Below are 57,671 nucleotides of genomic sequence, written 5' to 3' on the forward strand. Positions count from 1 at the left end.
TGGCGATATAAGTCTGTCACTATGAAACTCTGTAGGAAAAACACGGCCCCATGATTCTGAAGCTTTTTTTCTTAGTAGTTCGCCACGGCGAAGACTCGAACCTGTGTCCGCCGCGGCGGATATAAGTCCGGCGAGCTGAAATTTATCCATAAAAAAAGCTCCAGATTTCTCTGAAGCTTTTTCTCTTAGTAGTTCGCCACGGCGAAGACTCGAACCTGTGTCCGCCGCGGCGGATATAAGTCCGGCGAGCTGAAATTTATTCCATAAAAAAAGCTCCAGATTTCTCTGAAGCTTTTTCTCTTAGTAGCGGGAACAGGACTCGAACCTGTGACCTTCGGGTTATGAGCCCGACGAGCTGCCTACTGCTCTATCCCGCGATGTTTCGGGTGCAAAGATACGCCGATTTTTAAGAAATCCAACGAAAACTTTAAAAAATGTTTTATTTTCTGTATTGAGTTGATATGACTACCTTTGCAAATTAAATAATACACAAATGTCACATAAAGCAGGTTTTGTAAACATCATCGGGAATCCAAACGTTGGAAAATCAACATTGATGAACGCCTTTGTTGGAGAAAGATTATCTATCATTACATCAAAAGCACAAACAACTCGTCATCGTATTCTGGGAATCGTGAATGGCGAGGACTTTCAACTTATATTATCGGATACTCCCGGAATCATCAAACCCGCTTATGAAATGCAGGAATCGATGATGAACTTTGTAAAATCGGCTTTTGAAGATGCTGATATACTAGTTTACATGGTCGAAATAGGAGAGCAGGACTTAAAAGACGAGGCTTTCTTTAATAAAATAATTCATGCTAAAATTCCGGTTTTGTTATTGTTGAATAAAATCGACAACTCAAATCAGGAACAATTAGAAGAGCAAGTAGCATTCTGGACTGCAAAAGTACCAAATGCTGAAATTTTCCCAATCTCGGCTTTACAGAATTTTAATGTACCCGAAGTTTTTGGCAGAATCATCGAATTGTTGCCAGAATCACCAGCATATTATCCAAAAGATCAATTAACAGACAAACCGGAACGTTTTTTCGTAAACGAAACCATCCGTGAAAAAATCTTGTTGAATTACAGCAAAGAGATTCCGTACGCGGTTGAAATCGTAACGGAAGAATTTTTTGAAGATGAAAAAATTATCAGAATCCGTTCGATCATTATGGTTGAACGCGAAACTCAAAAAGGAATCATTATTGGACATAAAGGTGCGGCTTTGAAAAAAGTAGGAACCGATGCTCGTGCTGATTTAGAAAAGTTCTTCGGGAAACAAATACATATTGAACTGGTTGTAAAAGTGAATAAAAACTGGAGAAGCAATGCCAATATGCTGAAACGTTTTGGATATAATCAATAATTTTTTCTAAACGCCAGATCATAATTTATGCAAGTTTCAACGAAGTATTCAATACCAATATGTTTGGGACTTATAGTGATTGTGGGTTTGGCACGTCTTTTTGGTACAGAAGAGAAAGCAATTCCCTCTAAACCTGTAATCAAAAAAACGGAAACTATTGTAGAGAAAGATTCTGTAGCTTTAGATACAACGGCTTGTTCTGATCAAGAGGTGAGATTGTTTTTAAGCGAATTTATAAAGCAATTCCAGACCAATAAGGCTTCGAATATTAATAAGTTCATTGATAAATCTAACGGATTGGCCATATTTGTGAAAGATGGCTATTATCCTATTTTGAGCTTTCCTAATAAAATTGATGACTGGATTGAATGGTTTGATTTTAAAATCTATGAGAATATAGAATTCGGAAAATTTCCTGAATATCTGGGAGATGGCGAATTTAAAAAGACAGGTTTTTATTATGTGAAATACCAAAATAAATTCCGTTTGGATGATTTTGAAGATACTTATAGTAATCGGTCAGATGAAGATAAAAAGCCATTTCGAAAGCTCGAAAAGTTGTGCAATTACAGAGCCGATGTAATGTCGATAGATAAAAGCAGGGTTTTGACATTGTATTTTAGTATTTCTAAAAATAATAAATATTTGGTTGGAATTACTCAGGATGCTGTAGGTGATGTTTTGTATACCGCTCCGGAAAAAGAGTTTGTACCAATAGATACAGAAAAGCAAGTCGAGGCATTTTTATCGAATAACAGAAGGTTTTGTGATGTAGAGAATAAGGCATATGTTGATTTTGATAAAAAAGAGCTTGTGTATTGGGATTTTGGTGATGAGCCTTTTCCTTTTAGTCATTATAAAATAGGTCCTTTAAATATTATTTCGGCTAAGATCAAAATTCGCGATATTAAATTTTTTAATGTAAAGGAAGACGATGGATTAACTTTAAAATTATCCAATAAAGGCGATTTTAGTTCTTACAGAATGGGAGCGAGACCACAATATATTTATGAAAAGTGTAAATAATTAAAAAATACTTATCTGAAAATTAAGAAGTTGAATTTTTCTGGAGGTGATCAAAACAGATGTTATTTTTAATGTTGACTGAATTTCTTAATCCCCCGAAACCGTAGCCCTGATAGAAGTGGAAATCCTCTTGCTGTCTGCTGCCAGCCAGGAAAAGATTGAAACGGATAGCAGGAAACAGCTCCCGAAAATAACAAGAATAACAATAAAAATCTTAGGTACTTAGAAACTTAGCGACTTAGTCACTTTTTTAACTACCTTTGCAAAAAATTAAAATTAAGCATTTTGGATTACAAGGGATTAGGTTTTTAGGGAACTAAAAATCTGAAGTCTAAAATCTAAAATCTAAAATTCAAAGAAATGAATAACATTGTTGCGATAGTAGGAAGACCTAATGTAGGGAAATCAACCCTTTTTAATAGGCTGATACAAAGAAGAGAAGCTATTGTAGATTCTGTATCTGGGGTTACCCGTGATAGAAACTATGGTAAAAGCGAGTGGAACGGAAAAGAGTTTTCTGTAATTGATACCGGTGGATACGTTCGTGGATCTGATGACGTATTTGAAGGTGAAATTCGTAAACAAGTGGAGCTTGCTATCGACGAAGCTGATGTTATTATTTTTGTAGTTGATGTTGAGGAAGGTATTACACCAATGGATGATGTTGTTGCGCGCTTATTGCGTAAAGTGACAAAACCAGTTTTATTGGCTGTAAATAAGGTAGATAACGCAATGCGTGAGAAAGATGCAATTGAGTTTTATAACCTTGGTTTAGGTGAATATTTTACGTTTGCAAGTATATCGGGAAGTGGAACAGGAGATTTATTAGATGCTTTAATTGACTCTTTTCCAGAAAAACCGGAACCAGTTCAGGAAGAAGTAGTTTTACCTCGTTTTGCTGTTGTAGGACGCCCGAATGCTGGTAAATCAAGCTTTATCAATGCACTTATTGGTAAAGAACGTTTTATGGTAACGGATATTGCAGGAACAACTCGTGATGCAATTGATACAAAATTTGACCGTTTTGGTTTCGAATTTAACTTGGTTGATACTGCGGGAATCCGTCGTAAAGCTAAAGTAAAAGAAGATTTGGAGTTTTATTCTGTAATGCGTTCTGTACGTGCGATTGAGCATGCTGATATTTGTATTTTGGTTATTGATGCAACCCGTGGATTTGAAGGTCAGGATCAAAGTATTTTTTGGCTGGCAGAGAAAAACCGTAAAGGTGTTGTAATCTTAGTGAACAAATGGGATTTGGTTGAAAAAGATACCATGTCGACTCGTGATTACGAAGAGAAAATCAAAAAAGAATTAATGCCTTTTACCGATGTGCCAATTTTGTTCGTTTCGGCTTTAACGAAACAACGTTTATTGAAAGCATTAGAAGCTACGGTTACAGTTTTTGAAAACAGAAAGCAAAGAATCCCAACTTCTAAATTCAACGAATTTATGTTGAAGGTAATCGAAGCTTATCCGCCACCAGCAACAAAAGGTAAATATGTAAAAATTAAATATTGTATGCAGTTGCCAACTTTAACACCTCAGTTTGTGTTTTTTGCCAATATGCCACAATACGTTAAAGAACCGTATAAAAGATATCTTGAAAATAAAATTAGAGAAAATTGGGACTTTTCTGGAGTGCCGATCGATATTTATATTAGAGAAAAATAAAAGTAAAAGTCCTCAGAAATGGGGACTTTTTTTATGTATTTATATTACTCCTATTATTTTTATTAGGTTTAATGGCATACTGTTTGCGTAAATGTTGAACTTACAATTAAACCTTTTGACTCTATTTGGGTCTTACTATTTCTAACCAACCATTTTATGACCAAAATTTATTATTTTCTAATTTTTTCTCTTTTTTGTTATTCGGCAAGTGCCCAGAATGAAATTGTCCTTAAAGGAACCGTTGTTGATATTAATACGCAATTGCCGCTGGAATTAGCAACCGTTTATTTTACAACCGTAAAAGATTCTACCGTAATCGAATATGCTACAACCGATAAAAATGGGGCTTTTAGTATCAAAACTAAAAAATACGATAAGCCTATTTTTCTAAAGGTAAATTATATGGGTTATCAACCCTATTTTGAGGAAGAAAAAGGGCTTCTTGAAAGTAAAGACTTTGGTAAGTTATATTTATTGGAAGCTGCAAACGCTTTAGATAATGTGGTTATAAAAAGTGAAGCTCCGCCCATTACGATTAAAAAAGATACGCTGGAGTTTAATGCCGCTTCTTATAAAGTAAGACCGGATTCGAATGTAGAAACTTTACTGAAACAATTGCCTGGTTTTGATGTAGGTACAGATGGTAAGGTTACTGTAAACGGTCGCGAAGTAAATCAGGTTTTGGTAAACGGAAAAACATTTTTTGATAAAGATGGTGCCATTGCGTTGAAGAATTTACCTGCGGAAATTATCAAAAAAATTCAGGTTTCGGATTTTAAAACCAAGAAAGAAGAACTTTCTAAACAAGAATCAACTTCGGATTATTCGAGTATAAATATCACAATTGACGAAAAGAAAAATAAAGGTTATTTCGGGAAAATTCTTGGAGGATATGGCTCCGATGATCGTTATGAAAGCAGTCTTTTGCTGAATTATTTCAACAATAAGCAAAAGATAAGTGTTTTGGCTTCATCGAATAATATCAATTCGACAGGCTTTGCAATGGATGAGGTATTTGATAATATGGGAGGCGGCCGAAATGCGAAAGGCAACAGTGGCGGCGGCGGCAGTTCAGGAAGTGGTAAAGGTATCACGCAATCGAATTTAGTAGGACTTAATTATTCTGATGACTGGTCAGAAAAATTGATGGCAATGGGAAGTTATAATTTTTCGAATTCGATTAACAATAACGATAGTAAATCTGATCAGGTTAGTTTTTTACCAACCGGAAATATTGCCACTTCATCTGATTCTAAGACAAGAAATGAAAATACAGGAAATAACGTCAATTTTGAATTAGAATATAAAATTGATCCCACAACGAGATTGGTTGTGGTACCAAAATTCAATCAATCCCGTTCGAATAGTAATTCGGCTTCGTCTAGTTTTTCTGAGGATGAAAACGGAGAAGCTTTGAATGAAAGTACCGCTAAATCATATTCAGAAAGTGATAATACTACTTTTGGCAACACGATCAACTTCAATAAAGCTTTTAAGAAAAAGGCTCGTAATTTTAGTATTGTTTTTGATAATAACAATGCCAAAACAGATGCTGAGGCTTTGAATCTTTCTCAGACTATTTTTTATAAGGATGCTAAGCCAAATGATGATCGTAATCAGAAAAGTAATAACAAAAATACTACTGATAATTATTCTCTTGAACTTGAATATACAGAGCCTGTAACAGATTCATTGAGAATACGATTTGGGTCTGATTTTGACTGGAACAAAGATATGAAAGACATAAAAACATTCGATTTTGATGCTGCATCGCAATCTTATTCTGCTTTAAATGATTCCTTGACGAATTATACTACTTCAAAGCAAAATTCTTTTAGTCCGAAAGTTGGAATTACCTGGCAGAAAAGTAAATATACGGTTAATTTGAATTCGAGAACTTCCATTGTAGAGTTTGATAATCATTCCTTATATCTTAATAACGCAACCGATTTAAACAAGCGATATGCATTGCCATACGGAGATTTTCAGGTTAGGTATAAGTTTAGCCGTTCAAAGAATTTGTCATTCAAATACGATTATTCAAATGCACTTCCTTCAGCGGTTCAATTAATGCCGGTTTTAAATTTAACCAATCCATTAAATACCATTACAGGAAATCCTGATTTGAAGCCTATCGAAAAAAACAGCGCTAATTTTAGTTTTAGAAATTACGATTTCCGTACGCGTTCCGGTTACAGTTTGTATGTAAAAGGAGATTATTATAATAACGATGTGGTTTCGACTTCTATTTATGATGATAGCGGAAAAAGAACTACTACTTATGTAAATATTTCGGGAACTTATATGGCATCGATTGGCGGAAACTGGAATCAATCAATAAAAAGAGACGCTCATGTTTTACGATATGGTTTTGGGTTAAACGGGAGTTATTCTTTTGATAAAGGTTTTACCAATGCTATTTTATATAATGCAAAATCTACCGCAATAACGCCAAAAGTAAACCTTACTTATGAATACGGAGAACTTCTTATTATTTCGCCATCATATAGTTTGTCGTACAATCAGACTGATTATGAGAATTCTTCAAGAGATGCCAGTTCGAATGTAGTGCACAGAATCAATTTACAAACAACAAGTTACTGGCCGGAAAATTTAATTTTCGGAAATGACTTTGGATATACTTACAATTCCAGTATTTCGAGCAACTTCAAAAAAGATTTTTATTTATGGAACACCAGTTTGTCTTATGGATTTTTTGATAAAAAAGTCTATGCTAAAGTAAAAGTTTACGATGTTTTAAATCAAAATCAAAGTGCTACCAGAACGATTTCGGCAACCTCTATTCGTGATGAAGAGAATACTGTACTGAAACGTTATGTAATGTTCTCTGTAAGTTATAAAATAGGAAATTTTGCAGGTGCTGAAAAAGGAGGGAAGAGAAGACAGAGAATGGATTAATAAAGGTTCAAAGTTATAAAGTGACAGAGGTTCAAAGGTTTTAACGTAGAGACGCACAGCAGTGCGTCTTTTTTTTGCCCAAAGATTTGCTTCGCCTGAGTTTTTTATTGGAATTTGGAATTTTTATATTGGAATTTTATTTTCTAAATCCTCGGTTTCCTATTTATTCTATGATAAACGGTAAATCTGATAATATCACGATCATAAAAATCAACACCACTGGAACGTCTTTGAAAACTTTTAAGATAGCCTACTTCCAAGCCAATATTAGGATCGAATTGATAACGTAATGCAGCATAAATTCGGTTTTGATCGAAAGTATTTCTTTTATTGTCTTTTCCAAAATTGAACATCACTTCATCAGAAATGGTTCCTTTTAAGCTTTGTTTTTCTTTTTTCCAAAGATCAAATGTTGCTTGTAATCTGTATCTAAATCGATATGCAAAAGAAAAATCATCCAGTAATTCGGTTTTGTTGGCTTTCTGAATAAAACGTTCTTCGAGCTGGAAACGGTTATGAAAAGTGATTTTGGCAATATCATTGATGAAAGTAGCATCTTGCTGAATTCGGTATTCAGGAACAGAATAATCAGGATCAATGTGAGGGTCTTGTGTGTTCACATTAAAATAAGCAAAACCGCCGCCTAAATCTATGTTTTTATGAATGCGATATCTTCCCTGAATTCTTAGAACAAATAAATTTTCATGAACAGGATTCAAAAAACTCCTGTTGTCAATCTCAGAATGTATGGCCCATTTTTCAGTAACAGGCAAAATATTGTAATATCTTATCCACGTTAAGGTTTGCTGATCTGTCTTTTTCAGACTTTGTGCTGATAAAAGAGGGCTTATTAATCCTGCTAAAAGTAGTAATTTTAGAACTTTCATTCAATCTATATAATTCGAGGTTGCGAATATATACAAATCAGAATAGATGTGTAGAAGAATAAAACTTGTTTTAAATGCAATTTTGTGATTTCATTTCATAAAAAAACGAGATAGATTTAAAAACCTATCTCGTTTCGTGTATGTAAAATTAACTAATTGTGTTACAATGAATATTTCAATGTTACGCCGTAAGTTCTTTGATCACCAATTACACCAGCATATTGTCCTGTGTTTCCACCCGCAGGTAATAATTGTTCGTAGTAATCTTTATTTAAAAGGTTACGTCCCCAGAATTGAACAGATAAACCTTGCGACGCACGGAAACCAATACGTGCATTAAAAATAGCATAACCTGGAACTACTAAAAATTTTGAAGCTGAAGGGCTTGATGAAAATTCAGAACGAGCGTAAGAATCTAATGCGATGAAAGCTTTTCCTGCGTTTCCGAAGAATTTTGCTTGGTTAGAAAATTCACCACCCAAAGATCCTGCCCATCTTGAAGCACCAGGTAAATCAGTTCCTGAAACATCTTTGAAGGCTACAGGAGCTCCTGTTTCTTCTAAAGGAAGTGGTGCGTTTGTAAATTTAACATATGTACCTTCTGTATACGTAGCAGCACCATTTATAGTCCAATGTTGGTTGATAACAAAGCTTGCATCCAATTCAGCACCTCTTACACGTACTTTATCAGCATTGGCAAGGTATCCACGGTTTACTCCCAATTCAGCTGCCTGAACGTTGGTTTGAAAATCGTTGATCTCTGTATTAAAGAAAGCAAGGTTAAATACTGAATTTCTAAACGGTGAAGTTTTTACACCTATTTCGTAATGGTTTACTTTTTCCGGTTTAATCACGGCAAGATCTAATAAAGGATCGCCTTTTGAATCAGTTGGAAGTCCGGCTACGTTTACACCAACCGGTTTGTAACTTTTTGCATAAGTAGCATAAGCATTGATTTTGTCCGAAGCTTTAAAAGTCAATGTTATGTTTCCTGAAAAGTCAGTGTTGTCAGTACTAGAGTCAAATGCCTGATCAGAATAAACTAATTTTTTCAAAGCTAATAATGCCGGATCAGTAGTTTGCAAACCTCCGTATGTTGTACGGGAATAATGAGCGTCTTTTTTGTCAAAATTATATCTCAAACCTGGTAAAACATGCAGTCGATCTGTAATAGCCCAGTCAATTTGGCCAAATACTGCTGCACTTGATGCTCTTATGTTTGCATCAGTTTTAATTCCGTATCCTTCAAAAAGTCCCGGAGTTTTCCATAAAGCGCTGGTTGTACTTTGCGCAAATCTCCACTGTGCATTACCGGATTCTTCGGTACCATCTGTTTGAGAGGTTTGATCGATAAAAAACACCCCTACAACACCGCTAATTTTTTCTGTAAGCTGACCTGCGTAACGAACTTCTTGTGTAAATTGTGTTTGTCTTGTTGGATTTTGAGATAATGCCAATACTTGTAATCCTGTAAAATCCCTGTCATTTGATGGATCCCAGTTCCAAAATCTCCACGCTGTTGTTGAAGTAAGTGTTCCTGAACCAATTTTGGTATCGATGTTAAGGGAAATACCTCCCATATCCTGTCCTGAACGCCATGGCGTATCATGATCTATTTTACGGTCAAATGCATTCAAGCTTGGCAATTGGTAATTTAAATCTTTAATAATAGCATCAAACTGGCGATAAGCAGCTCTTTGAGTAGGCGCAACACCTGCAACAACTTGTGCGTATCCATCAGGACGTTGCGTTGTAATATCTGCAGCCAATATAATATTAGTATTTACTGTTGGAGTCCAAAGTAACTGACCTCTAATTCCCTGATTGTTTAAAGTGTTTGTAGGTCTTCCTGTAGCAACATTATCAATAAGACCGTCACGTTGTGTACCGGAGAAAGATAAACGACCTGCGACTTTTTTTCCTAAAGCTCCCGTAACAGACGCTTTAGCTTGAAGGAAATTATAGTTTCCGTAGCTCACTTCAAAATCAGCTCCTGAAGTAAAACTTGGTTTACGGGTTGTGATGTTAAATGCCCCTGATGTTGTATTTTTTCCAAACAAAGATCCTTGTGGTCCACGTAATACTTCAATTTGTTCTACATCGATAAAATCAAGAGTTGTCGCAGCCGGACGTGCATAATAAACACCGTCTACATAAAAACCAACTCCAGGATCAATTCCGTCATTGGTAAGTCCAAAAGGAGAACCAAGACTACGAATGTTAATTCCGGTATTTCTAGGGTTAGAAGAATACAATTGTACTGAAGGAACCAATTCTTTAATACGGTTCACGTTAAAAGCTCCTGTTTGTTCTGCTTGTTTACCGGTGATAACAGAGATCGCAATGGGCACATCCTGAACTTTTTCTATTCTGCGTCGTGAAGAAACTACAACTTCTATAAGTTCATTTTCTTCTTTAAGTGTGATTTGTAATGGAGCAGTTGGTAAATCAGTAAGTTCTATTTCGGTAGTTTTGTAACCTACATATTGAACTAAAATTGTTATAGGAAGTTTTCCTTTGCTGTTGATTGTAAATCTTCCTTCGCTGTCTGTAGTGGTATTGGTTGTTGTTCCTTTAACAACAATGTTAACAGCTTCAAGTGGTGTGTTTTCGCTGGTTTTAACTACACCTTCAATGTTTTGTGCAAATGATGTTGAGAAAATTAAAAAGGATAATAGGGTAAGTATATTTTTTATAGAATTTTTCATTTTATATTAAGTATATGTGATTAGTAGAATTTAAATTAAATTTTTTTTATCAGCACATACACATCATAGAAGAATTGTTTTTCACATTAGTGAATTGAATATTCTGGTTTCTTTGCAAAAGAGTTTTTGATACACCTGATCGATTGTAATTTACTTTCATAGGGTTTAAAATTTGTAAATGGTTGTCGGTTTTTTTGCAAATATATGTAAATTCTATAGATTTACTAGGAATTAGAAAATATTTTTTTATTTCTTTACAAGTGAGGCGATTGTTATGCCTTGCATTGCCTTAAGAGTTTCATCCCGAATGATCATTAGACCATGTCTTAGACTGCATTCTTCCTCAGTTTTACAATCTGAGCATGGTTCGTAAAAATTTAACGAAGCACATGGTAAGAGCGCAATTGCACCATCAAATAAACGGTGAATTTCTGCCAAAGTAATATCGTATTTGGAGCGTATCAAATAATATCCGCCAAATTTCCCTTGCTTACTACTCACAAAACGTCCTCGTTTTAGATCCAATAAAATTTGTTCTAAAAACTTTTTAGGAATATTGGCGCCATCAGCAATTTCTATTGTTCTGGAAATGTGATTTTCGTCTTGTTCTGCTAAATAAAGTAAGGCCTTAAGGGCGTATTTTGCTTTATGTGATAACATCTATATTGAATTATTAATTGTAAATTATAAATTTTTAAAACTGAAAACTGTCACTGCAAACTGTGACTTTGTTTTCTACCAGCCTCCGCTAGAACCTCCACCGGAGAATCCGCCGCCGCCAAAACCTCCGCCAAAGCCGCCACCGCCGCCAGATGAACCTCCGCCAAAGCCTCCAAAACCGCCTCCGCCACTTCTTCCAAGACTGCTTAAAAGAATTACATCCATCAGACTAGGGCCTCCGCCGCTATTATTGCCTGAATTTCCTCCACCGCCTTTATTACGCGCCAGTAAAATTAATACAATTACAACAATAACAATGAATGGCAATATCGGAAAATCATTTCCTTTGGCTTTATTCTGTTTTCTTTCTCCTTTGTATTTTCCTTTAAAAACATCAAAAAGAGCATCGGCGCCTTTATCAAGTCCACGGTAATAACTTCCGGCTTTAAATTCTGGAACAATTATATAATCAATAATTTGCCCCCCAATTGCTGCTGTTAATCTATCTTCCAGTCCATAACCAGGATTAATGGCTATTCTTCTTTCAGCTTTAGCAACTAAAATTACAACACCATTATCATCTTTGGCTGTTCCTCCAATTCCCCATTTCTGTCCCCAATTTGTAGCTAATTGATTTATGTTTTCATTTTTCAAACTTTCAATTGTAATAACTACAATTTGTGTAGTAGTAGAATCTGAGTACCGAATTAGTTTTTCTTCCAGCTGTGTTTTTTCAGAGGCGCTTAAAACATTCGCATAATCATAAACTGAAGTCTGCAAAGTTGGTTTTTCCGGAATTGTAAATTGTGCAAAAATACAATTGGTAGTAAAAAAAGCGATGAACAAAAAGGTAAACTGAAAAAGTCCTTTTGAATAAGATATTTTGTTTTTGGAAATTTTCATTATTTATCCTTTTGAGATTTCGTTTGATAATTCATTAGTGTCACCTTCAGACCACGGAAAGTATTTTTTTAATTGTTCGCCGGCATTCAAAATACCATCGACAATACCTTGTTTAAAGTTTCCTGACTTAAATTGGCTGATCATGGCATCTTTGGTACAATCCCAAAAATCTGCTGCAACAAGATCATTTATGCCTTTGTCTCCACAAATAGCAAATGTTTTATCTGCTACGGCAAAGTAAAATAAAACCCCGTTTTGTTGTTGGGTTTCATTCATTTTTAATTCATGAAAAACTTCCAAAGCCCTGTCAAAAGGAACTTTGGAAGTTGTTTGTTCTATATGTACTCTAATCTCGCCAGAAGTATTTTTTTCAGCCACGCGAATAGCTTCAACAATGGTTAATTCTTCTTCTTTGGATAAAAAATCTTCTACTTTTGACATCGAAAATGAGTTTTTAAATTAAGATTAACGTTTCTCTAATTCCAGAATTATTTCATCCGAAATTAAAAAAACGTTAATCAAAAATATGAATCTTTTTTAGAATTTTACTTCAACTGGTTTTTCAGCTCCTGTAGATGCTTCAAAATATGGTTTTTCTTTAAGGCCATATAAGCCAGCTAATATATTTCTTGGAAAAGTATTGATGTTGTTGTTGTAAGGTTTAACAGCTTCATTAAAACGAGTTCTTGCCGTTAAAATTTGATTCTCTGTACTAGTTAATTCTCTTTGTAAATCTATAAAATTCTGATTTGCTTTCAAATCTGGATATTGTTCAACACTCACCAAAAGCTTGGATAAAGAAGAAGATACTCCTGATTGTGCTGAATTGAATGCTGCTAATTGTTCTGGAGTAACGTTTGATGGGTCAATCGTAATTCCTGTGGCTTTAGCACGAGCTTCAATTACTGCAGTTAAAGTGCTTTTTTCATGTTCAGCGTATCCTTTAACTGTACTAACTAAATTAGGGATAAGATCATTTCTCCTTTGATAAGCAGTGTTGACATTTCCCCAACTTTCTTTCACGTCTTGGTCAAGTGTTACTGCTGTGTTATAAATGCCACTTGCCCAGCTATATAATCCAATAACTATTACAGCTACAACTCCAAGAATTATTAATCCTTTCTTCATGTTTACTTTAATTTAAGTTTATTTATAAAATTATTTTTAATTACAATTCGTTTTTGATTTCGTTTAATTGTGTTTTTATGGTCTCTAATTTACGTATTATTTCGAATTTATCTAATGTTTTCTTTTGACCCTCTTTCAGGTGTGTTCTGGCGCCATCTAAGGTAAAACCTCTTTCTTTAACCAAATGATAAATCAGTTGCAGGTTGGTAATATCTTCGGGCGTAAACATTCTATTGCCTTTAGCGTTCTTTTTAGGTTTTAAAATATCGAATTCGCTATCCCAAAACCGTATCAATGATGCATTGACATTAAAGGCTTTGGCCACTTCGCCAATGCTATAATACCTTTTATCTTTTGAAAGCTCAATATGCATGTTTTTTTAATTTTCTATTTTAATTTCAAAAATACTACTTTTTCGAGGATTAATCTAATGACTGATTTTCCTGGTTGGCCATTTGTGAAATTGCAACGTATTCTGCAGCCGAAATATTTCCGTAATAAAAATTCAAAGGGTTCACGACTTTTCCGTCTTTATGCACTTCATAGTGACAATGTGGCCCTTCAGATCTTCCTGTACTTCCTACATATCCAATAACATCTCCACGTTTGACATGTTGTCCGGCTCTGCAATTGTATTTGCTTAAATGCGCATACAAACTTTCATATCCAAAACCATGCCTGATCACAACATGATTTCCAAACCCCGAAGCAGAGGCATCGGCTCTTTCTACAACGCCATCGCCTGTGGCATAAACGGGTGAGCCTGTATTGGCGGTGAAATCCATTCCGTTATGCATTTTTCGCACTTTCGTGAAAGGGTCAGTTCTGTAACCAAAACCGGAAGCCATTCGTTTTAAATTTTCATTCCTGACAGGCTGAATGGCAGGAATTGCCAATAACAGATTTCCTTTTGTACTCGCCAATTTCAAAATTTCATCTAATGATTTCGACTGAATGGCCAATTCTTTTGATAATCTGTCAATTCTTTTTGTGGTGTTTAATACCAGTTGCGAATTGTTATAACCTTCTAAATCTTTGTAACGTTTAGGATCTCTAAAACCTGCTTTCCTGATAGAATCCGGAATTTCGGTTTTATTAAAATAAACCCTGTATATATTGTTGTCCCTGTTTTCTAATGCCTCAGTTACATCATCAATTTCATCCATTTTTTTGTTTAAAATCGCATATTGCAATTTCAAATTCTCGATTTCACGTGCTTGTAAACGATCTTTTGGGGTTTCAAAATAAGGGGTATTAATTAATAGTACAAAAACTAAAAAACCAAATAACGCGGAAGCCAGCAAAAACAGTAATGCGTAACCGATTTTGATTCTTTTTCTGGTTTTTATTTTCGTATAAGCCAGATTTTCTGAGTCGTAATAATATTTTACTTTCGCCATATTTTAAAATACCCTATTTTTGCAGCTTGTAAAATAAGTTAGTCGAACAAATTTAATAAATGTTTCATTTGTTCCCAGCTTTTTTTCAAGAATAAAATAGAATTAGATAATGTGTCAATTTGATAATTAGATAATGTTTTTAGCGTGGAATTTATTGTTTTGAGCGGTAAATTTCTAATTAAAAAACAACATTCACATATTTTCAGACGAAGTAAATTATCTAATTGACACATTATCAAATTATCACATTTCTAATTATAGCATGAAATCACAAGACGTACGTAAACAATTTTTAGACTTTTTTAAAAGCAACGGGCACTTAATCGTTCCTTCTGCTCCAATCGTTCTTAAGGACGATCCAACTCTTATGTTCAATAACTCGGGAATGGCCCAGTTTAAAGAATATTTTTTAGGAAACGGAACGCCAAAAAGTAAAAGAATAGCCGATACGCAAAAATGTCTTCGTGTTTCAGGAAAACATAATGATCTTGAAGATGTAGGTTTTGATACTTATCATCATACTATGTTTGAGATGTTGGGTAACTGGTCTTTTGGAGATTATTTCAAAAAAGAGGCAATCAACTGGGCATGGCAATTATTGACAGAAGTGTATAAAATTCCAAAAGAAAATCTTTATGTTTCTGTTTTTGAAGGAAGCAAAGAAGATAATGTTCCTTTTGATCAGGAAGCTTGGGATATCTGGAAAACTTTAATCGACGAAGACCGAATTATCCTTGGAAACAAGAAAGATAATTTCTGGGAAATGGGAGATCAGGGACCATGCGGACCTTGTTCTGAAATTCACGTTGATTTACGTCCGGAAGCTGAAAAAGCTTTGGTTTCAGGAAAAAGTCTTGTAAATAATGATCACCCGCAAGTTGTTGAAATCTGGAATAATGTATTCATGGAATTCAACCGTAAAGCTGATGGATCTCTTGAAAAACTTCCTGCACAACACGTTGATACAGGAATGGGATTTGAGCGTTTGTGTATGGCTTTGCAAGGAAAAACATCCAATTACGATACAGATGTTTTTACACCGCTTATCGAGAAAGTAGAACAAATTACAGGTTTAAAATATACCTCTGATGAAATTAAAAACATCAGTGAAGAACAAATCAAAACTAATATTGCCATTCGTGTTGTTGTGGATCACGTTCGTGCCGTTGCCTTTGCAATTGCTGACGGACAGTTGCCATCAAATACCGGAGCTGGTTATGTAATTCGTAGAATTTTACGTCGTGCCATTCGTTACGGATTTACATTTTTAGGTACGAAAGAACCTTTTATCAATAAATTGGTAGAAGTGTTGGCAAACCAAATGGGAGAATTTTTCCCGGAAATCAAATCACAGCAACAATTGGTTACCAATGTAATTCGTGAAGAAGAAGCTTCTTTTTTAAGAACTTTAGATCAGGGTTTACAGTTGTTAGATAATGTAATTGCACAAACTTCTGGTTCAGAAGTTTCTGGAGCTAAGGTTTTTGAATTGTACGATACATTTGGTTTTCCAAAAGATTTGACTGCTTTAATTCTAAAAGAAAAAGGTTTCTCCCATAATGAAGAAGAATTTGAAGTTGAATTGCAAAAACAAAAAACACGTTCTCGTGCTGCATCTGAAGTTTCTACAGAAGATTGGTCTGTTTTGATTCCTGGAAATGTGGAAACATTTGTTGGTTACGACCAAGTAGAAAATGACGTAAAAATCACAAGAATCCGTAAAGTTGATTCTAAGAAAGACGGAATTTTATACCAAATCGTTTTAGATAACACGCCATTCTATCCGGAAGGCGGAGGACAAGTTGGTGATAAAGGAACGTTGGTTTCTGCAAACGAAACGATCGAAATCATCGACACTAAAAAAGAAAACAATTTGATTTTGCATTTTGCAAAGCAATTGCCAGAAAATATTGAAGCCGGTTTTGTCGCAAAAGTAAATAACGATTTAAGAGGTTCAACTTCTAAAAATCACTCGGCTACGCATTTAATGCATTTGGCTTTGAGAAACCTTTTAGGAACTCACGTAGAGCAAAAAGGTTCATTAGTGAATCCGAACTATTTACGTTTTGACTTTTCGCATTTTTCTAAAGTTTCAGAGGATGAATTACGTCAGGTTGAAGCAAGTGTAAATCAGCAAATTGAAGCACAATTGCAATTAGTAGAACACAGAAATATTCCGATTAAAGAAGCATTAGATAAAGGTGCAATGGCTTTATTTGGAGAAAAATATGGCGATAATGTTCGAATGATTGAATTTGGAGAAAGTAAAGAACTTTGCGGTGGAATTCACGTAAAAAACACGGCAGAAATCTGGCATTTCAAAATCATTTCTGAAGGTGCAGTAGCAGCTGGAATTCGTCGTATTGAGGCGATTACAGGTGACGCGGTAAAAGATTTCTATAAAAATCAGGAGAATACTTTATCTGAAATAAAAGAAACATTAAAAAATCCACAGGATATTTTAAAATCAGTAGCTTCTTTACAGGATGATAATGCGAAACTGAAAAAGCAAGTAGAGCAATTACTAAAAGAAAAAGTAGGCGCTTTAAAATCAGAATTGGAAAAAGATTTCCAAGAAATAAACGGCGTAAATTTCCTTGCAAAACAAGTAGATTTAAGCATGGCATCAACTAAAGATTTAGCTTCTGCATTAGGAACTTCAAAAGCTAATTCTTTCGTGTTTTTAGCTTCTGTAGAAGATGGTTTGCCAAATATTCATTGTTACATATCTAAAGAATTGGTTGCTTCGAAAAACTTAAATGCAAATGCAGTGATCAAAGAATTAGGAAAATATATTGAAGGAAATGGAGGAGGGCAGCCTTTCTTCGCTTCTGGAAAAGGTAAAAATGCAAGTGGAATTGCAGAGGCTTTGTCTCACGCAATTGATTTTGTGAAATAAAGGTGTTAAGATGCTAAGGAACTAAGGTTCTAAGTTTTTATAATATTCAAAAGTAAAGCCGAAAGATTTTTAAGATCTTTCGGCTTTTGTATTTTTTGCCACAGCTTAAAGGATTAAAAATGATTCTTTCTCATTGTATGTCATTTCGACGAAGGAGAAATCCTCGCGAGAAGCTCGACAAAGATTGGATTTTGATTGCGGAGTTACTTGTGAGGATTTCTCCTTCGTCGAAATGACAAATATTACGTTTAATCAATTATTCTAATAAAAAAACTTAGCAACTTAGCGGCACAATATCTTAGAATCTTCGTCTACTTCCTTTCCCCAATTTGCTGACGCCACATAGCGTAATACAAACCTTTCTCCACAATCAAATCCTCATGTTTACCTGACTCAATAATTTTACCTTGTTCCAGTACAAATATTTTATCAGCGTGCATTACAGTCGATAATCTGTGTGCGATTAAAACCGTGATTCTGTTTTGGTCCGATATATTTCTGATTGTAGCATTAATTTCTTCTTCGGTAATCGAATCCAGAGCAGAAGTAGCTTCATCAAAAATCAATAAATTTGGATTTCTTAAAATGGCTCTTGCGATAGACAAACGCTGTTTTTCTCCGCCCGAAACTTTAATTCCGCCTTCGCCAATTGTTGTATTCAAACCATCTTCAGCACGATTAAGAAGTTTTTCACAACTTGCTCTTTTTAAGGCATCGTATAAATCTTCGTCTGTTGCATTGGGTCTTACAAACAATAAGTTTTCACGAATCGTTCCTGAGAATAATTGCGCATCCTGAGTTACGAATCCCAATTGTTTTCTTAGATCTAGCAAATCAATTTCAGTAGAATCAATTTCGTTATACAATACCTGACCTTCGGCTGGCGTATACAATCCCACTAATAATTTTACCAAAGTGGTTTTTCCGGATCCGGAAGGGCCAACAAAAGCAACAGTTTCCCCTTGTTTAATTTCAAAATTAATATTTTCAACCGCTTTGAATTTAGCTGTTTTATGTTGAAAACTTACATTGCTAAAAAGCAAAGACTGAATAGCTCCAACATGTTTAGGCGTTTTTGGGCGAAATTCTTTTGGAGCACTTAATAAAGTTTTGAAGTTTTCCATCGAAACTTTCGTTTCATTCAAAGCAATAATAAAATTGCCTAATTCCTGCAAAGGTCCAAATATGAAAAAAGTAAAAAATACCATCGTCAATAAATCACCAACAATTATTTTTTGTCCAAATAAGAAATAATACAAAGTAAAAACAACACAAGTTCTTAAAAAGTGAACCGTTGTGCCCTGAATAAAACTCAAACTTCTGATAAAACGAATTTTCTCGAGTTCAAGTTGCAGGATTTTAAAGGTGTTTAAATTTAAACGTTTTTCTTCCTGATACGTTAATCCAAGACTTTTTACCAATTCGATATTTCGTAAACTTTCAGTTGTAGAACCCGCTAAAGCATTGGTTTGATTAACAATTTTTCGGGAAACAATCTTTATTTTTTTACCTAAATACGAACTGATTAAAGCGATAATTGGTGCTGTAATCAAAAAGATGATCGAAATACGATAATCAATTCGGGCAACGTAAACGATAACAAATATGAACCCAATAATAGTTTGAAAAATCAAAGAGATCGAAAGCGTAATCAATTTTTCAGAATCAGAACGTACTTTCGTTAATTTACTTAAAGTTTCTCCACTTCGCTGATCTTCGAATTCGGCATAAGGCAAATCAAGCGATTTTTTGATTCCATCAGTATACATTTGTGCTCCGGTTCTCTGAATTACAACATTGGTAAAATAATCCTGAAAGTTTTTGGTGATTCTGGAAATCATGGCAGCACCAAGTGAAAGTCCCAGCCAAAAGGATAAAGATTTTATAAACCCAATTTCGTTTCCTTCATATTTATGAAGGCCAACTCCGCAGTCCTGCATTAATTTACCGGTAATAATAGAGTCTGACAAGCTGAAACAGATGTTTATAGAGGCCATAATCAAAGCAAAAAGCAACAGCATTTTGTGTTTGATTATATAAGAATATAATAATTTCATATATAGAGAATGTTAAAAAATAGAAGATGCAAAAGTAGTGAATAGTTTGAGTTTGTGAAGTTGATTTTTGTTATTAAAAATGTAAATTTTATTTACAGCTGAGATTATCGGTATGTTTTTTTAGTCAAGAGTTCTTTAATTTTTTGAGGAATATATTTTTTAACACTTGAGTGCTACAAAAGAAGGAAAAAAGCTAATTATTGTTGTAGTGTTTTATTTTTGGCTAAATCTTTTGTTGTAATAATTACCTGTGTATGTTGTTTGTTTTTAGTGAGTTATTAGATTTTTGAGTTGTAATATGTGCTTTAAAATGTGGAATCCCGTAAGGTTTTGATTTTAGAGTGTATTACGTTTGCGGTAATAACAAATTTAACTTATCAAAAATGAAAAAACAATTATGCCTTTTTGTAGTAGCTGCTTTAACGCTTGCTTCGTGTTCAAATGATGATAACAATGCTGAAAACACAATTTTACCTAAAGTACTAAAGTATACAGACATAGATTATCCTTCTGATAATGCTACGTATAGCTCTACTTATAATGGAAACAAGATTGTAAGTGTAAAAGATGAAGCAGGAAGAACAGACTATACTTACGACGGAGATTTGATTGTTAAAGAAGTAAATTACGATACAGAAAGTGAAGTAGGGAAAGATGTAAAAAGTGATGAAGTAGTGTATACTTATGCTAATGGTAAATTAGTAGGAGAGCTTTCTTCAGAAGGTTTTTCAGCTGAATTTCCTGCTGGAGAATATAAAATTAGAAGAGTATACACTTATAATGCTGATGGCACAGTCAAAGCAGAAAAGTACAATACAAACTCAACAGGAGTCGAGCAAAAGAGTAATTATGTTGAAGTGCTAACATTTGCAAACGGAAATCTGGTAAAAAGCGTCGAAACAAATAGTGAGTTTGATTCTGTTTTTACAGCTGTTTACGAATATGATGCAAAAAATAATCCTTTGAAAAATATTCTGGGTTTCAACTTATTAATAGGTCATAGTGAAGGTGAAGGATCTGTAAGTTCTGTTAATAATGTAGTAAAATATACCGCCTCTTATAGTGTTAACACTGAATCAAATGTCTACAAAAGAGAATTAATTTACGATACAAACGGATTTCCAACAAAAATTACTTCTTATAAAAAAGACGGCACGACTATCGATCGCACAAACGAATACACATACTAATCTTTAGTAATTTAAAGATTGAATAAAAACCAAATACTTCTGTATTTGGTTTTTTTATTGGTGAAAATTCGTGAAATTCGTGTTTAAATAAAAAGCCATGCAATTCAGAACGCAAATACCCATTTCTAAAACCAATAATCCAATCGATTATAATTCGAAGATCATTTCTATTGGTTCCTGTTTTGCAGAAAATATGGCAGAGAAGTTCGATTATTTTAAATTTCAAAACGAAACCAATCCGTTTGGGATCATTTTTAATTCTGTTTCGATCGAAAAAATAATCAGCAGAATCATTAAGAAAGAATTTTATACAGAAAAAGATGTTTTCTTTTATAACGAGCGCTGGCATAGTTATGAAGTACATTCGGATCTAAGCAATTCAGACCGACAAGAATTATTGGAAACGTTGAATAAAGCGATTTCGGAAACCTATAAAAACTTAAAAGAAGCCACCCATATTATCATAACTTACGGGACTTCCTGGATTTACAGAAACACAGAAAGCGATCAAATTGTAGCCAATTGTCATAAAGTACCTCAAAAACAATTCTCAAAAGAATTATTATCGGTTGAAGTAATTCAAAAAAGCATTCAAAATACGATAGATTTAATTCAGGTTTTAAATCCAGACATCAACTTCATTTTTACGGTTTCGCCTGTACGACATATAAAAGATGGTTTTGCAGAAAATCAATTGAGCAAATCGCATCTGTTTGCGGGAATTCATCAAGTTTTAAAAACTCATAACTCAGAATTCATAACTCATAACTATTTCCCTTCTTACGAAATCATGATGGATGAACTTCGTGATTATCGTTTTTATGCCGAGGATATGTTGCATCCTAATCAGGTAGCAATCGATTATATCTGGCATAAATTCAGTGAAAACTATATTTCAGAAGATAGTATTTCGACTATGCAGGAAGTTTCAGAAATACAAAAAAGCCTTCGCCATCGCAGCTTCAATCCAGACTCAGAACAACATCAGAAATTCTTAGCTAAACTACAACAGAAGATAAGTAGTATTCAGGAAAAATGGGCGCACATTAAATTTTAAAGTTAATTTTTCTTTGTGTCTTAGCGCCTTCGTGGCATATTCAAAAGTAAGAAAATAATTATTTGTGTGTAAAATTTTAGAATAATTGCGTGTAATTATGTAAATTGTTAAAGTTTAAAATTCTCATTTTTGTAAACTGTATAAATACAGCTTTATAATAACGCAACTTTAATCTAATCGTGTTTTATTGACGTATGAATAAGAAACCCATTCATTTTCTTAAAAAAACACTACGTATACTTCTATGGTGCGTGGTTACTATCATTGCACTTTTATTACTTTTAATTGTTTTAATTCAGGTTCCTTCTATCCAAAATTATGCAAAGGACAAAGCCATCACTTATCTTCATAATAAGATTAAAACCAAAGTTTCATTAGATCATATTTCGATTAAATTCCCGAAAGATGTAGTTCTTGAAGGTTTTTATTTTGAAGATCAAAAAAAAGATACTTTACTGGCAGGTAAACGTTTAGAAGTCGATGTTGATTTATTTAAATTAGTAAGCAGCGAATTAGAAATCAATTCAGTTTCGCTTGAAAATGTCACGGCCAATATTTCAAGAAATAAAGCCGGCGTTTTTAACTTCGATTATATCATAAAAGCATTTGAATCTAAAGAACCGAAAGTAGAAGATCCTGATGCTAAACCATTCAAAATATCAGTTGTAAAAGTGAATCTGGATAATGTCAAATTCAATTTTAAAGATGATTTTTCTAAGAATGATGTCAAGGTCAATCTAACCCATTTTGATACCAAATTCAAGGAATTTGATTTAGATAAAATGAATTTTGATATTCCGAACATTAAATTAGACGGATTAAAATTGGTTTTAGATCAGGATGCTGTAGAAAAAATTGCGGAAGTTTCTGTAGAAACCGTTGATACTATTTCGAAAAGAAAAGATTTCAATTTGAAATTAGGCAAAATCAGTTTGTCTAAAATTGATATTGCGTACGATAATAAAGATTCAAAATTAGATTCAGGGATAAAACTCGGTAATCTTGATTTGTCAGTAAACAAAATAGATCTGAACAATCAGCTTTTAGATTTCGATACTTTCCAACTTAAAAATTTAAAAGGAAACCTAAGATTAGGAACAAAAGACAAACAAATTAAAACGCCCAGTTTAGATTCAACTGCTATTAAACAAGCAGGATGGAAGGTAAAACTGAACGATATCGATATACAGGATGTTGCTTTCAAATTTGATGATATGCAATCGAAACCAGTCTTAAAAGGAATTGATTACAGTCATTTGGATTTGAATAAACTAAATCTTAAAGCAGAAAAATTATATTACGGAAACGATACTATCTCCGGAAATATAAAAGCTTTAACTGCAAATGATAAAAGCGGATTACAGATTCAGTCTTTAAAAACCAATTTCTTTTACGGACCTAAAAATGCGTATTTGAATGATTTGTATTTAAAAACGCCTCAAACTTTACTTCAAAATAAAGTTAAAGTGCAGTATTCTTCGATTGCCACGATTTCTAAAGATTTAGGAAATCTTTCTCTGGATGCAAATCTAAATCAGTCGAAAATTGGATTCAAAGATATTTTACTTTTTGTTCCAGATTTACAAAAGACAAATCCGTTTAAAAGCAATCCAAATGCGATTTTGTATGTGAATACACGCTTAAGCGGAAAAATAAAAGACCTGAATATCCCGCAATTCGAAATGAGCGGAATAGGATCTACAAAAGTTTCCCTTACGGGGAAAATCAAAGGATTGCCGGATGCTCAAAAAGCTTATTACGATTTGGATATCAAGAAAGTATCAAGTACTTCTAAAGATATTTATTCGTTTGTGCCAGCAGGAACAATTCCTAAGAATATTCAGTTGCCTTCACAATTGAATTTACAGGGAAAATTTAAAGGTTCTGTTCAAAATTTCAAAACCAATCTGGCTTTAAACAGTAGTTTCGGAAATGCGAAAGTCGATGGTTTATTTGATCAGCGCGTTAAGAAAAAAGAGAAATACGACGCAACGGTTTATTTATTGAATTTCGATGTAGGAAGATTAATCAAAAACGATTCAATTGGGAAAATTACGCTTAAAGCGAAAGTTAAAGGAAATGGTTTAGACCCAAAAACCGCTCGTGCACAATTTGACGGATTGGTTCAGAAAGCCGTTTTCAATAGATATACTTATAAAGATTTAGCATTAAAAGGAAATATTGCCAATGGATCATTTGCTGTAAAATCAGGAATGAAAGATCCTAATTTGCATTTTGATCTGGTAGCAAACGGAGATACAAAAGATAAATATCCGTCGATAAAATTAAAATTAAACCTTGATATTGCTGATTTAGAGAAACTGAATCTTCATGCAGGACCAATGAAATTGCGTGGTAATATCGATGCAGATATTGCCAACAGTAATCCTGATTTTTTGAACGGAAAAGTGTTTCTTTCGAACGTTCAGGTTTTGCAAGCCGCAGAACCAATTGTTCTGGATTCTATGCGCATAATTGCTTTTGCTGATAATACGCGAAATAATATTAAGATATCTTCTCAGTTCTTAAAAGCCGAAGTAGATGGAAAATACAAACTGACGACATTAGCATCTGCCATAAAAAAATCATTATCGAAATACATCGATTTAAAAAATCCGAAAGTAAACGGAGAATCAGATGAACAGCGTTTGGCCTTTACTTTAAAAATAGATAATGATCCGATACTTTTTAAACTGGTTCCCAAATTGACAGGTTTAGAACCTATCAACATTACAGGAAAATACAATAATGTAACCGATTCATTAGAAGTAAAAGGAACTATCCCAAGAATTGTATATGCGGATAATACTATTGCTGACGGAAAAATAAATATAGAAGCTAAAGAAAATGCTTTGGAATATATGGTTTCTGTAGCAACAATTGAAAGTGGTTCTTTAAAAATTCCGTTTACAAGTTTATCAGGAAAAGTAGAAAATAATCTTCTGACGTATGCGCTTGAAGTAAAAGATGTAAAAGACAAACAACAGTATTTTATCGCCGGAGAATTTAAAACAGAAGATTCTAAAAACATTTTTAAAATCGATGCAGAAAATTTTATACTGAATTATGATAAATGGAATATTGATCCTGAAAATGCCATTGAATTTGGAGGCAAAAGATTGTATATCAATAAATTTTATTTAGCCAATTCAGGTAATGAATTAAAAATACAATCTCAGGGAGAGCAGGATAATGCACCATTAAAAGTTGAATTTGTAAATTTCAAAATTGAGACGATTATGAACATCGTAAAAAAAGATGAAATTTTGATGCAAGGTTTGATTAACGGAAATGCAGTGGTCGAAAATGTAATGACCAAACCTACTTTTACATCAGATTTAAAAGTAGATCAGTTTGCTTTTAGAGGAGAACCTGTTGGTGATATTACGATAAAAGTAGATAACAAAACGAATAATTTACTGGCAGCAAATGTTACGGTTACCGGACAGGATAATGATGTAAACCTGAACGGGAATTATAAAATTGATGACGGAAATCTTGATTTTGACCTGAATTTAAAGAAACTGAATATCAAAAGTATTCAGGGTTTCAGTATGGGTAATATAAAGGAAGGCACAGGATATTTAGCAGGAAATTTCAAAATTACCGGAAATGCCAGTGCGCCAAAAGTAAATGGAGAACTGAATTTTAAAGAAACAGGTTTCAGAGTGACGAAACTGAATTCATTCTTTAAAACCCAAAACGAAAAAATCACGCTTCACAATGATGTAATTACGTTTGATAAATTTACTTTTCATGATGAAAATGACAATGAATTAACGATCAACGGAACGATAAAATCAGCGGATTATACTAACTTCGATTTCGGATTAACAGTTGTTGCAGATGATTTTAGAGCGATACATTCTAAAGAAGTGGATAACGATTTGTTTTACGGAGATTTGATTTTAGATACGAAACTAAATATTAAAGGAACTCTTGCAAATCCGGTTATTGGCGGAAACATCAACATCAACAAAGACACTAAATTTACGGTTGTTTTACCACAATCAGATCCTTCGATTGCAGATCGTGAGGGTATTGTAGAGTTTGTTGATGAAGATAATATGTATCTGAAACAAACTATTGCAATGGAAAATCAGTTAAATCAATCTCAGCTGATTGGTATGGATGTGAGCGTTGAAATTGCAATCGACAAGGAAGCCGAACTGACATTGGTGATCGACAAAGGAAACGGGGATTACCTGAACCTAAAAGGCGAGGCACAGTTAACTGGAGGAATTGATCCGTCAGGTAAAACAACCTTAACTGGTAAATACGAGTTTTCTGAAGGAGCATACGAAATGAATTTCAACATGATCCGACGCAAATTTGATATTCAAAAAGGAAGTTCGATTACCTGGAACGGAGAACCAACCATGGCTAGTCTGAATATTACAGCTATTTATAAAGTAGAAACAGCACCTATAGATTTACTTGGGAATCAATTGCCTACAGACAATCCGACGGTTAGAAACACTTACAAGCAAAAAATTCCGTTTCAGACATTATTGAAAATGAATGGCGAACTTTTAAAACCGGAAATTACTTTTGATATCGTACTTCCGGACGGAAATTATGATGTTTCTACAGATGTGGTATCGCTTACACAAACAAAACTAGAGCAATTGCGACAAGAACCGGCAGAATTAAACAAACAGGTTTTTGCGCTATTATTATTGAATAGATTCATAGGAGAAAACCCGTTTGCAAGCGAAAGCGGCGGAACCAGCGCAGAATCCTTAGCGAGACAAAGTGTGAGTAAAATACTTTCGCAACAATTAAATGATCTGGCAGGAGAATTAATTACCGGAGTTCAGCTTGAATTTGACTTAGAATCAACAGATGATTATACCACAGGAACGAGAGAAAACAGAACCGACTTAAATGTTGGGGTTTCTAAAAAACTGTTAAACGACAGGTTAAAAGTAACCGTAGGAAGCAGTTTTGCAGTTGAAGGACAGGAGCGCGCCAATGAAGAAAGCACTAACATTGCGGGCGATGTAGCTTTAGATTATCAGCTTACAAAGGACGGACGTTATATGGTTCGTGCTTATCGAAAAAATGAATATCAGGTTGCGGTAGAAGGGCAGGTGGTTGAGACCGGAGTTGCTTTTATCATTACCATGAGCTACAATAAATTCAGAGAGCTTTTTCATCGTAGTGCAGCCGAAAAGGAAATGATAAAAGAAGAGAAATTGCGCAACGAAAAAAGAAAACAGAAAGAAAAAGAAAAGAAGAAAAAAGAAGAAAACGAAGAAAATAAAATTGAAGGAAATGAGCAAAAGACATAGCAATCTGAACATTCGATATGTAAAGTATTTTATAGCGCTATCCTTATTTTTTGTTTTTGGATGCAGCAATACAAAATATTTGCCTGAAGGAGATTTATTGTACACAGGAGGTTCTGTGACAGTAAAAGATTCTATTATAAAAAAGAAAGACAGAAAGGCACTGGAGAATGAACTGGAGGATTTATTACGTCCAAAACCCAATAAACAATTTTTAGGATTACGCCCTAAATTATGGATTTACAATATTGCCGGTCAACCCAAAAAACAAAAAGGAATTCGATATTGGCTGCGTACTAAAGTTGGCGAACCGCCGGTACTTTTCAGTAAAGTCGATTTAGATTATAATGCATCGGTTTTAAGAAATTTTACTGAAAATCGCGGTTATTTTAAAACCCGTGTCAGTGCAGATTCGACTGTAAGTAACAAAAGAGTAACAGCAGAATATACCGTTACGCCCAAAAAACAATACATTATAAAAAGTGTAATTTTTCCGGATGATTCTCTGGCGATGTCAAGAATAATAGGAAGATCAAGCCGAAGAAGTTTATTGAAAGTTGGAAAACCCTATGATCTGGATATTATAAAAGCAGAAAGAGAAAGAATAGATGCAAGGCTTAAAGAAAAAGGATACTATTACTTTAATCCCGATTATATTCTGGCTCAGGTAGACAGCAGTAAAGGCGATCATGAAGTAAAAATAAGACTGGTAATAAAAGCCGATGCACCGCCAAAAGCTTTAACGGCGTATAAGATTAATAAAATTGTAGTATATCCTAATTTTACAGTTTCAAAAGACAGTGTAAAATACACTCAGAAAGACATTCTTCAATACAAGGATTTTACCATTATTGATACGGCAAATACGTTTAAGCCCAGAGTTTTTGACAGGGCCATTTATTTCAAAAAAGGAGATTTGTACAACAGGAAAGATCATAATCTTACTTTGAACCGTTTCGTAAATCTGGGGACTTTTAGCTTTGTAAAAAATGAATTTAAACCATCAGACAGTATAAAAAATGCATTAGATTCTTATTATTACTTAACGCTTTTGCCTAAGAAATTTATTCGTGTAGAAGTTTTAGGAAAAACAAATTCAGCAAGTTATACAGGAACAGAAGTGAATGTAAACTGGAACAACCGAAACTTATTTCGTGGTGCAGAATTGCTTACGGTATCTGTTTTTGGAGGAGCTGATTTTCAGCTTTCAGGAACCAATAACGGAAAAAATATATACAAACTGGGAACAGAAACCAGTTTGACATGGCCTAGATTTATTGTTCCGTTTTTTCATGTCGAAGGCAATAGCGAATATGTGCCAAGAACAAAAGCAACTGTGCGATACGAATATCAAAACCGAACGCAATTGTACGCGTTGAATTCCTTTAAAACCTCTTTTGGTTACCAATGGAAAGAGAATGTTAGAAAAGAGCATCAATTGAATATTATTGATGTTACGTATGTAAGCCCAAATAATGTAACTGCAGAATATCGTCAGGATATTGAAGAAGATGCATCTTTAGGAAGAGTTATCGAGAAGCAATTGATTTTTGGTCCAACGTATTCGTATACATATACCAATACGATGCAAAAACGTAAAAAAAATACTTTCTATTTTAATGGAGAATTAGATTTGGCAGGAAACATTACAGGCTTGGCAACGGGTGCAAATGTCAGAAAGAACGATACGATAAAAATCTTCGATGTTCCGTTCAGTCAGTTTGTAAAATTGAAAGCTGATTTCAGGCATTATTTAAAATTAAGCAAGGAAAGTGAATGGGCCAGCAGGATCATTATTGGTGCCGGACTTCCGTACGGAAATTCAGGTGTATTACCAACATCAAAGCAATTTGTAGTAGGAGGAACCAATAGTATTCGTGCCTTTAGGGCCAGATCTCTTGGACCGGGAAGTTATGTAAATACGATAACAGACAATTCATATTTGCCGGATCAGTCCGGAGATTTAAAACTGGAATTTAGTACAGAATATAGAGCAAAACTTTTTAGTATCGTTCGCGGAGCTTTGTTTGTAGACGCAGGAAATGTCTGGTTGCTAAACGCTGATCCAAATAAACCTGGCGGACAAATTACCAAAGATTTTATGAAAGATATTGCCGTTGGTGCCGGAGCCGGATTGCGTTTTGATTTATCTTTCCTGGTATTAAGAACCGATTTAGCTTTTCCATTGCGAAGACCTGATTTACCAGATGGTCAAAGATGGGTTATCGATGATATTAATTTTGGAAGCGGGCCGTGGAGAAAAGACAATCTAATTTTAAATATCGCAATTGGATATCCGTTCTAAATTTTTTTGGTGCTATCTTTTTTTTGCCACGAATTTCACGAATTTACACTAATACTTTGCGTATACTATTCAATTTCACGAATTTTAAAGTAACTTCATTAATAAATTTTAGACAAGGCATTAGTGAAAATTTGTGAAATTCGTGGCGAAAAAACTTAGTAAGAAAAAAAACTTTTAGCCTCTTAGAAAAAAGAAGTAAATTGGTCTAATAAAATTACAGAATGCAAAATTTAATAAAGAGAATAATAGTTTTAGCTGCGCTCGTACTTATAATAGTATTGGGTTTCAAATATTGCGAATTCAAAAAAGACGACGATTCTAGCATTGATTATAATACCAATCTTATTCAGCAGCAAATCCTTAATGTTGGTAAACTGGTCGTTACCGAAGGACATTTTTCAGAAGTCATCACCTATAAAAATCAACAGAAATATTTGATGGATATGGTTTCGTTTGAGAAGAAAGCGCTTGTTGTCGTAAATGCAAATGTTACCGTAGCCTACGATTTGCATAAAATGAAATACGATATTGATGAAAAAAATAAAACGATCACCATTCTTAATATCCCAAAAGAAGAAATAACTATCAATCCTGATATTCAGTTTTATGATGTTGAACAAAGCAAACTGAATCCTTTTACCGGAGAAGATTACAATAAAATCAACAAGTCGGTAAAAGCGAATCTCGCCAAAAAAATCGAGAAATCTACCCTAAAAACCAACGCTCAAAACAGATTAATCAGCGAATTGTCTAAGATTCTTATTCTAACCAATTCAATGGGATGGAAATTGCAATACGAAGGAAAAACAATCGAATCTGATAAAGATTTTAATGAAGATTTGAAGTTGTGATTTGCCGTATTTGCCACAAAGGCACTAAGACACTAAGTTTATTAAAGTAATGACAAGATTGTAGAAAAAACTTCTGACGTTAAAAAAAATCTGCGTTCATAAGTCTAAATCTCTAAAATCCGCGAGCAATAAATTAAACTGCTTTTTTATCGAAAATTAAATCCAATCCACCTGAAATTAAATGTGCCACTTCTGGACGTCTTTCTTTCAATTGAGATAAATAAACTATTACTTCATGTAAAAGAGGTGTTAAAGCATCCGTTAAAAGTTCTGCAATCTCAACAGCTAAAAGCCAATCATTTGGGTGATTATTTTTTAATTGATTAAATATTAATTGAAGTTCTGTTTTATTGCTATCGTTATTTCGGATATTTCGAACTGTAGCATATAAAACCTCAAGATCATCACGTTCGTCAGAATGTTTGGCTTTAATAGTAGTTGTTTTTGGAACAGAATTAATCAAATCAAAACTATTTACATCGGCTGGACCGGAAAAAGCAGAAACCACTTTTTTGCCAATTGCCATATCGTAATTTCCCCACTCAGGCTGAAACAAAATTGTTTCGCCATGCGTTACCGTACAATTTCTAAAACTAATCAGGATAATTTCTCCATGTAAGTTTCTTGATCCGGTTATGATTTCTCCTTCAACTATAATATTGCCTTCAAATTCGAGTTTTACAGTTTCATTTTCAACAATAGAATAAGCCTGCAAATCCTTCGGACTCATATCTTCAATCGCAAGATTAAAGCCTTTCAGTTTCCCAATCGGACTTCCAAAACCTTCCGGATGCGTCAAAGTTCCGTGGCCAACTAGTTCCTTTTCACGGTATGATAAAGCAGTTTTTCCTGTGGTTTGAATGTAAACCGGCTTTCCTTCCTCTTCCAGAACATTGGTAAAAACACCGGAAATTTGTAAACCTGTACTCAATTCAATAGTTCCTAAAGCATTCGAGTGAATTAGCTTCTGAATCCCCGAAAGACCTCCCGTACGTAAAGCCATTTTATTCGCAAATTCTTCCAAAATCAAACTTAAATAAGAGAAATTTGGCGTTACATAAAGTTGAGGTTGTAACTGCGTAATATCAAAATTTTGGTTGGCAGCAGAAATATCATAAGGAATTTTCTTTACGTTATCCGTCATACACCAGGCACTTTCTCCGATAGAAGATAATAATCCCGCCCCATATATTTTTGGGTTTTCAACAGTTCCAATCAAACCATATTCAACTGTCCACCAATGCAGGTTTCGAATTTGAGCCATTTCAGACAATTCCCCCATATTATTTTGCAAATCAGAAACCGCTTTTTCGGCTTCATCTATTTTTTCTTGCGGCGTATCTTCAGCTTCCTTCAAAATCGAAAGCAATCTGATCGCTTCATACATTTGATAATCTTTGTGAGAAGAAATCGCTTTACAGCCAATTTCGCCAAAACGTCTCAAATATTCAGCATATTCAGGATTGGCAATAATAGGAGCGTGGCCGGCACCTTCGTGAATAATATCCGGTGCTGGCGTATATTCAATATGTTCAAGCTGACGAATGTCTGAAGCAATAACCAAAACATTATAAGCCTGAAACTCCATAAATGCATTAGGCGGAATAAACCCGTCAACGGCAACAGCAGCCCAGCCAATTTCGGTCAGGATTCTGTTCATTCCGTACATACTCGGGATCGAATCAATTTCGATTCCCGTTTTACGTAAACCGTCTAAATAGGAACTATGCGCAACTTTCGATAAATAATCTACATTTTTACGCATTACATAACGCCAAACCGCTTGATTTATAGGAGTGTAATCACTATAGTCCTGAGGTTTAATAAATTGCTTTAAATGTTTAGGCAGTCGCTCTAATAACGGGTTTGTTTCAATACTTGCATTCATTTCGAAAACGTTGTAGTTTAGAATGTAAAATTACGAATTATGACCGCTATTTTTTGTTATTTGTTACAATTTTTTTATGCGAAATGATTTATTATTGCATTTTTCGTGAAGTTTGTCTAAAGAGCTTTTGTAGGTTTTAGGAGCTATTTCCTGCTATCCGCTATATCTTTTCCTGGCTAAAGAAGCCAGAAAAAGGATGCCGCTTCTATCAGGGATAGGGCTTTAGTTTTCAAAAGATATTATTTTTTTACGCTAGAGTCCTTTTGATTTTACAGATTTTGGAGCATTAATAAAAAAAATGAAAATTTTAGCAGTCGTTATTGTCAAAACTCACTTTTTCCATTGTTTTTTTGTAGTTTTCAATCTCTTTTTTTGTCATTGAAGCTTCTTTTAGATCTACTTTTAACTGCTTTTTAGTATCGGGGCTGATCCATAAACCGGAAAAAGTATTCCCTGTCTTCTTTACAAGCAAAACGCCGCTGAAACCATGTTCCACCATTACAAATTCGTTTTCAGCTTTTGTATTCTGCGTAGGATATATTTGAATCCATTTGTTTGATTTATCGTATCGATACATTGAGGCAAACATTAAATCGGCCGTACAAGGATTTTCTTCTGTTTGAATATAGAGCGTTATGGGAATTTTTCCATCAATAGTTCCTTTATATAAATTAGAAACCGGAGCTTGAGACTGTGCGTTTAAATGATTAAAAAAAGAGAAACAAATCAGAAAGAACAGGATAACTTTTTTCATTTTAATTAAATTGTTTTTGATAGTATTTGGATCAATCAAAATTATTTAATTTAAAATAGTATGCAATTTTATTCGTAATATTTTTAAGATTTACCCGATGAATTTCTTAATTCGTTTTCAGCATTTCTGAAATAGTCAATTTTGTGGCTGAACATATAGGCCATATTTGCGGCACGCATTTTAGCTTCTTCGGTTATTGGTCCGGCAAATTGTGCATCGATTGTGGTATTAAAAATTGCAATCCAGCGATCAAAATGCGTTTTATCTACAGGTAATTGTTTGTGTGGCGGAAAAGGCGTTCCCGAATAAGCTCTTACATCAAATAAAATAGTCTGCCAGAATCCGTACATTTTTTGCAGATGAGGTTCCCAGCGATCTAGCAGTTTATCATTAAAGATAGGACCAATCAGTTCGTCTTTTCTAACATTTGCATAAAAGCTGTTCACCATTTGTTTAATGTCTTCTAAGTTCGAAATATCTTTAAGCGTCTCCATATTTTTAGTAATTATATCAACCACAAAAATAAGCTATAACCCTAAGTTTATTCTATAAGATTTATCATTTGTGAAAATTTTATAACAGGATAGAATATTTAGGAGATGATCTAAAAGCTTGATTTTAAAATGTTTATTTATGTATTAAAAGTAAAAGTAATGTTTTGTGGCTTTTTTAGGTTTTAAATAACTGATATTTAAGTATTTGATAAAATAAAAGATAAGTTTTTGTTAAGGCAATTTTTACAAATGATGTGTATTTGTAAAGTCTTAATTATATCGATTTCGTGAAAGATTGATGTAATTTAGATGCGTTTTAATAAAAATAATCATAATAAAATGAGAGAAAATTAACTATCTAAAAACCACAAAACTTTAAAAAAAATGCACAAAACTACTCACAAACCTACAAATCGAGTAAAAGCAATTCTGACTCAGGTCATTATTATAATGCTTTTCGTTATTATCAAAACAAATGCTCAAACAGTGACACCTTTTATCACATCAGGTGATCAGACAAGATTATTACAGCAGCAATCTACAGTAAGTTTCGGGACAAATTCAGGAACTAATCCTTCTACAATTACAATAAATACCGGAACAACCTACCAAACCATGGACGGATTTGGCTATACCCTTACCGAAGGAAGCTGCGAAGTAATAAGCGCAATGGCAGCGACTCAGCAAAACCAATTATTAAACGATTTATACAATCCTGTTACAGGCTTAAACGCCAGTGTAGTTCGTATTAGTATAGCGGCTTCTGATTTAAGCAGTTCTTCTTATAGTTATAACGAAACTTCAGGAGATGTTAATATGAATAATTTCAGTCTCAACGGGCCAGATTTAAACTATTTAATACCCATTATAAAAAAGATTAAGCTTATCAATCCAAACATAAAAATATTAGCTACTTCGTGGTCAGCGCCACGCTGGATGAAAACTAATAATTCCTGGATTGGCGGAAGTTTGCAAACACAATATTACGCCGCCTACGCAAGATATTTTGTAAAGTATTTTGCAGCAATGCAAGCGCAGGGAATTTCTATTTGGGGAATCACACCTCAAAACGAACCTGAGAATCCGCATAATGAACCAAGTATGTTAATGAATTCTACAGAACAAAAGAATTTTATTAATCAGCAACTTGGGCCTCAAATGGCAGCTGCTGGTTACGGAAACATCAAAATCATCGCTTTTGATCACAATTGCGACAATACAGCTTATCCTATCGATGTTTTAAATAACAGCAGTTATGTTGATGGTGCAGCGTTTCATTTGTATTTAGGAAACATTTCGGCCATGTCAACTGTGCGAAATGCCACAAACAAAAACGTTTATTTTACAGAACAATATACAGGTTCAGGCGGAAGCTTTAGCGGAGATTTTGGCTGGCATATGCAAAACGTCGTGATTGGAAGTACCAATAACTGGTCAAAAACAGTTTTGGAATGGAATGCCGCCAATAATCCAAGTTTAGGGCCGCGTACTCCCGGAGGATGCAATACTTGTTTAGGAGCTGTTACAGTAAATAATAGTACAAGTTATACTAAAAATGTGGCTTATTATATTATTGGTCAAATCTCGAAATTTGTAAAACCGGGCGCTGTAAGGATTTCATCTTCAAGTAGTAGCGGTACAATTCAAACAGTTGGATTTAGAAATCCTGACGGATCGATTGCACTTGTGGTTTACAATTCAGGATCAGCCAATACCATAAAAGTGGTTTCAGGATCATCAGCTTTTAATTATACAGTTCCGGCATCATCAGCTGTTACTTTTAATTGGTCTGCAGGATCGCCGCCATCATCTTCTTTTCCGGGATATTACAACATTATTTCAAGAAACAGCAATAAAGGATTAGACGTTGCAGATAATTCGACTACAAGCGGAGGCCGTATTCAGCAATATGATATTACCGGTGGAGGAGGAAGTAACCAACGTTGGAAGTTTGTTCCTGACGGAAGCGGCAATTATTATATCATTGTAAAATCGACAGGATTGTATTTGGCGCCGGAAAGTAATAGTACTGCCGATGGAATAAAAGTACAGCAAAGAGCATTTTCGTCTTCAAATGAATTTAAATGGACAGTAAACAATCTTGGCGGAGGTTACTATAGTATTATTAATGTAAATAGCGGAAAATCATTGGATGTCGAAAGTGTTTCTACTGCGAATGGAGCCAATATTCAGGTTTGGGCATACACAGGAGGATTGAATCAGCAATGGCAATTGGTACAGGTTGAAGCTTCTGCAGCCAGGAAAGCTGCCGTAGAAGAAGAGGCCAGTCTCGTATCTGATTTTTCTCTTTATATCAATGTAACAAACAACTATTTAAAAATTAATACGCCAAATTCAGGTTCAGGACAAGTTGAAGTTTACAATGCTTCCGGTCAAAATGTTTTAAAAAGAAGCGTTGATTTTACAACTGGTACTGAAGCCGAAATAGAAATTTCGCAATTACCAAAAGGGATTTATGTAGTTAAAGTTAATGATAGTAAAAGCACGTATTCTAAAAAAGTGATAAAGAAATAATTACCAATTTTATTTTGGTTTGAAAAAGGCTGTCTGATTTTTAAATTCAGACAGCCTTTTGTTTTATCCAATCAGTTGTGTAAACAAATCCTGATTGTCATTTAAGTATTGAAATTCGAAACCATTTTTGGTCATATTCATTTTAATTGCCTTAATATCTTTTTTGTTTTTTAATTCTAAACCAACAACAACAGAACCCATTTCGCGACTTGTTTTTTTTGCAAACTGAAAATAAGTGATGTCATCATCAGGTCCCAGAATATTATTCACAAATTCTTTTAAAGCGCCCGGACGCTGCGGAAACTGAATCATAAAATAATGCATTAAACCTTCATATAATAAAGAACGCTCTTTTATTTCGGCAGTTCTTTCGATATCATTATTGCTTCCGCTTACTACACAAACAACTGTTTTGCCTTTTATTTGATCCTTGTAAAAATCCAAAGCAGCAATTGTTAATGCACCAGCAGGTTCAACAACCATTGCTTCTTCGTTATACAAACGCAAAATTGTCGTACATACTTTTCCTTCGGGAACCAAAATAATATCTTCCAGATTATAACGGCAGATTTCAAATGTTTTATCACCAACTTGTTTTACAGCAGCACCGTCTACAAATTTATCAATCGTTTTTAAGGCTGTATTTTTGTTTTCTTCAATCGAGGTTTTCATCGAAGGAGCACCTTTTGGTTCAACTCCAATAATTTTAGTGTTCGGACTCAAATGCCTAAAAACTTCAGATAAGCCAGAAGCCAGTCCGCCACCGCCAATTGGAACAAAAATATAATCTATTGGTTCTTTGTAGCTTTCCAGAATTTCTAATCCTACAGTTCCCTGGCCGGCAATTACTTTTTCATCATCAAAAGGATGAATAAATATTTTATGGTTTTTGATAGCGTCTGCCATTGCAGAAGCATAGGCATCATCAAAAGTGTCTCCGGTTAGCACAATTTCTACAAAAGATTTCCCAAACAATTGTACTTGTTTTACCTTTTGTTTTGGGGTTGTTTTTGGCATGTAAATTTTGCCCTGTATTTGCAAAAGATGGCATGAATAAGCGACACCCTGCGCATGATTTCCGGCACTCGCACAAACAATTCCGGTTGCTTTTTCTTTTTCATTCAACGACGAAATTTTGTTATAAGCGCCTCTGATTTTGTACGACCGCACTATTTGTAAATCTTCCCGTTTCAATAAAATAGTCGATTGAAACTCGTCTGACAGATTCAAATTTTGAGTGAGTGGAGTAGCGACAACTACATTTTCGAGTTGCTTTTTTGCAGCAAGTACTTCGTTAAATAAATTCATTTTGTTTGTTTTTTAATTTTTGCCACAGATTAAATGATTTAAAAAGATTTTTAATCTGCGGCTAGAAAAATATAGTTTTTGTTTTTACCACAAATTGCACAAATTTCCGCTAATTTATTTACTCAAACACAGGAAAATAATTTGTGAAAATATGTGTAATTTGTGGTTGTTTTTTAATTGATAAAATAAAAAAACCTCCCGATTTGGGAGGTTTAATAAATTGTATTTTGTTTACTTATTTATATAATACCTCACCATTAATGCTGAATAGCAATAATGTTAATAGAGATAATAATGATATTTAAGTTTTTCATTTCAGATAATTGAATCGCAAATGTATTAATATTTTGCGAACTACTCATCAACTTTATTTAGTTTTTATAAAAAACTGATCCCGATAGCTATCGGGAGAGACTGAAAACTGCGACTAATTATTTCTTAACCGGAGGATATTGCGCTAAAACCTTAGATACAATTTCTTTTACTCTAGCATCTTTTTTGTCGATGTTTTTGGTTAAAGTTCCAATTCCTTCACCTTGCCAGATCATTTCTTTCTTTTTAGCATCGATTAAGTCAATGAATAAAGTTCCTTCTGTAGAAGTTGATACCGTAGTTTGGTTTCCTCCGTACATCATGTAAGGATTCCATCCCCAACCCCAACCGTAACCCCATCCGGCGCTAAATTGGTTTACGTTTACTTGTTCTCTCGATTTAGTAAAAATGTTTACTAATAAATCAGGATTTTCGCTTTTTGTAAAACCTTTGGCCTGCATTTCTTCGTCTATGGCATGTAGGATACGTCTTTTATCCAAATCAGAAATTTCAACCTTATCAATTCCGGGCTTAAAAAAAGCGTACGTCTTATAAGGCGCAAAATCTACGTTTTTATCGTAATCAGAATATACACTTACCGTGCTGCATGAGGCTAGTATCAAAAGCAAAAAAACGGGTACTAATTTGAATGTTTTCATATGTTTAAAAATTTAATGTTCTTGGATTTAATTAAATACGAAACTTTTCCTAAAATAGATTTTCATCTACCATATTAGGTAAAGTTACTTTTAATAACGGCTCAACTTCCATTGCTCTTTTTATGGCAAAAACAGCACCTTCATTTCGAGCCCAGCTTCGTCTTGAAATTCCGTTATTCACATCCCAGAAAAGCATTGAAGCTAAACGCTTTGAAGCCTCTTTAGAACCATCAAGAACCATACCAAATCCGCCGTTTATAACCTCTCCCCAGCCAACTCCGCCGCCATTATGAATAGACACCCAGGTTGCACCTCTAAAGCTGTCACCAATCACGTTTTGAATGGCCATATCGGCTGTAAAACGGGACCCGTCATAAATGTTTGAAGTTTCTCTGTAAGGAGAATCTGTTCCTGAAACGTCATGATGATCACGACCCAAAACAACAGTACCAATTTCGCCTTTTGCAATGGCTTGGTTAAAAGCTTCGGCAATCTTAACTCGTCCTTCAGCATCAGCATAAAGAATTCTGGCTTGAGAACCAACCACTAATTTATTTTCCTGTGCACCCTTAATCCATTTAATATTATCCTGCATTTGCTGCTGAATTTCATTTGGAGCCGTTTTTGCCAATTCTTCCAACACCTGACTGGCGATGTTATCTGTTTTTTGTAAATCTTCCGGTTTTCCTGAAGTACAAACCCAACGGAAAGGACCAAAACCGTAATCAAAACACATTGGCCCCATAATATCCTGAACGTAACTTGGATATTTAAAATCGATATTATTTTCAGCCATTACATCAGCTCCCGCACGAGAAGCTTCCAATAAAAAGGCATTTCCGTAATCGAAAAAGTAAGTTCCTTTTGCGGTATGTTTATTAATTGCTTTCGCTTGACGACGTAAAGATTCCTGTACTTTTTCTTTGAATAATTCAGGATTATTGGCCATCATTTCATTCGCTTCTTCAAACGAAATTCCAGTGGGATAATAACCGCCGGCCCACGGATTATGCAATGAAGTCTGGTCTGAACCTAAATCAATTTTGATATTTTCTTTATCGAAACATTCCCAAACATCCACCACATTTCCTAAATAGGCAATCGAAACCACTTCTTTGTTGGCTTTCGCCGAATTGACTCTCTTCACCAATTCTTCTGTCGAAGTTACGATTTCATTTATCCAGCCTTGTTCGTGGCGAATTTTGGTAATCTTCGGATTCACTTCGGCGCAGACCGTAATACAACCCGCAATATTTCCTGCTTTTGGCTGTGCGCCAGACATTCCTCCAAGTCCTGAAGTTACGAATAAATTTCCTTCAGGATTTAGTTTTATTTTTCTGAAACCGTTCAAAACCGTAATTGTAGTTCCGTGTACAATTCCCTGCGGGCCAATATACATATAACTTCCCGCCGTCATTTGTCCGTATTGTGAAACGCCCAATGCATTCATTTTTTCCCAATCGTCCGGTTTAGAGTAATTCGGAATCACCATACCGTTGGTAACGACAACTCTTGGTGCTTCTTTGTGCGAAGGAAATAATCCCATTGGATGTCCGGAATACATTGTCAACGTTTGTTCATCTGTCATTTCAGACAAATACTGCATCGTCAATAAATACTGTGCCCAGTTTTGAAAAACAGCTCCGTTTCCGCCGTACGTAATCAATTCATGCGGATGCTGCGCCACAGCGTAATCCAGATTGTTTTGAATCATGTGCATAATCGCTTTTGCCTGCAATGATTTTCCTGGATATTCGTCAATTGGTCTTGCGTACATTTTATAATCAGGACGTAAACGATACATATATATACGACCGTACTTTTCTAATTCTTCTGAAAATTCAGCAATTAATTCAGCGTGATGTTTTGGTTCAAAATAGCGCAATGCATTTTTTAAAGCCAGTTTTTTTTCTTCGGCCGAAAGAATTTCTTTTCGTTTTGGAGCGTGGTTAATCGCTAAATCGTAAGTTGCCTTTGGCGGTAATATTGATGGAATTCCTTGTTGTATTTGTTCTTGAAAAGTCATTTTTTTTAGAGATGCTAAGTTGCTAAGATTCTAAGACGCTAAGGTATTTTAGTTAAATGAACAACAGATTAATTTTTGTTTTTTTTACTATGTTGTTCCGCTGGAGATCAAATTTTAAATTTTAGATTGTTGATTTTAGATTTTTGTAAACGTAAAATTCAACATCTGAAATTATTATACTTAATTATATCGCCCCGCTGGAACTCAAAGTTGCGAGAATGTTTTATTCTATAAATATGCCACTCCTAATGGAGTTTTCCTAGCCTTGGAAAGGCGTAATATTTATAGAAAACAATATGCGTCATTTCATAAAAGCTCCAGAGGAGCGGAATATTAATTGATGCAATTGGAATTTGGAATTTAAAATTTGGAATTTATTTAAATTATCTAATTTCCATATTGCCACATTTTCTAATTAAACTAGGGATAACGAATATCCGACCTGTGATACGATTTGTGGATTTTAATCCTAAATTTTCGCAAGAGAATATCCATATATAATTTTAGATTTTAGAGTTCAGATTTTAGAAATTGTTTGATTTTATAGGCAACGAAAAGATTTAATAGTCTAAGAAGTCTAAAAATCTAACATCTAAGAAGTCTAAAAATAAACCTCCTCATTAACACAAAACGGCATTTTTTTATTTTCAGAAAGCGCTATTATATTTTGTGCGGCACAAACAGCCATTGCATTTCGGGCTTCATATGTTGCAGAACCAATATGCGGCAAAATACAACAATTTGGCAATGATAATAACGGATTGTCTTTTTTCATAGGTTCCGGATTGGTAACGTCAAGTCCGGCGCCCCAGATAATATTATTTGTCAGGGCATAAAACAAATCATCTTCATTATGAAATTTTCCTCTTGCTGTATTGATAAAAATAGCATTGGATTTCATTTTAGCAAAAGTATCTTTATTGAAAAGTTCATTGTTTTCTTCGCTATAATTCGAATGAACGCTCAAAACATCACTTTGCGAAAGTAAAGTTTCAAAATCTACATATTGAGCATCAAGTTCTTTTTCGGCATTTTCATTATGAGAACGATTGTGATAAATGATTTTCATTCCAAATGCAGCTTTACATTTCTGAGCCATTTCAAAGCCAATTCTTCCCAAACCAAATATTCCTAATGTTTTGCCGTAGAGTTCCTGTCCTAAATTTTCTAAAGCATTAAAGCCTTCCCATTTTCCGTTTATAATTTTTTTGTGATTGTAAAATGATTTTCGGGCAACGCTTTGCATCAATAAAAAAGCAATATCCGAAGTGGCTCTGCTTAAAACATCAGGCGTGTTGCCAACAGGAATTTTTCTTTTATTAGCCGATGGAATATTGACAGCATCAAATCCGACAGAAAATAAAGCGATTCCTTTTAAATTAGGACATTGCTGAAAAAAATCTTCGTCCAGATTATTGGCTCCAACGTTTAGTAAAACATCATTTTCCTGACAGATTTTTATAAACTCATTTCTTGACAATACATTTTCTGTTGGATTTACGGTAATGCTAATGCCTTTTTCCTGAAGTAATAAAATGCCTGCTTCTGGTATATTTTTATTTATAAAAACCTTCATTTTGTATTATTTTTTGATCTGTTGGGTAATTTGTAAAAAAATTAAACACATAGAAATATAGATTTTTTATGCTTTAAAAGATTGCAAAAAAGAACTAGTTTCTTTGACATAGCTATGTGTATTTTGATAAAGTGAAACGCCTTTTTACATTTCTATTGGCTATGTTTCTATGTGTTAAAATAATTGCGTAATGTTATAACGGTTTGTTTATTCGCCCTGTTTTTTTATCAAATCCATACGGACAATGACGGCAACCACTTTTGCAGCAATAACCACGTTTTAAATGGTGTTTTTCGGTAAAACATTTATAACCTTCGGGCGTATAGTAAAAATCTTCGCCTTCGATTAGTTTATTTTCATTACTTTGCTCTTTCATAAATCTGCATAGGGTTGATGTTTCTTTTCTAAAATCAAATAAACGAATTTGATTGTGATTTTAATGAAATCGAACATTTTTTATCTACAAATTTATAAATTTTACAGCGAATGTTTCTAATTGTTGCTAAATATTTAATTCCGAAAGGATATCGCGGAATGGCTGTATTTCCGTTTGTAATTTTAAAATATGATTTTGATAAAGATAATCCTGTTTTTGTTAATCATGAAAAAATTCATTTGAGACAACAATTAGAATTATTGATTTTACCTTTTTATATCTTTTATATTTTAGAATATGCCATCAGGTTACTGCAATATAAAAATAAAGATTTGGCTTATAGAAATATAAGTTTTGAAAGAGAAGCTTATGCAAATGAAACGGATTTAAATTATTTGAAAAACCGATCTTTTTTTGGTTTTTTGAATTACATAACTTTAAAATAAAATAGATTTTGAATCAGGAAATTCATATCAGTTTTCCTAATCATATTTCGCTGACTATAAAAAGAGATGATCTCAACCATCCTTTTATTTCAGGGAATAAATTAAGAAAATTAAAATACAATTTACTTCAGGCGAAAGCCGAAAATAAAGCAACATTGCTAACTTTTGGCGGAGCTTTTTCGAACCACATTGCCGCGGTGGCTTATGCGGGGAAGGAACAGGGTTTTAAAACAATTGGTGTTATTCGCGGCGATGAACTTTTTGATAAAATTGAAGAAAATCCAACTCTAAAATTCGCTCAGGAAAACGGAATGCAATTTGAATTTGTAACCCGGGAAGAATATAGGTACAAAACGGAAATTTCCTTTATTGAAAAACTAAAAGAGAAGTTTGGCGATTTTTATTTGGTAGCGGAAGGCGGTACAAATGAACTCGCTGTAAAAGGCTGTGAAGAGATTTTAACAGGTGAAGATACCAACTTTAATTACGTTTGCTGTGCAGTTGGTACAGGCGGTACCATTTCCGGATTGATCAATAGTGCGTTGCCAAATCAGAAAATTTTAGGGTTTCCGGCGTTAAAAGGTAACTTTTTAACCGATGAAATTCGTATTTTTGCCAAACAAGATAACTGGAATTTAATTTCTGACTATCATTTTGGAGGTTATGGCAAGATAAATTTAGAATTAGTTGAATTTATTAATGCTTTTTTGAAAGAAACAAAAGTGCCCTTAGATCCAATTTATACAGGAAAGATGGTTTTTGGCGTTATAGATTTAATCAGCAAAAATTATTTTCCTGACCATTCAAAAATTTTACTCCTTCACACCGGCGGATTGCAGGGAATTGACGGAATGAATATAAAGTTGAAGCAGAAAAAATTACCAATACTCAAGAACAATGATTAAAAAAATTGTATTACTTCTCGTAATATTAGCTTTAGCAAGCTGCTCATCTAGTAAGCCTGCCATCGCGACGACCAAAAAAGCTGCAGCAGTTCAAACTAGGACAGCGGCAACCAAAAGAAGTACTCCTGTTAAACCAACAGTTAAAAATTACCCTTCGACAAATAATACAACTGAGGTTATTCAATCTACTTCAAAAACTGTTGTCACCAGCGATTTAATCAATAATTATGTTTTGCAATACAAGGATATTGCAATGGGAAACATGAAAACGTACGGAATTCCGGCGAGTATTATTTTAGCTCAGGGAATATTAGAATCTGGCGCAGGAAAAGGAGATTTGGCTGTTGATGCTAATAATCATTTCGGAATTAAATGTCATAAAGAGTGGCTGGGCGAAAGTGTGCGTCATGACGATGATTCTGCTCAGGAATGTTTTAGAAAATATCCGCAAGCAGCAGATTCTTACAAAGATCATGCTTTGTTTTTGGTTGGGAAAAAGCGATATGAAAAGCTGTTTACTTACGAAAAAGACGATTATAAATCCTGGGCAAAAGGATTAAGAGCTGCAGGTTACGCTACAGATCCTAATTATCCTGATAAATTAATCAGTTATATTGAGCGTTACAATCTGCATCAATATGATTGTTTGATTACCGGAAGAAATTATGTTCCAATAAGTAAAACAGTTGCTGCTTCAACTAAAAGTTCGACAAAACCGGTTTCTTCAAATTCAAATTCGAACGATCCAAATTTATACGAAGTTCAAAAAGGAGATACCTTGTATTCTATTTCAAAAAAATTCAACGTATTGGTTGATGATTTAAAGCAAAAAAATAATCTTTCAGACAATGCAATTTCTATTGGGCAGCGATTGAAAGTGAAATAAGTTTTTAGTTTTCATTGTCGGTTTTCAGTCTCAGTTTGAAAGTATTCAAAAATCTAAAATTCAAATTTTAAAATAGAGTTCGCAGTTTATAATCTAAAATCAGAACTCTAAAATCTAAAATATAAAAATGTTATATAAAAGAAGTAGTCAGCTTTTTGCTGAAGCAGAAAAAGTAATTCCGGGAGGAGTAAATTCACCAGTTAGAGCCTTTAAAGCGGTTGGGGGAACTCCTATTTTTGTAAAAAGTGCCAAAGGTGCTTATTTGTATGATGAGGACGGAAACAAATTAATAGATTATATCAACTCATGGGGACCAATGGTTTTAGGCCATGCATATCAGCCAGTTGTTGATGCTGTGATTGAAAAAGCAAAGTTGGGGACTTCATTTGGAATGCCAACTGAATTGGAAACCCAAATTGCCGCCTTGGCGGTTTCTATGGTTCCGAATATTGATAAAATAAGATTTGTAAATTCAGGTACAGAAGCTTGTATGAGCGCGATTCGTCTGGCTCGCGGATTTACGAAAAGAGATAAAATCATCAAATTTGCAGGTTGCTACCACGGACATTCGGATTCATTTTTGATTCAGGCCGGAAGTGGTGCCGTAACTTTTGGTTCGCCTAATAGTCCTGGAGTTACAGCAGGAACTGCAAAAGATACTTTGTTAGCAAAATATAATGATTTAGAGAATGTAAAGACCTTAATCGAAGCGAATAAAGGAGAAATAGCTGCCATTATTATCGAAGCCGTTGCCGGAAATATGGGTTGTATTCCGCCTCAAAAAGGTTTCTTAGAAGGATTAAGAGAATTGTGTACAGCAAACGGAATTTTACTAATTTTTGATGAGGTAATGACAGGTTTCCGTTTGGCTCGTGGTGGCGTTCAGGAATTGTATAATATCAATGCTGATATTGTAACTTTCGGGAAAGTAATTGGTGGAGGTTTACCTGTTGGTGCTTTTGCAGCACGCGAAGAAATCATGAATTATTTGGCACCTCTTGGCCCGGTTTATCAGGCAGGAACATTATCAGGAAATCCGTTAGCGATGGCGGCCGGATTAGCGATGTTGCAAGCTTTAGATAATGATCGTGAAATTTTTACCCGTTTAGAAGAAAAAACAGCTTATCTGGAAGCAGGAATTGATAAAGTTTTAAAAGCGAATAATGTTGCTTTTACCATCAATAGAGTAGGTTCTATGATTTCGGTACATTTTGATGCTAATCCTGTGGTTGATTTTCAAACAGCTGCAAAGGGAGATAACGATACATTTAAGAAATTTTTTCACGGTTTGTTAAACGAAGGTGTATACATTGCACCATCTGCATATGAAACCTGGTTTATTACAGATGCATTAACGTATGAAGATTTAGATTTTACCATTAATGCGATCGATAAAGTTTCAAAGACATTTTAAATCTTAAAAACTAAAAGACATTTTTCAGTTAAGGTTCAGCTTTTTAATTAAAGTTGAACCTTTTTTAGTATCGCTTTTTAATTAGTTAATGAAAAGTTAATAAGCATGTTTTCCTGCATATATTTAGAATAAAAATTATTTTTGTTTATCAAATAAATACTAAATCTACAATAAATGAAGAAATTTTTCATTTTAATTACAATGACAGTTTTTATACTGCTTTCTACTAAACAATTTGCACAATCTAAAAAGAAAGACACTAAAAAAGGAGAGTCTGCAGTTGCCTCACCAGAGAAAAAATCAGAATCTGCAATTAAAGAATATGGTAAAGTTATTACTAAAGATGCTGTTTCTGATCCTGGACTTTTTACCGTTCATAAAGTCGATAAAAAATACTACTTCGAGATTCCAAATAAGTATTTAGATAAAGACATGCTTTTGGTAAGCAGACTTTCAAAATTGCCTTCCAATTTAGGTGGGGGATATGTAAACGCCGGTTCTGAAACTAACGAACAATTAATAGTCTGGCAGCGTTTTCAGGATAAAATTCTCATCAAATCAAAATCTTATAATGCAGTTGCCAATGATACTTTACCAATTAGTATTTCGGTTAAATCAAATAATTATGAGCCAACATTGTTTGCTTTTGATATTGTAGCTTTTAGTAAAGACTCAGCGAACACAGTTATTGATGTTACTAAATTTTACAGTTCAGATGTAAAAGCCATTAGCGGAATATCTCCGGAAATGCGCGAAACATACAAAGTAAAAGGATTGGATGATTCCAGAAGTTTTATCAATACCATTAAAAGTTTCCCGATGAATATCGAAGTAATTCAGGATATGACTTATAATGCTTCGAAACCATCAATGTTAGAAGGTACAGAGTCGATTAGTATTCAGATGAATCAATCAATGGTTTTATTGCCCGAAGTGCCAATGAAACCAAGATTAGCAGATTCCAGAGTAGGATGGTTTACTGTAAGTCAATACGATTACGGAAGTAATGAGTTAAAATCTGACCTTAAAACATACATTCGCCGCTGGAGATTAGAACCTAAAGATCCCGAAGCTTATAACAGAGGAGAATTGGTTGAACCTATAAAACCAATTGTTTATTATTTAGATCCTGCAACGCCTGAAAAATTAAAAAAATATATTAAACAAGGAATTGAAGAATGGCAAAAACCTTTTGAAACAGCCGGTTTTAAAAATGCCATTATTGCCAAAGATGCTCCAACAAAAGAGGAAGATCCTGATTTTAGTCCGGAAGATATTCGCTATTCGGTAATTCGTTATGTAGCCAGTACAACCCGCAATGCCGTTGGTCCAAGTGTGTCTGACCCAAGAACCGGAGAAATTATCGAAAGTGATGTTATCTGGTATCACAATCATTTGCGTTCGTACAGGAACCGCTACTTGCTCGAAACCGGAGCAGCAAATCCTTCCGCCAGAACTTTACAAACCAGTGATGAAGAAATGGGAGAAATGATGCGAATGGTAATTGCTCATGAAGTAGGTCACGCTTTAGGATTTCCTCATAATATGGGTGCAAGTTGTGCTTATGATGTTGAGAGTTACAGAAATGGAGATTTTACGCAAGAAAACGGAATCTCGGCAAGTATTATGGATTATGCCCGTTTTAATTATATCGCTCAGCCAGGTGATAAAAATATTCGATTTATTCGTAAAATGGGAGCATACGATCATTATGCTTTGAATTGGGGATACAGAGTAATTCCGAATGCTAAGTCTCCTGAAGATGAAGTTTCGGTTTTAGACAAATGGATTTTAGAGAAAGCAGGAAATCCTGTTTTTAAGTTTGGAAAACAAAGCAGTGCTTTTGACCCAACTTCGCAAACAGAAGATATTGGGAATAATTCGATGAAAGCAAGTTCGTACGGAATGAAAAATCTGGAATATGTTGCAGCACATTTACACGAATGGACAAGCAATGTGACCAATAATTACGGAGATTTAGATGAATTGTATAAAGAAATGCTGGATGTCTGGAGCCGATATATAGGTCACGTTGTAACGAATGTTGGCGGAGTTTATGAAAATACTAAAAAGCCAAATCAATCCGGAAACATTTATGAAGTGGTTCCAAAAGCAAAACAAATAGAGGCAATGAACTGGCTACAAAACAATGCTTTTGCTTCGCCAACCTGGATCGTAAACCTAACTACTTTAAAGAATACAGATGTTGCCGGTTACACAGAAAGATTTAGAGCTTTGCAGGTACGACATTTAAATAATTTATTGAGTATTGGCCGTATTGGTCGATTAATAGATAATGAAATCCTGGGTGCAGATACGTATAAAGCTTTGGATTTATTAAAAGATACCCGAAAAGGAATCTGGAAAGAAGCGGCCACGCCAGCGAATGTAACAATATACAGAAGAAATTTGCAAAGAGGTTATATTGATAGAATGGGTGCATTAATGACCGAAGAAATTAAACCAACAGACAGATCTGCAATTTATTTTAATGTAGCACAATCTGATGTAAGGGCTTTGGTTCGCGGCGAATTAACTGCATTAAAAACTACACTTTTAGCAGCAAAATCAAGACCCGTAAATACAGAAACAAAATACCATTATGAGGATTGTATCAAGCGAATCGATTTGATTTTAAATCCGAAATAAAAATGTATAAAATCAAAAAAGAGGCTATAAAAGCCTCTTTTTTTTTGATCTCAATTACATTTTATCTTTTCTGTGATCTTTCATTTTATCTTTGTGTTCTTTTTGAATCGCTGTCCATTTTTTATATTGATCAGCATTCAAAATAGATTTCATTTTGGCATCAGTCGCTTTGTGATCTTCTTCCATTTGTTTTTTCATGGCTTTTTTCTCTGCGTCAGTTGGTGCTGCAGCGTTTTCTCCACGGCTTTTTTTCAGCATTTCCATTTTAGTACTTCTGTCAGATAAAAGTTGACCAACTTGTTTTTGCTGATCTGCGTTTAGGTTTAACTCAGTTGTTAATTTTTGCAAATGTGCCTGATCACGTTCTTGCGGAGATTTCATATCTCTATGACCTTTGTGATCTCTTTTGCCTTTGTGATCTTTTTTCAAAGCGGTCCATTTTGTGTATTGATCCGCATTTAAAATAGCTTTCATTTTAGCATCGTTTGCAGCTTTTTCAGTTTCCATTTGCTTTTTAAAGGCTTCTCTTTCTGTCGCAGTTGGTTTTGTTTTGCGATCTTTATTGGCCTCTCTAAACTTTTCTCCTTTAGCAGATCTTTCGGCTAATAATTGTTTTACTTGCGCTTGTTGTTTTGTATCTAAATTCAATTCAGAAGTTAGTTTTTGCAAATGTTTCTCATTACGTTGTTCCGGAGTTAATTTTTCTCTTTGATCACGTGTAGCTTTCTGATTGATGTCTTGTGCAAAACTTACCATTCCAACGAACAATAAAGCTGCGATAAATAATTTTTTCATAATTCGTTTTTTTTAAAAGGTTTATATCGATTAGACTTCAAGAAGTTTGCTAGGTTTAATCAGATTGTAAGATTTGTCTTTTAATTAACAGAAACTATTAATGAAAGCATAAAATAGTATTTAAAATAAAAAAGAGGCCATTCAAGCCTCTTTTTGTAACCGTTATTAGTTGTTTTCTTTTTGGTATTCTTTCATTTTTTCTTTTGCCTTATCTCTTTTTTCTTCCTGAATAGAAGTCCATTTTTTGTATTGGTCTGCATTTAGGATCGCTTTCATTTTTGCATCATTTGCGTCTTTTTCAGCTTTTAATTCATTTTTAAAAGCTTCTCTTTCTGCTGCAGTAGGTTTTTCTTTTCGATCTTTTCGTTCTGCTCTTAATTTTTCGGCTTTAGCACTTCGATCCGCTAAAAGTTGTTTTACCTGAGCTTGCTGATTCGCATCTAAATTTAATTCGGTAGTTATTTTTTTTAACTGTTTCTCATTACGTTGTTCCGGAGTTAGTCTTTCTCTTGGTTCACGATTAGGTGCCTGATCTGCTTCTTGTGCAAAACTTACTACTCCAACGAATAGTAAAGCTGCGATAAATAATTTTTTCATGATGTACGTTTTTTAATTGTTATAGTAATTAGACTTTATCAAATTGAATAGGTTTAATCTGATAATCAGAATTGTAGTTAATTTAACAAACGAAAAAGCGATTAGCAATATTGTATCCTGATTTGCAATGGTTTTTTAATTACTTTAATGATCCAGGATATGCTATTTTACACGAATAGGTTTTAAATTTGTTAGTGTATTAAAAATTTCAAAATACAATTACCAGAATACAATATGAAAGAATTATTTAATAAGAAAAATAAAAACCGAGTTCTTAAAGCTGTAAACGGAGAAATGTCGTATCAAAAATTAAATGCTGCCGAATTGCATCAATTTGTACAGCATTGGAATTATGATGACGGAATCGAGCCTTTTCTATGGATCAGCAAACAAAAACATCTGGATAAAGGAACAGCGCTTTGTTTGTATTGGATGTTGCAGCCGGATTATTTCTGTAAATTCAAAAGCGAAGAAGACATAAAAAAAGACATCAATTATGAAAGTTATCCATTAATAAAAGAAATTGAAGAAAGATATATTTCTGGTTTTTATGAAGAGCAAAATTTTTCTTTTGATCCTAAAGAAGAGTTTTTAGATGAAAATTCTAATACAACATTTATTCCGGCAGAAATGCTGAAAAAATCACCAGGAACTGTTTTCGAAAGACAAGATATCGAGTTTGCTTTTTTAAGAAATCCCAACGAAAAGGAGTTGAAAACGATTAATACGAAGATTGCAGATGCTTTAGAAATCATTCAAATTTCAAATCCTGATTTTGTTTATGATAAAATGCATGACACCATTAACGCTATAATTGAAAGTGTTGAATATTGGAAAACAAAAGAATTAGGGAAGGTAAAAATTAAGAATCTCTCTTATTTATGGATGGATTGCGTTCATATAAAACACAACTGGGATTGGATTATTTGGGATTGGGAAACCGGAAATAATATAGGAGTTACAAACGCTACGAAAGAATTGACATGTTTGGCAGATACTATTATAAACCATACAATAGATGGGTTTCAGCAATCTTCGATAATTTCAGATTTATATCAGGATTTGTCAGGAGTCAATAATTTTTATGATTTGAAAAAAGATCCTTACAGCGGTATTGGTTTGCTTTTTAGTACAGATCATTTAAAATTTAGAATATAATAACTGATGGCATTAAGAAAAATTACTGTCGAAGAAAATGTATATCTGTATAAATCCGTCACAGGATTTGGAGGTAGTACAGAGATAGCAACATTCAAAATAACGGTATTCTTAGAAAATTATAAGCAAACTCCATTGCAAATTAATTTTATTACATGGGAAGATGCATATGCAGGAAATCCTTTAAGTACGGGTGTAAAATTGAGCAAATTATCTACAAAAGATGAGGAAGTTGTCAATTTAAACAGACCTAAATATATTAGAGAATTTATTTTATATGGTTTAAAAATGGGCTGGAATGGTCAAAACAAAGTAGAGCCTATTGATGGTTTAAAAATATTGACGAGTTTAGATTATGATGTTTCTTGTCTGCATCCAAAAGACGGAATTATTATAGCGCATGGTAAAGAATATCCAAAATAAGATGATTTTTCATGATCAGAAAATTACTTCGGAATTAATTGCTTACTTTAGTAATACCAGAAGTTAAAACCAAAAACAAACGATTATGAGTTTAGATGCCACATCAAATGATACTAAAATTGCCTTTTTTTCGACACAGCCTTATGATAAATCTTTCTTTAATAAGTACAATGAAGATTTTGGTTTTGAATTGGATTTTTTCGAAACCCAACTAAATCCTCAAACGGTAATTTTGATCGAAAAAGCTACTATAGTTTGTGTTTTTGTAAACGATATTGTCAATGAAGCCGTGATTAAACAATTGGCAGAAAAAGGTGTAAAAATCATTGCATTGCGTTGTGCAGGTTTTAATAATGTCGATTTAGAAGCCGCTAAAAAATACAATATAAAAGTATGTCGCGTTCCGGCATATTCGCCTCAGGCAGTTGCAGAACATGCGATTGCGATGATTCTGACTTTAAACAGAAAAACACATAAAGCCTACAATAGAGTTCGTGAACAAAACTTTTCCCTAAACGGATTATTAGGTTTTGATTTATTCGGAAAAACAATCGGAATTATTGGGACCGGAAATATCGGAAAAGCTTTTGCAAAAATTGCTTTAGGTTTTGGATGCAAAGTGCTCGCGTATGATATTGTCACCAATGATGAAATGATAAAAGACGGAGTTAAATTTGTTTCTCTTGAAGAAATCTTTAAATCGAGCGACATTATTTCTTTACATTGCCCTTTAAACGAGCAAACTAAGCACATCATTAATAAGAAGTCTATCGATGAAATGAAAGATAGCGTTATGATTATCAATACAAGTCGTGGCGGATTAATAGAAACAGCTTGTGTTATTGAAGGTTTAAAAGAGGGTAAAATTGGATATCTTGGAATCGATGTTTACGAGCAGGAAGAAAAACTATTCTTTAGAGATCTTTCTGCAGATATTATTCAGGACGATGCGATTCAGCGTTTAATGAGTTTTCCTAATGTTTTGGTTACGGCGCATCAGGCCTTTTTTACCAACGAAGCTTTAACTCAGATTGCTTTGGTTACTTTCAGTAATATAAAATCTTTGCTAACCCATAATGATATTGAAAATAAAGCAGCTTTGCTGGTTTAAAAGAATCTTAAACTTTAAAAAGAAAAATTATGAAAAATAAACTTTTAGTGGCAGTTATGATTCTGGGAATGATGTCATGCCAAAACAAAGATAAAACCGACTCAAAAAGTATCATCAAAACAATTGCCGAAGATACCTTATCAAAAACCGTTGCGGGAACGGCAGATGTAAGCGATGCTCCTGCAAAAGATGATAAAGCAGTCGAATTGATTCGTAAGCAATTGAATATTCTATTAAAGGCAGATCTTCCGGCAATGACAAAAGAAGACAGATTTTTTTACTACGAAGCTTTCGATTTGAATAACGATAAAAAAGACGAATATTTCGTTGGTTTCTCTAATCCTTATTTCTGCGGAAGCGGAGGTTGTTCCGGTTACATCCTAAATAATGATGGAAGTGTAATCAATAAGTTCACCGTAACCGATTTCCCGATTCTCGTTACCACTTCAGCATCTGAAAAATTTTACGATCTTATATTCGAAACCGGTGGAAAATTTCATCTCATAAAAATGAAAAACGGCAAATACCCGTCAAACCCATCCGTTCAGGAAATTTGGAAAGGTGAAACTCCTAAAGAAAATACCAAGGTTTTAGATATTCAGGGAAAGAAATTAGAGAAGTATTCGTTTTAATGTACGAATGTTTTTAAATAATAAACCCTACAGGTTTTTAGAACCTGTAGGGTTTATGATAATTATCTTTTTAATATTTTAGAAAGTGTTTTAGGATTTCGACGATTATCCCAAAATGCGATGATAATTAATTCATTATTAGTTATTTTATAAAAGATGTTGTAATGTCCTAATGTTGAGGTACGAATATCTGGAAATTCAGTTTTAATATAGATTTCAGGATTTTTAACTAGAAATTGAATTCTTTGAGCGATTTCAGATATTAGTTTTTTGGAATAAGCCATTGACTTATTTCTTTTATTCCAATATTCTAATATTTTTCTTCTTTGTAAAACTGCAGTTTTCGTCCAGATTATTTCGATAGCCATTCTAAATCTTCTTTATCTAAATCTTCCTGAGAAATAGTTCTTCCGTATTTTATGTCCTCTTCGCTTTCCTTTAGCATATCCAATTCATATTGTTCAAATTGATAAACTTGGGAAGTATCTGCATTTTTTAAGAGATTTCTAATCTTTTCAAGTAAACTTAAATCTTCAATATTTTTTAGTTTATCGAATATCTCTAATTTTATCTCCAAAGCTCCCATAATTATATGTTTTATAAATCAAATTTAAGTAAATAAAATGAAAAACCCGATAAGTTTTAGGCTTACCGGGTTGTATTTATATTAACATAAGACAAATCTACTCCACCAATTCCACAAATTTAAACTCACCATCAACAACAACTTTAGTCAAACCGTGTTTAGATAAGTTTTTCATAGAAGCATCCCATTTTTTACCGCTTAAATTAGCAGTAATTTTTAGTTGCTGAAGATCCATTTTGTTTTCATTTCCTTTCAATAAATCTACGATGAATTTTTCTTCATCAGACAATTCAATTTGAGCTTGTTTTTTCTCCGGACGCATTTGTGGGAACAATAAAACTTCCTGAATCGATGCGTTGTTTGTTAAGTACATAATCAAACGGTCCATACCAATTCCCATTCCGGATGTTGGCGGCATACCGTATTCTAAAGCTCTTAAGAAATCTTCGTCAATAACACCGTTTGCTTCATCATCACCTTTTTCAGCCAAACGCATTTGGTCTTCAAAACGCTCACGCTGATCAATTGGGTCATTTAGTTCAGAATATGCGTTTGCGATTTCTTTACCACAAACCATCAATTCAAAACGCTCAGTAAGTTCAGGATTGTCACGGTGCTCTTTACAAAGAGGCGACATTTCTTTAGGATAATCAGTAATAAAAGTCGGCTGAATATAATTCCCTTCGCATTTAGCGCCAAAAATCTCATCAATCAATTTTCCTTTCCCCATTGTTTTATCAACATCAATTCCCATTCCTCTGGCAGCTTCGAACAATTCTTCTTCGCTTTTTCCAGAGATATCAAAACCGGTAAAATGTTTGATAGAATCTGTCATTGTAACACGAGCATACGGCGCTTTAAAGTTAATTTGGTGTTCACCAAAAGTAACTTCGCTGGTTCCGTTTACAGCGATGGCACAATGCTCAAGCAAACCTTCAGCAAATTCCATCATCCAGTTGTAGTCTTTGTAGGCTACATATATTTCCATAGCGGTAAATTCAGGATTATGCGTTCTGTCCATACCTTCATTTCTAAAGTTTTTCGAGAATTCATAAACACCATCAAATCCACCAACAATTAATCTTTTCAAATACAATTCGTTTGCAATACGCATATAAAGCGGAATGTCAAGCGAATTATGGTGCGTGATAAAAGGTCTCGCCGCAGCTCCACCAGGAATCGATTGTAAAACCGGAGTTTCAACTTCAAGATATCCTGCATCGTTAAAATAACCACGCATTGCAGTATACAACTTTGTACGTTTGATAAAGTTTTCTTTAACCTGCGGATTCACAGTTAAATCTACATAACGCATTCTGTAACGTAATTCAGGATCATTAAAGGCATCGTGTACGTTTCCTTCTTCATCTACTTTTGGCAAAGGCAACGGACGTAAAGTTTTGCTCAAGAAAGTAAATCCGTCAACACGAATACATTGCGCGCTTACTTTTGTAGTAAACAATTCACCTTCAACACCAATAAAGTCACCTAAATCAGTTAGTTTTTTAAATACCGTATTATATAAAGTTTTATCATCACCTTCACACAAAACATCGCGATTCACATACAATTGTATACGACCTTCGCTATCCTGCAATTCAGCAAAACAAGCTTTCCCCTGATCTCTAACACTCATTAAACGTCCGGCAACGATCACCTTCTTACCCTCTTCAAAAGATTCCTTCACCTGCTTGGAAGTATGATTTACAGGAAAAAGATTAGCCGGATAAGGATTGATTCCTAAGTTGCGTAAGTTTTGAAGTTTTTCTCTTCGGATGATTTCTTGTTCTGATAATGCCATTTTGTGCTCTTTTTTAAGTGCGCAAAGATAAAGAAAAGAATGTAGATTTCAGAATGCAGGTTTTAGATTTTTTGAAGCAGTAATTTAATGCATTTCAAAGACCTTTTGTCCCGCTATTCACTTGTATCTTTTTTGCCGAAAAAGCAAAAAAGGATACCGCTTCTATCGGGGCTAAATTAGAAATTTCAGTTTTTAAAAGACGTTTGAGTTGGGGTGTTTGTCATTGCGAGGAACGAAGCAATCACACGATCTAAATCAAATTGAGGTAAAAAAGAAAATAGACAATCAAAATGAGATTGCTTCCTTCCTCGCAATGACAAACAAAAAAACCTCAGTATCTTAGCAACTCAGAACCTCAGAACCTTGCAAGAAAATGAAAATCATAAAAGCCTTTCTACTCTTAATTTTAGTCTCAAGCTGTCAAATCACAGAAACTATAAAAATAAACCCAGACGGAAGCGGAACTATTGAAATTTTTCAATTACGCGACGAAAATAGTTATTTGCAATTAGGACGTCCTTATTCTGATTCTGAGAAATTTACAGATACAATATTCGTTTTTCAGGATTATATAACAAAGTATGCAGCAACGTTTGTAAAATTTAGTAAATCAGACCAGGCATTGTTTCAGGAACATGCCAACGTAAGAATGCATATTAAAGTAGATCCCGTTCAAATGGAAAATTTTAATATAATTTCTTCTGACTTTAAAAAAATAGAAGAAATACCTAATCTTTACGAGAGTATTAGTTTGGCAAGTTCTTTAAAAGAAAATTATCCGGTTTCAAAAGAATCCTTTAGAATAAAATATACTTTCGATGGATTTACTTTCAAAAGAAATCTTGTAATTGTTGATCAGCAAAAGTTTGACAAGGACAAAAAAATGCTGGAAGAAAGAAAAAAAATGTATGCTAAGTATAAATTAGCGCAGTCGTATACTTTAAAATATCATTTTCCAAGAGAAATAAAATCGGTTTCAAACGAAAAAGCAGTTATCAGTGCCGATAAAAAAACAATGACATTAGAATTTCAACTTTCAGATTGTTTGCAAAATCCTGAAATAACGAATCTGGAAGTGGTCTTAGAGCAAAAAGACCTTGAATAGTGTCGTCTTAGGATCTTAGAACCTTAGTTTCTTAGAATCTTAAAAAATAAAATAGTCTTCGTATCTTTGATAAAAAATTAGCCATTATGAAATTATACAAGTTACTTAGTTTTTGTTTTGTATTAGCGACATTAACGAGCTGCACCTTAACCGAAAATATATATGTAAACGATAACGGAACCGGAAAGTTTTCTGTAGATATGGATGGTTCGTCTTTGATGGCGATGGCTGGTGACCAGCTTGGACCTGATACCAAAAAGAATATAGATTCTACTTTTACCTTCAAGCAATTGTTTGAAGAAAAAAAAGACAGTATTGCAAAACTGTCTCCGGAAGCCCAGAAAGAACTTAAAAAACTCGAAAATTTTGTAGTAAACACCAAAATGAATAGCGAGAAAAAAGAGTTTTTAATGACCATTTCAACTGATTTTAAAAACGTAAATGAGTTGCAGGATGCATTGCAATCGCTAAGTGCGCTTCAAAGATTAGAAGGCGGAGCAAGTGCTGCGACACCTTTTGGGAAAGGCTTAGGAGATAATAACAGTAAATTAAGTTATACCTACGACGGAAAGAAATTCACCCGTAAAGCTGTTATCGATAAACAAAAAGTGGCTGAAAAAGCAAAAGATTCTACGGCAGATATGTCTAAAATGATTTTTGCATCTTCAAACTATATTATAAAATACCATTTTCCTAAGAAAATAAAAAAAGTATCGAACCCAAATGCTTTATTCAGCGAGGATCGAAAATCAATTACAATTCAATACCCTTTTACGGATTATATGGAGAATCCTGACAAACTTAACTTTGATGTAGAGTTTGAAAAATAATTAAAATGAATAAAAAAATTCAACTTCAGGATTTAGGAAGTAAAGACTATAAATCGACCTGGGAATATCAGGAAGAAA

At 34.0% G+C, this 57,671-nt stretch carries 45 protein-coding genes and 1 tRNA gene (1 of these 46 running past the window's edge); 23 read left to right on the top strand and 23 right to left on the bottom strand.

Annotated features, from left to right (window positions below; all coding sequences use genetic code 11):
- Positions 1–304: 304 nt before the first annotated feature.
- Positions 305–377: transfer RNA gene (locus tag FLP_RS04265), tRNA-Met, on the bottom strand.
- Between the two features lie 116 nt (positions 378–493).
- Here FLP_RS04265 and era point away from each other — a divergent pair.
- From era to FLP_RS04285, 4 genes are all read left to right on the top strand, one after another.
- Positions 494–1,375 (top strand): GTPase Era, encoded by an 882-nt coding sequence (era, locus tag FLP_RS04270; RefSeq protein ID WP_056194996.1) that lies wholly within the window; start codon positions 494–496, stop codon positions 1,373–1,375.
- A 63-nt stretch (positions 1,376–1,438) separates the two neighbouring features.
- A complete protein-coding gene (locus FLP_RS04275) occupies positions 1,439–2,401 on the top strand; it encodes a hypothetical protein (protein WP_123921645.1) in 963 nt (320 codons plus the stop codon).
- 360 nt (positions 2,402–2,761) lie between these two features.
- Positions 2,762–4,072, top strand: a complete 1,311-nt coding sequence (gene der / locus FLP_RS04280; RefSeq protein WP_065448301.1) for a ribosome biogenesis GTPase Der — start codon at positions 2,762–2,764, stop codon at positions 4,070–4,072.
- Between the two features lie 156 nt (positions 4,073–4,228).
- Positions 4,229–6,991, top strand: a complete 2,763-nt coding sequence (locus tag FLP_RS04285; protein WP_065448302.1) for an outer membrane beta-barrel protein — start codon at positions 4,229–4,231, stop codon at positions 6,989–6,991.
- A gap of 143 nt (positions 6,992–7,134) precedes the next feature.
- Here FLP_RS04285 and FLP_RS04290 read toward each other — a convergent pair whose 3' ends face one another.
- The 8 genes from FLP_RS04290 to FLP_RS04325 all read right to left on the bottom strand — a co-directional run bounded on the left by FLP_RS04290 (position 7,135) and on the right by FLP_RS04325 (position 14,677).
- Positions 7,135–7,878, bottom strand: coding sequence for a DUF2490 domain-containing protein (locus FLP_RS04290; RefSeq protein ID WP_065448303.1), 744 nt, complete (start codon positions 7,876–7,878; stop codon positions 7,135–7,137).
- A gap of 161 nt (positions 7,879–8,039) precedes the next feature.
- Entirely contained in the window at positions 8,040–10,586 is a 2,547-nt protein-coding gene (locus FLP_RS04295; RefSeq protein WP_065448304.1) for a TonB-dependent receptor, read from the bottom strand.
- A gap of 246 nt (positions 10,587–10,832) precedes the next feature.
- On the bottom strand, positions 10,833–11,246 hold the full coding sequence (locus FLP_RS04300; protein WP_065448305.1) for an RrF2 family transcriptional regulator: 414 nt from the start codon (positions 11,244–11,246) through the stop codon (positions 10,833–10,835).
- Positions 11,247–11,321: 75 nt separating this feature from the next.
- Positions 11,322–12,149, bottom strand: a complete 828-nt coding sequence (locus tag FLP_RS04305) for a TPM domain-containing protein (RefSeq protein ID WP_065448306.1) — start codon at positions 12,147–12,149, stop codon at positions 11,322–11,324.
- A gap of 3 nt (positions 12,150–12,152) precedes the next feature.
- The gene (locus FLP_RS04310) at positions 12,153–12,590 is read right to left on the bottom strand and encodes a TPM domain-containing protein (RefSeq protein WP_065448307.1); all 438 of its coding nucleotides are present in this window, start codon (positions 12,588–12,590) and stop codon (positions 12,153–12,155) included.
- 96 nt (positions 12,591–12,686) lie between these two features.
- On the bottom strand, positions 12,687–13,277 hold the full coding sequence (locus tag FLP_RS04315; protein ID WP_065448308.1) for a LemA family protein: 591 nt from the start codon (positions 13,275–13,277) through the stop codon (positions 12,687–12,689).
- Positions 13,278–13,317: 40 nt separating this feature from the next.
- Complete coding sequence (locus tag FLP_RS04320; protein WP_055094707.1) at positions 13,318–13,650, bottom strand: MerR family transcriptional regulator; 333 nt, start codon at positions 13,648–13,650, stop codon at positions 13,318–13,320.
- 49 nt (positions 13,651–13,699) lie between these two features.
- The gene (locus FLP_RS04325) at positions 13,700–14,677 is read right to left on the bottom strand and encodes a peptidoglycan DD-metalloendopeptidase family protein (RefSeq protein ID WP_065448309.1); all 978 of its coding nucleotides are present in this window, start codon (positions 14,675–14,677) and stop codon (positions 13,700–13,702) included.
- 262 nt (positions 14,678–14,939) lie between these two features.
- On the opposite strand from FLP_RS04325, the gene alaS reads away from it, so the two are divergent.
- Positions 14,940–17,576, top strand: coding sequence for an alanine--tRNA ligase (alaS, locus tag FLP_RS04330; protein WP_065448310.1), 2,637 nt, complete (start codon positions 14,940–14,942; stop codon positions 17,574–17,576).
- 311 nt (positions 17,577–17,887) lie between these two features.
- On the opposite strand, the gene FLP_RS04335 is transcribed toward alaS, so the two are convergent.
- Positions 17,888–19,633, bottom strand: coding sequence for an ABC transporter ATP-binding protein (locus tag FLP_RS04335; protein WP_065448311.1), 1,746 nt, complete (start codon positions 19,631–19,633; stop codon positions 17,888–17,890).
- Between the two features lie 383 nt (positions 19,634–20,016).
- Here FLP_RS04335 and FLP_RS04340 point away from each other — a divergent pair, with 383 nt between their 5' ends.
- The 5 genes from FLP_RS04340 to FLP_RS04360 all read left to right on the top strand — a co-directional run bounded on the left by FLP_RS04340 (position 20,017) and on the right by FLP_RS04360 (position 30,327).
- Positions 20,017–20,823, top strand: coding sequence for a hypothetical protein (locus FLP_RS04340; protein WP_065448312.1), 807 nt, complete (start codon positions 20,017–20,019; stop codon positions 20,821–20,823).
- Between the two features lie 97 nt (positions 20,824–20,920).
- Entirely contained in the window at positions 20,921–21,880 is a 960-nt protein-coding gene (locus tag FLP_RS04345; protein WP_065448313.1) for a GSCFA domain-containing protein, read from the top strand.
- Positions 21,881–22,074: 194 nt separating this feature from the next.
- On the top strand, positions 22,075–27,174 hold the full coding sequence (locus FLP_RS04350; RefSeq protein WP_065448314.1) for a translocation/assembly module TamB domain-containing protein: 5,100 nt from the start codon (positions 22,075–22,077) through the stop codon (positions 27,172–27,174).
- On the top strand, positions 27,158–29,476 hold the full coding sequence (gene tamL / locus FLP_RS04355) for a translocation and assembly module lipoprotein TamL (RefSeq protein ID WP_065448315.1): 2,319 nt from the start codon (positions 27,158–27,160) through the stop codon (positions 29,474–29,476). The genes FLP_RS04350 and tamL overlap by 17 nt, the downstream gene beginning before the upstream one ends.
- A 221-nt stretch (positions 29,477–29,697) precedes the next feature.
- Positions 29,698–30,327: a DUF4230 domain-containing protein gene (locus tag FLP_RS04360; RefSeq protein ID WP_065448316.1), complete on the top strand. Its 630-nt coding sequence runs from the start codon at positions 29,698–29,700 to the stop codon at positions 30,325–30,327.
- 133 nt (positions 30,328–30,460) lie between these two features.
- On the opposite strand, the gene FLP_RS04365 is transcribed toward FLP_RS04360, so the two are convergent.
- The 3 genes from FLP_RS04365 to FLP_RS04375 form a co-directional block, all read right to left on the bottom strand.
- Positions 30,461–32,215 (bottom strand): aromatic amino acid hydroxylase, encoded by a 1,755-nt coding sequence (locus tag FLP_RS04365; RefSeq protein WP_065448317.1) that lies wholly within the window; start codon positions 32,213–32,215, stop codon positions 30,461–30,463.
- 307 nt (positions 32,216–32,522) lie between these two features.
- Complete coding sequence (locus FLP_RS04370; protein WP_065448381.1) at positions 32,523–32,969, bottom strand: hypothetical protein; 447 nt, start codon at positions 32,967–32,969, stop codon at positions 32,523–32,525.
- Between the two features lie 83 nt (positions 32,970–33,052).
- Positions 33,053–33,463: a group III truncated hemoglobin gene (locus FLP_RS04375; RefSeq protein WP_065448318.1), complete on the bottom strand. Its 411-nt coding sequence runs from the start codon at positions 33,461–33,463 to the stop codon at positions 33,053–33,055.
- 384 nt (positions 33,464–33,847) lie between these two features.
- Here FLP_RS04375 and FLP_RS04380 point away from each other — a divergent pair, with 384 nt between their 5' ends.
- Positions 33,848–35,998 carry an RICIN domain-containing protein gene (locus FLP_RS04380; RefSeq protein WP_065448319.1) on the top strand — a complete coding sequence of 717 codons (2,151 nt, stop codon included), beginning with the start codon at positions 33,848–33,850 and terminating at the stop codon, positions 35,996–35,998.
- Between the two features lie 63 nt (positions 35,999–36,061).
- Here the strand turns inward: FLP_RS04380 and ilvA are convergent, their stop codons facing one another.
- The 5 genes from ilvA to FLP_RS04405 all read right to left on the bottom strand — a co-directional run bounded on the left by ilvA (position 36,062) and on the right by FLP_RS04405 (position 42,255).
- Positions 36,062–37,306: a threonine ammonia-lyase IlvA gene (ilvA, locus tag FLP_RS04385; RefSeq protein WP_065448320.1), complete on the bottom strand. Its 1,245-nt coding sequence runs from the start codon at positions 37,304–37,306 to the stop codon at positions 36,062–36,064.
- Between the two features lie 431 nt (positions 37,307–37,737).
- Positions 37,738–38,277, bottom strand: a complete 540-nt coding sequence (locus FLP_RS04390; RefSeq protein WP_065448321.1) for a DUF4136 domain-containing protein — start codon at positions 38,275–38,277, stop codon at positions 37,738–37,740.
- 49 nt (positions 38,278–38,326) lie between these two features.
- Complete coding sequence (locus FLP_RS04395; protein ID WP_065448322.1) at positions 38,327–40,303, bottom strand: urocanate hydratase; 1,977 nt, start codon at positions 40,301–40,303, stop codon at positions 38,327–38,329.
- A gap of 601 nt (positions 40,304–40,904) precedes the next feature.
- Positions 40,905–41,879, bottom strand: a complete 975-nt coding sequence (locus tag FLP_RS04400) for a 2-hydroxyacid dehydrogenase (protein WP_065448323.1) — start codon at positions 41,877–41,879, stop codon at positions 40,905–40,907.
- A 193-nt stretch (positions 41,880–42,072) separates the two neighbouring features.
- Positions 42,073–42,255 carry a C1orf53 family protein gene (locus FLP_RS04405; RefSeq protein WP_059115986.1) on the bottom strand — a complete coding sequence of 61 codons (183 nt, stop codon included), beginning with the start codon at positions 42,253–42,255 and terminating at the stop codon, positions 42,073–42,075.
- A gap of 110 nt (positions 42,256–42,365) precedes the next feature.
- Here FLP_RS04405 and FLP_RS04410 point away from each other — a divergent pair, with 110 nt between their 5' ends.
- The 5 genes from FLP_RS04410 to FLP_RS04430 all read left to right on the top strand — a co-directional run bounded on the left by FLP_RS04410 (position 42,366) and on the right by FLP_RS04430 (position 48,555).
- Positions 42,366–42,701 (top strand): hypothetical protein, encoded by a 336-nt coding sequence (locus FLP_RS04410; protein ID WP_065448324.1) that lies wholly within the window; start codon positions 42,366–42,368, stop codon positions 42,699–42,701.
- Between the two features lie 8 nt (positions 42,702–42,709).
- Positions 42,710–43,606 carry a 1-aminocyclopropane-1-carboxylate deaminase/D-cysteine desulfhydrase gene (locus FLP_RS04415; RefSeq protein ID WP_089477446.1) on the top strand — a complete coding sequence of 299 codons (897 nt, stop codon included), beginning with the start codon at positions 42,710–42,712 and terminating at the stop codon, positions 43,604–43,606.
- A complete protein-coding gene (locus FLP_RS04420; protein ID WP_065448326.1) occupies positions 43,599–44,492 on the top strand; it encodes a glucosaminidase domain-containing protein in 894 nt (297 codons plus the stop codon). Before FLP_RS04415 ends, FLP_RS04420 begins: the two co-directional genes overlap by 8 nt.
- 127 nt (positions 44,493–44,619) lie before the next feature.
- Positions 44,620–45,906, top strand: coding sequence for a glutamate-1-semialdehyde 2,1-aminomutase (gene hemL / locus FLP_RS04425; RefSeq protein WP_065448327.1), 1,287 nt, complete (start codon positions 44,620–44,622; stop codon positions 45,904–45,906).
- A 174-nt stretch (positions 45,907–46,080) separates the two neighbouring features.
- Complete coding sequence (locus FLP_RS04430) at positions 46,081–48,555, top strand: zinc-dependent metalloprotease (RefSeq protein WP_065448328.1); 2,475 nt, start codon at positions 46,081–46,083, stop codon at positions 48,553–48,555.
- A gap of 54 nt (positions 48,556–48,609) precedes the next feature.
- Here the strand turns inward: FLP_RS04430 and FLP_RS25725 are convergent, their stop codons facing one another.
- Positions 48,610–49,350, bottom strand: coding sequence for a hypothetical protein (locus FLP_RS25725; protein ID WP_243397538.1), 741 nt, complete (start codon positions 49,348–49,350; stop codon positions 48,610–48,612).
- A gap of 165 nt (positions 49,351–49,515) precedes the next feature.
- Positions 49,516–49,947, bottom strand: a complete 432-nt coding sequence (locus FLP_RS04440) for a hypothetical protein (RefSeq protein ID WP_065448329.1) — start codon at positions 49,945–49,947, stop codon at positions 49,516–49,518.
- A 234-nt stretch (positions 49,948–50,181) separates the two neighbouring features.
- Here FLP_RS04440 and FLP_RS04445 point away from each other — a divergent pair, with 234 nt between their 5' ends.
- The 4 genes from FLP_RS04445 to FLP_RS04460 all read left to right on the top strand — a co-directional run bounded on the left by FLP_RS04445 (position 50,182) and on the right by FLP_RS04460 (position 53,271).
- Entirely contained in the window at positions 50,182–51,105 is a 924-nt protein-coding gene (locus FLP_RS04445) for a DUF4274 domain-containing protein (protein WP_065448330.1), read from the top strand.
- Between the two features lie 6 nt (positions 51,106–51,111).
- The gene (locus FLP_RS04450; RefSeq protein WP_065448331.1) at positions 51,112–51,528 is read left to right on the top strand and encodes a hypothetical protein; all 417 of its coding nucleotides are present in this window, start codon (positions 51,112–51,114) and stop codon (positions 51,526–51,528) included.
- An 85-nt stretch (positions 51,529–51,613) separates the two neighbouring features.
- Positions 51,614–52,639, top strand: coding sequence for a 2-hydroxyacid dehydrogenase (locus FLP_RS04455; protein ID WP_065448332.1), 1,026 nt, complete (start codon positions 51,614–51,616; stop codon positions 52,637–52,639).
- 29 nt (positions 52,640–52,668) lie between these two features.
- Entirely contained in the window at positions 52,669–53,271 is a 603-nt protein-coding gene (locus tag FLP_RS04460; protein WP_065448333.1) for a hypothetical protein, read from the top strand.
- 62 nt (positions 53,272–53,333) lie between these two features.
- Here FLP_RS04460 and FLP_RS04465 read toward each other — a convergent pair whose 3' ends face one another.
- From FLP_RS04465 to lysS, 3 genes are all read right to left on the bottom strand, one after another.
- The gene (locus FLP_RS04465) at positions 53,334–53,639 is read right to left on the bottom strand and encodes a type II toxin-antitoxin system RelE/ParE family toxin (RefSeq protein ID WP_083195788.1); all 306 of its coding nucleotides are present in this window, start codon (positions 53,637–53,639) and stop codon (positions 53,334–53,336) included.
- On the bottom strand, positions 53,624–53,857 hold the full coding sequence (locus FLP_RS04470) for a hypothetical protein (protein ID WP_065448334.1): 234 nt from the start codon (positions 53,855–53,857) through the stop codon (positions 53,624–53,626). The genes FLP_RS04465 and FLP_RS04470 overlap by 16 nt, the downstream gene beginning before the upstream one ends.
- 97 nt (positions 53,858–53,954) lie before the next feature.
- Positions 53,955–55,658 carry a lysine--tRNA ligase gene (lysS, locus tag FLP_RS04475; protein WP_065448335.1) on the bottom strand — a complete coding sequence of 568 codons (1,704 nt, stop codon included), beginning with the start codon at positions 55,656–55,658 and terminating at the stop codon, positions 53,955–53,957.
- Between the two features lie 373 nt (positions 55,659–56,031).
- Between lysS and FLP_RS04480 the strand changes: the two genes are divergently transcribed.
- The 3 genes from FLP_RS04480 to lipB form a co-directional block, all read left to right on the top strand.
- Positions 56,032–56,763, top strand: a complete 732-nt coding sequence (locus FLP_RS04480) for a hypothetical protein (RefSeq protein WP_065448336.1) — start codon at positions 56,032–56,034, stop codon at positions 56,761–56,763.
- An 86-nt stretch (positions 56,764–56,849) separates the two neighbouring features.
- The gene (locus FLP_RS04485) at positions 56,850–57,593 is read left to right on the top strand and encodes a hypothetical protein (RefSeq protein ID WP_065448337.1); all 744 of its coding nucleotides are present in this window, start codon (positions 56,850–56,852) and stop codon (positions 57,591–57,593) included.
- Between the two features lie 5 nt (positions 57,594–57,598).
- Positions 57,599–57,671 carry the 5' portion of a lipoyl(octanoyl) transferase LipB gene (gene lipB / locus FLP_RS04490; protein WP_065448338.1) on the top strand. 626 nt of this gene lie beyond the right edge of the window, so the window shows 73 of its 699 coding nt (coding positions 1–73); the start codon lies at positions 57,599–57,601; its stop codon lies off the right edge, out of view.

Source organism: Flavobacterium piscis, from assembly GCF_001686925.1.
Classification (GTDB): Bacteria; Bacteroidota; Bacteroidia; order Flavobacteriales; family Flavobacteriaceae; genus Flavobacterium; species Flavobacterium piscis.

Bases quoted from the DNA above. Each gene is read 5' to 3' on its own strand.
- FLP_RS04350 (WP_065448314.1), top strand. From the start codon at position 22,075: ATGAATAAGAAACCCATTCATTTTCTTAAAAAAACACTACGTATACTT.
- FLP_RS04430 (WP_065448328.1), top strand. From the start codon at position 46,081: ATGAAGAAATTTTTCATTTTAATTACAATGACAGTTTTTATACTGCTT.
- FLP_RS04310 (WP_065448307.1), bottom strand. From the start codon at position 12,590: ATGTCAAAAGTAGAAGATTTTTTATCCAAAGAAGAAGAATTAACCATT.
- FLP_RS04405 (WP_059115986.1), bottom strand. From the start codon at position 42,255: ATGAAAGAGCAAAGTAATGAAAATAAACTAATCGAAGGCGAAGATTTT.
- FLP_RS04485 (WP_065448337.1), top strand. From the start codon at position 56,850: ATGAAATTATACAAGTTACTTAGTTTTTGTTTTGTATTAGCGACATTA.
- FLP_RS04440 (WP_065448329.1), bottom strand. From the start codon at position 49,947: ATGAAAAAATTATTTATCGCAGCTTTACTATTCGTTGGAGTAGTAAGT.
- FLP_RS04450 (WP_065448331.1), top strand. From the start codon at position 51,112: ATGGCATTAAGAAAAATTACTGTCGAAGAAAATGTATATCTGTATAAA.
- alaS (WP_065448310.1), top strand. From the start codon at position 14,940: ATGAAATCACAAGACGTACGTAAACAATTTTTAGACTTTTTTAAAAGC.
- ilvA (WP_065448320.1), bottom strand. From the start codon at position 37,306: ATGAATTTATTTAACGAAGTACTTGCTGCAAAAAAGCAACTCGAAAAT.
- FLP_RS04295 (WP_065448304.1), bottom strand. From the start codon at position 10,586: ATGAAAAATTCTATAAAAAATATACTTACCCTATTATCCTTTTTAATT.
- FLP_RS04480 (WP_065448336.1), top strand. From the start codon at position 56,032: ATGAAAATCATAAAAGCCTTTCTACTCTTAATTTTAGTCTCAAGCTGT.
- FLP_RS25725 (WP_243397538.1), bottom strand. From the start codon at position 49,350: ATGAAAAAATTATTTATCGCAGCTTTATTGTTCGTTGGAATGGTAAGT.
- FLP_RS04390 (WP_065448321.1), bottom strand. From the start codon at position 38,277: ATGAAAACATTCAAATTAGTACCCGTTTTTTTGCTTTTGATACTAGCC.
- FLP_RS04380 (WP_065448319.1), top strand. From the start codon at position 33,848: ATGCACAAAACTACTCACAAACCTACAAATCGAGTAAAAGCAATTCTG.
- FLP_RS04285 (WP_065448302.1), top strand. From the start codon at position 4,229: ATGACCAAAATTTATTATTTTCTAATTTTTTCTCTTTTTTGTTATTCG.
- FLP_RS04420 (WP_065448326.1), top strand. From the start codon at position 43,599: ATGATTAAAAAAATTGTATTACTTCTCGTAATATTAGCTTTAGCAAGC.
- FLP_RS04460 (WP_065448333.1), top strand. From the start codon at position 52,669: ATGAAAAATAAACTTTTAGTGGCAGTTATGATTCTGGGAATGATGTCA.
- FLP_RS04305 (WP_065448306.1), bottom strand. From the start codon at position 12,149: ATGAAAATTTCCAAAAACAAAATATCTTATTCAAAAGGACTTTTTCAG.
- FLP_RS04340 (WP_065448312.1), top strand. From the start codon at position 20,017: ATGAAAAAACAATTATGCCTTTTTGTAGTAGCTGCTTTAACGCTTGCT.
- FLP_RS04325 (WP_065448309.1), bottom strand. From the start codon at position 14,677: ATGGCGAAAGTAAAATATTATTACGACTCAGAAAATCTGGCTTATACG.
- FLP_RS04370 (WP_065448381.1), bottom strand. From the start codon at position 32,969: ATGAAAAAAGTTATCCTGTTCTTTCTGATTTGTTTCTCTTTTTTTAAT.
- FLP_RS04465 (WP_083195788.1), bottom strand. From the start codon at position 53,639: ATGGCTATCGAAATAATCTGGACGAAAACTGCAGTTTTACAAAGAAGA.
- FLP_RS04410 (WP_065448324.1), top strand. From the start codon at position 42,366: ATGTTTCTAATTGTTGCTAAATATTTAATTCCGAAAGGATATCGCGGA.
- FLP_RS04445 (WP_065448330.1), top strand. From the start codon at position 50,182: ATGAAAGAATTATTTAATAAGAAAAATAAAAACCGAGTTCTTAAAGCT.
- FLP_RS04300 (WP_065448305.1), bottom strand. From the start codon at position 11,246: ATGTTATCACATAAAGCAAAATACGCCCTTAAGGCCTTACTTTATTTA.
- tamL (WP_065448315.1), top strand. From the start codon at position 27,158: ATGAGCAAAAGACATAGCAATCTGAACATTCGATATGTAAAGTATTTT.
- FLP_RS04290 (WP_065448303.1), bottom strand. From the start codon at position 7,878: ATGAAAGTTCTAAAATTACTACTTTTAGCAGGATTAATAAGCCCTCTT.
- FLP_RS04360 (WP_065448316.1), top strand. From the start codon at position 29,698: ATGCAAAATTTAATAAAGAGAATAATAGTTTTAGCTGCGCTCGTACTT.
- lysS (WP_065448335.1), bottom strand. From the start codon at position 55,658: ATGGCATTATCAGAACAAGAAATCATCCGAAGAGAAAAACTTCAAAAC.
- FLP_RS04470 (WP_065448334.1), bottom strand. From the start codon at position 53,857: ATGGGAGCTTTGGAGATAAAATTAGAGATATTCGATAAACTAAAAAAT.
- FLP_RS04345 (WP_065448313.1), top strand. From the start codon at position 20,921: ATGCAATTCAGAACGCAAATACCCATTTCTAAAACCAATAATCCAATC.
- FLP_RS04335 (WP_065448311.1), bottom strand. From the start codon at position 19,633: ATGAAATTATTATATTCTTATATAATCAAACACAAAATGCTGTTGCTT.
- era (WP_056194996.1), top strand. From the start codon at position 494: ATGTCACATAAAGCAGGTTTTGTAAACATCATCGGGAATCCAAACGTT.
- FLP_RS04455 (WP_065448332.1), top strand. From the start codon at position 51,614: ATGAGTTTAGATGCCACATCAAATGATACTAAAATTGCCTTTTTTTCG.
- FLP_RS04320 (WP_055094707.1), bottom strand. From the start codon at position 13,650: ATGCATATTGAGCTTTCAAAAGATAAAAGGTATTATAGCATTGGCGAA.
- FLP_RS04395 (WP_065448322.1), bottom strand. From the start codon at position 40,303: ATGACTTTTCAAGAACAAATACAACAAGGAATTCCATCAATATTACCG.
- FLP_RS04315 (WP_065448308.1), bottom strand. From the start codon at position 13,277: ATGAAGAAAGGATTAATAATTCTTGGAGTTGTAGCTGTAATAGTTATT.
- der (WP_065448301.1), top strand. From the start codon at position 2,762: ATGAATAACATTGTTGCGATAGTAGGAAGACCTAATGTAGGGAAATCA.
- hemL (WP_065448327.1), top strand. From the start codon at position 44,620: ATGTTATATAAAAGAAGTAGTCAGCTTTTTGCTGAAGCAGAAAAAGTA.
- FLP_RS04365 (WP_065448317.1), bottom strand. From the start codon at position 32,215: ATGAATGCAAGTATTGAAACAAACCCGTTATTAGAGCGACTGCCTAAA.
- FLP_RS04375 (WP_065448318.1), bottom strand. From the start codon at position 33,463: ATGGAGACGCTTAAAGATATTTCGAACTTAGAAGACATTAAACAAATG.
- FLP_RS04400 (WP_065448323.1), bottom strand. From the start codon at position 41,879: ATGAAGGTTTTTATAAATAAAAATATACCAGAAGCAGGCATTTTATTA.